This is a genomic window from Streptomyces sp. NPDC088252 (genome assembly GCF_044740965.1).
In the GTDB taxonomy this organism is placed as follows: domain Bacteria; phylum Actinomycetota; class Actinomycetes; order Streptomycetales; family Streptomycetaceae; genus Streptomyces.
Genome location: NZ_JBIURS010000001.1, coordinates 310,375 through 352,535 on the forward strand (window position 1 = coordinate 310,375; position 42,161 = coordinate 352,535).

Here is a 42,161-nt window from a genome sequence, read left to right on the forward strand (position 1 = left end):
GGTGACGGTCCACGCGCTGAACCGGTGCGTCCGGGCCTCGGCCACGATCGCGGGGAAGTCCGGTTCCACGGGCTGGATTCTCTGCTGACGGAGGGCGGGCCGACGGCGGCGGCCGGAGGGGTCGCCGAGGACCGACGGCCCGGGTCCGTGGTTCTCCCCTGGCATCTTTCCCCTGCAACAGGGTCTGGCGGCGCCGGTGTTGCCCCGCTAGGTTCACGACGAATGTTGTGAATCATGGGGAGGGTGCATGCGCAAGGCGCTCAGAGGGTTCCTGTCGCTCGCGGTGCTCATCGGCACGGTGAGTGCGACGGGTGCCTCGGCCGGGGCGGCCACCGCCGCGGAACCGACCGCGTTCCGGAGCACGGCCGTCGGCGACAACGGCACGAGCACGGACATCAAGGACCGCATCCTGGCCATCCCGGGAATGAGCCTCATCGAGGAGAAGCCGTACGCGGGTTACCGCTACTTCGTCCTCAACTACACCCAGCCGATCGACCACCGGCACCCGTCCAAGGGCACCTTCCAGCAGCGCATCACCCTGCTGCACAAGGACACGTCCCGTCCGACGGTCTTCTACACCAGTGGCTACAACGTCTCCACGAACCCCAGCCGCTCCGAGCCGACCCGGATCGTCGACGGCAACCAGGTCTCCCTGGAGTATCGGTTCTTCACCCCGTCCCGTCCGGCGCCCGCCGACTGGTCCAAGCTCGACATCTGGCAGGCCGCCAGTGACCAGCACCGCGTCTTCACCGCGCTGAAGCAGATCTACACCAAGAACTGGCTGACCACCGGCGGCTCCAAGGGCGGCATGACCGCCACGTACTTCGAGCGCTTCTACCCCGATGACATGGACGGCGTCGTCGCGTACGTGGCGCCCAACGACGTGGTCGACAAGGAGGATTCGGCGTACGACCGGTTCTTCGAGAACGTCGGCACCAAGGAGTGCCGCGACAAGCTGAACGGGGTGCAGCGAGAGGCGCTGGTCCGTCGCGGGCCGCTGGAGAAGAAGTACCAGGAGTACGCCGCCGCGAACAGCTACACCTTCGACACCGTCGGCTCGCTCGACCGGGCCTACGAGGCCGTCGTCATGGACTACGTCTGGGCGTACTGGCAGTACAGCCTGCTGTCCGACTGCGACACCATCCCCGCCGACGCCGAGAACGCACCCGACCAGGCGATCTGGGACTCGATCGACTCGATCTCCGGATTCTCCGCCTACAGCGACCAGGGCCTGGAGAAGTACACCCCGTACTACTACCAGGCGGGCACCCAGCTCGGTTCGCCGAACATCAAGCAGCCGTGGCTGGGCAAGCTGAGCCGGTACGGGTACCAGCCGCCGCGCAACTACGTGCCGCGCTCCATCCCGATGAAGTTCCAGCCGTCGGTGATGCGTGACGTCGACACCTGGGTGAAGCACCACGCCAACCACATGCTGTACGTGTACGGGCAGAACGACCCGTGGGGCGCGGAGCGCTTCCGGCTCGGTGCGGGCGCTCGTGACAGCTATGTCATGACCGTGGCGGGCGGCAACCACGGCTCCAACGTGGCAGGGCTCGACGCGGATGACAAGGCGACCGCCACCGCCGCCATTCTGCGCTGGGCGGGCGTCGCGCCAGCCGCTGTGCAGGAGGACCCGGCGAAGGCGAAGCCGCTCGCGAAGTTCGACGCGCGGCTCGACAAGCGGGACGTGACGAGCGAGCGCGGGCTGCGCCCGTGAGCAAGCGGTCCTCGTGAGGCCGTCCTTGTGAGGCCGTCCTCGCGAACGCGGTCCACGTGAGGCCGTCCTCGCAGGGAGGGAAGGGGCTGTGCGTCACGCACAGCCCCTTCCCGGTTCCCGGGTCCTAGTACGTCAGCCCGTGACCGACCGGGTACAGCACCCGCGCCGGATCGTCGGCGCGTTGCACGGGCACCGGCAGGGTGCCCTCCGGCTCCGCGCGGCCCGCGATCACGCGGGCGGCGGCCCGCAGTTCGACATCGGTCCAGGAGTACGTGGCCAGGTTCGCCGCGAACCCGGTCCCGGCCAGCTGGGCGATGTCGTACGGATTGCGGATCGCTACGGTGATCACCGGGATGCCGGTCGCCGCGAGGGCGCTCACCAGGGTGCGCTGCGAGCTGGTCGCCGTGACGTTGTACGTCCCGACGATCACCGCGTCCTTGCCCTGTGCGGCCGCCACCGCCTCGTCGATCTTCGCCTTGGTGGGGGCGGTACCGGTGGACAGCGCCGTTGCCGTGTATCCCAGTTCACCGAAGGCGGTGGCCAGGGTGGTGGTCGGCGGTCCGGTGGTGCCGGACGGGGAGGCCGGGTCGGCGCCGACCACGAGCAGGTTCTTGTGGGACCGCCGCGAGAGCGGCAGCACCGCGCCGTCGTTGGCGAGCAGTGTGGTGGTGCGCTCGGCGATCCGGTCGGCGGCGGCGAGATGGGCCCGTGTCCCGACGGTGTGGTCCACGCCCTTGTGACTGACGAACGGGTCGTCGAACAGCCCGAGCTTCGTCTTCAGCCGCAGGATGCGCAGGATCGATTCCTCGATCCTGGCCTCGCTGATCTCACCGCTCTTCACGGCCTCCAGGACAGCGTTCCAGGAGACGTCCAGGTCAGGCGGGTTGAGCAGCTGGTCGACGCCGGCGAGCAGGGCGAGGACCGGCACGCGCTCGTCGCCGTACTTCGTCCGTACACCCTCCATGCCGAGCGAGTCGGTCACCACGACCCCGTCGTAGCCGAGCTCCTCGCGCAGGATGCCGGTGAGGATCGGACGGGAGAGCGTCGCCGGGTCCTCGGCCGGATCCAGCGCCGGGACCACGATGTGCGCGGTCATGATCGAGTCGATGCCCGCCGCGATCGCGGCCCGGAACGGCGGCTCGTCCAGCTCCGCCCACTGCTCCCGGGTGTGGCGGATGACGGGCAGGCCGGTGTGGCTGTCGGTGCTGGTGTCGCCGTGGCCCGGGAAGTGCTTGGCCGTCGAGGCGATGCCGCTGCTCTGATACCCCTTCACCTGCGCGGCGACCATCCCGGCCACGGACTGCGGGTCGGAGCCGAAGGAGCGTACGCCGATGACCGGGTTGGCCGGGTTGACGTTGACGTCGGCGTCCGGGGCGTAGTTCTGGTTGATGCCGATCGCGGCCAGTTCGGCGCCCGCGATCTGCCCGGCCCGGCGGGCGTCGGAGCGCGAGCCGCCCGCGCCCAGCGCCATCGCGCCGGGCATCAAGGTGGCGGGCTCGCCGACACGGCAGACGATGCCGTGCTCCTGGTCGGTGGAGACGAGGAGCGGCAGGGGAGTCGGGCCGGCGAGGCCGGCGCGCTGGATGCCGTTGGAGAGGTCGGCGATCTGGTGCGGGTCGCGGGTGTTGTGCGCCCAGGCGAAGTAGATGATCCCGCCGACGTGGTACTTGGCGATCAGCTCGGCGGCGGTGCGGACGCCGATCTCGGCCAGGTTGGCGTCGATGTCGGCCTGATCGGGCTCGGTGGCGGAGTGCCCGTACACCCGCATCACGAAGAGCTGCCCGACCTTCTCCTCCAGGGTCATCCGGGAGATGAGCCGCTTGAGGCGCTTGGTGGTGGCGGCTGAATCGTGCTGCCCGCCGCCGGGCCCGCTGCTCGCGGACCTCTGGGCGGCGACGGCGCCGGGGGCGATGACGCCGCCGGTGACGGCGACCGCGGCGGTCGCGGCGGTGGCGGTGAGAAGGGTGCGTCTGGAGGTGCGGTGGTGCACGTGAGCTCCTTCGGCCGTACTCGGGGACGAGAGAGAAGGTGAAAGAAACTTCCAAGGAGCACGGATATACAGAAAATAACTTCCGGTCAAGGGTCTGGACCGTTTTGAGCCTGTCCAGTGCTTGAAGGGGCGCGGGCGATCCGGTCCCGACCCGGCGATCGGGGGCACGGCGCCACGACCCCGGCCGGCCCGCTACCTCAACCCCACCGCTGCCCCGTGTGACTGGAGTGCCGACACGGCCGCCGTGATCGCGGGCCGCCGGGCCGCCTCCGTGCGCCACAACGCGTACAGCCGGCGCACCGGTACGGGGGCGAGCGGCACCGCCACCACTCCCGTCGGCAGCGGCCCCCGTCCCAGCCGGGGGATCATCGCGACTCCGAGACCGGCGGCGAGCAGAGCCAGTTGGGTGTGGTTCTCCTCCGCCCGGTGTCGGATGTCGGGCTCGTAGCCCGCCGCACGCAGCGTCCGTACGAGCCAGTCGTGGCAGACCGTCCCCGGAGGCTGGCAGATCCACCGCTCCTTCGCGAGTTCCTCGCGTCGCACCGCGGCCCGCCCGGCGAGCCGATGGCCCTCGGGCACCAGCAGATCGCACAGGTCGTCACCGATCACCGCCTGCGCCACGCCGTCGGGCGCGGGCGGCGGGGCGATGTCCCAGTCGTGCGCGACCGCCAGATCGATCACGCCCTTGGCCACGAGGTCGACCGAGAGGTGCGGATCGACCTCGGTCATCCGGACATCCAGGGCGGGGTGGTCCCGGTCCAGCCCGGCCAGCACCCGGGGCAGCAGCCCGCGCGCCGCGGACGCGAACGCGCCGATCGACAGCCGCCCGGTCGGCAGCCCCCTGCGCTCCTCCAGCGTGGTCTCCGCGCGCTCCATGATCGCCAGCAACTGCTGGGCCGTCGCGGCGAGATGGAGGGCCTCCTCGGTCAGTGCGACACCGCGTCCACGGCGTTCGAGGAGCGTCGTGCGGGTCTCCCGTTCCAGCTTGGTGATCTGTTGCGAAACCGCCGACGGCGTGTAGCCGAGCGCGGCGGCCGCGCCCGCGACGGAGCCATGGACGGAGATGGCGTGCAGGGCGCGCAGCCGGGACAGATCGAGCACCGGAACCTCCCGGACGTGGGACCTCGCGATTCATTAGCAACACTCAATTCCACCATGAAGGAATCCGCGCTGGTGCTACATGGTCCGCGCGGGTGATCCTCGGTGCATGCGTCCCCTCCACATCGCCCTGGCCGCCCTGGTGGCAGCCGTCTGGGGTGTCAATTTCGTCGTCATCGAGATCGGCCTCGGGCACTTCCCCCCGCTGCTCTTCTCCGCCCTGCGCTTCCTGGTCGCCGCGCTGCCCGCGGTCTTCTTCGTCGGCCGGCCCAAGGTCGCCTGGAAGTGGATCGTGGGTGTCGGGCTCGTCCTCGGAGTGGCGAAGTTCGGTCTGCTCTTCATCGGCATGGACCGAGGCATGCCCGCCGGCCTCTCCTCCCTGGTGCTCCAGGTCCAGGCGGTCTTCACGGCCCTCTTCGCGGCGCTCGCGCTCGGCGAACGCCCGGGAAGAGTGCGGATGTCGGGGATGGCGGTGGCGTTGGCGGGCATCGGCGTGGCGGCGATCGACGAGGGCGCGAGCGGGCCCGTGCTCGCCTTCGTCCTGGTGATCGCGGCGGCGGCCTGCTGGGGCGTGTCCAATGTGCTGACCCGCAAGGCCGCGCCGCCCGACCCCCTCAACTTCATGGTCTGGGTCTCGACCGTCCCCGTTCTCCCGCTGCTCGGCCTCTCCCTCCTCTTCGAGGGCTGGGACCGCGACGCCGACGCGCTGGCCGCGCTCGACTGGAGCGGCGTCGGAATCATCGTCTACGTCGCCTGGATCACCACCGTCTTCGGCTTCGGGGCCTGGGGCTTCCTGCTGCGTCACCACCCGGCGTCGTCGGTGGCCCCGTTCACGCTGCTCGTCCCGGTCTTCGGGATGTCGTCGGCCGCACTGCTTCTGGGCGAGTCGGTGAGCCCGCTGCGGTGGTGCGCGGCGGCGCTGCTGGTGGGCGGGGTGGCTCTGACGTCGCTGGCGGGAGCGCGCCGGACCGGCGCCGCGGTACCGGCGCCACCGGAACGGATGCCGGAACCGGAATCGGAGCAGGCACAGCAGCCGGAGCAGGGACCGGAGCAGGAACCGGAACCGCGGCCGAAGGCGCGGGCCTGAACACGACCGCGTCCGCGACTGCGAGTGCGACTGCGACTGCGACTGCGAGTGCGCGGTGCCTGTGCCCGCGTCCGCCTACGACTTGGGCGCCCCCAGCCGCAGCAGGTGCTCGCGTCCCGCGCTGAGCAGCCCCGGCAGCTCCGCCGCCCCCGGGTGCCACCGCTTCTCGTACTCCCAGCAGACCCAGCTGTCCGGGTCCAGCGTGTCCAGGCAGTCCCGCAGGGGCAGTACCCCTGTGCCCAGCGCCAACGGTTCGGTGTCCTCGGCCGACGCGATGTCCTTCACCTGTACGTAGGCCAGGTGCGGGGCCAGCACGGCGTGGCTGGCGGCCGGTTCCTCGCCCGCCAGCCAGGTGTGCATGATGTCCCACAGCGCGCCGACCTGCCGGTGCCCGACCGTTCCGACGACCCGGGCCACGTCCGCGCCCGCCCGGTGCGAGTCATGGGTTTCGAGCAGGATGCGTACGCCCCGGTCGGCGGCGTGCGCAGCGGCGGCGCCCAGTCGCCGGGCGGCGGTCGCGTCGGCCGCGGCGGGGTCCTGGTCGCCGCCGCCCGGGAAGACCCGGACGTGCTGGGCACCCAGGTCGTGGGCCAGCTCCACCAGCCCGGCGAGTTCGTCCAGCACGGGCCGGTCGTCCCCCTCGGCCGCGGCCCGGACATACCCGGCGACGGTCAGGATCTCGACGCCGCCCTTGCTGAACTCCTCGACCACGTCGGCCCGTTCCAGTGCCGAAAGACCCGGATGCACCGGTTCCTCGGGGTGGGCGCGCAGTTCCACCCCCTGATAACCGTGCTCGGCGGCGAGCCGGACGACATCGGCCATCGGCATCCCCGGCACTCCGAGGGTCGAGAAGGCGAGCTTCATGTGCGTGTTCCTTCCGTCGGTACGTGTCACCGTCCCGCGCGGACCGGACGGTGGCCGGCACATCATGACCCCGGTGCCCGCCCTGCCGGTACCCCGGCCCCGGCACGGAGCCTCACACCGCCCGCGGCGGCGCCGTCGACCCCCGCACCATCAGCTCGGCCGCGATCGTCGCGATGCCTCCCGGCGGCGGCGCCTCCTTGCCCATCGCCAGCCGCCCCGCCCGTGCGCCCGCCTCGAAGAGCGGCAGCCGTACGGTCGTCAGCGCCGGGACCGCGTCCACCGAGAACGGGAGATCGTCGAATCCCGCCACCGAGACGTCCTCGGGGATGCGCAGGCCCCGGTCCCGGATCGCCGCACTGGCGCCCAGCGCCACCGTGTCGTTGGCGGCGACGACGGCCGTCACCCCGGGTTCGCGGCGCAGGAGTTCGAGGGTCGCGTCGTAGCCGGAGCGGCGGTCGTAGGGGCCGTGGACGGTGAGCCGCTCCTCGTCGTACTGGTGCGCCGGGCTCCCCTCCGTACCTCGTTCGACGCCGAAGAGCCCCGCCGCCCGCATCGCGGCGCGGTGGCCCTCAAGGCGGTGGCGGGTCGTCGTCCGTTCCAACGGGCCCGCGACATAGCCGATCCGCCGGTGGCCGAGCGAGAGCAGATGCTCGGTGAGGCGTCGCCCGCCGCCCCGGTTGTCGAAGGCGAGCGAGGCCACGACCGCCTCGCTGCCCGGCAGCGGGGGCCGCCCGCACAGCACCACCCGGGTGCCCGCGTCCGCGAGTTTCGTCAGCTTGGCGGAGACCGCCGCCCGGTGCGCCGGGTCCTCCACGGCGCCGCCGGTCAGGACGACGGCGGCGGCGCGCTGGCGCTGGAGGAGAGTGAGATAGGTCAGCTCGCGCTCCGGGGAGCCGCCGGTGTTGCAGATGACGGCGAGCTTCTCGCCGCCCGCTCGGCCGGACCCGTCCCCGGGCCCGCCGATCTCGGTCTGCGCCGCCCCGGCCATGATCCCGAAGAACGGGTCGGCGATGTCGTTGACCAGGATGCCGACCAGGTCGGACGTGGCCGCGGCCAGCGAACTCGCGGGCCCGTTGAGCACGTAGTCCAGGTCGTCCACCGCGCGCAGCACCCGCTCCCGGGTGGACGCGGCCACCGGGTAGTTGCCGTTCAGCACGCGGGAGACGGTGGCCGGGGACACCCGGGCGCGGGCCGCCACATCAGCCAGGGTGACTGTCATCGCATTCCTCCGAGGAGTGCCGGGGGTTGAGAGGTGTGAGAGAGGTTGCCGGCGCGCCCCCTCTTGTCCGGGCCGCTGTCGGCAGGCTAGCGTCATCTCCGATAGAAAGCGCTTGCTACGGGTGTATGGAGGAACTTTCGTGACACGCAGGACAGTGCGCATTGCCATGAACGGCGTCACGGGTCGCATGGGATACCGGCAGCACCTGGTGCGCTCGATCCTCGCCATCCGCGAGCAGGGCGGCCTCGACCTCGGGGACGGCGACGTGCTGTGGCCCGAGCCCGTCCTGGTCGGCCGCCGCGCGCATGCGCTGGAGGAGCTCGCCGCGCAGCACGGTCTGACCGAGTGGTCGACCGACCTCGACGCGGTTCTCGCCGACGAGACCATCGACATCTACTTCGACGCCCAGGTCACCTCGGCCCGCGTCGAGGCGATCAAGAAGGCGATCGCCGCGGGAAAGCACATCTACACCGAGAAGCCCACGGCCACGGACGTCGAGGGCGCCCTGGAGCTGGCCCGGCTGGCCCGTGACGCCGGGATCAAGCACGGCGTCGTCCAGGACAAGATCTTCCTGCCGGGCCTGCTGAAGCTGAAGCGCCTCATCGACGGCGGCTTCTTCGGCGAGATCCTCTCCGTACGCGGCGAGTTCGGCTACTGGGTCTTCGAGGGCGACTGGCAGGAGGCCCAGCGCCCGTCCTGGAACTACCGGGCCGAGGACGGCGGCGGCATCGTCGTCGACATGTTCCCGCACTGGGAGTACGTGCTCCACGAGCTGTTCGGCCGGGTCTCCACCGTCCAGGCGCACGTCCAGACGCACATCCCGCAGCGCTGGGACGAGCGCGGCAAGCCGTACGCCGCCACCGCCGACGACGCCGCGTACGGCATCTTCCAGCTGGAGAGCGGTGCCGTCGCGCAGATCAACTCCTCCTGGACGGTCCGCGTCAACCGCGATGAACTCGTCGAGTTCCAGGTCGACGGAACGCACGGCTCCGCCGTCGCCGGACTCCGCAACTGCCGCGTCCAGCACCGCTCGGCCACCCCCAAGCCGGTCTGGAACCCGGACCTCCCGGTCACCGAGTCGTTCCGCGACCAGTGGCAGGAGATGCCCGACAACGCCGTCTTCGACAACGGCTTCAAGGCCCAGTGGGAGCTCTTCCTGCGCCACATCGCCCTCGACGAGCCGTACACCTGGGACCTGATGGCCGGTGCCCGCGGCGTGCAGCTCGCCGAACTGGGCCTGAAGTCCTCCGCCGAGGGCCGCCGCCTCGACGTGCCGGAGCTGACGCTGTGACGAGCCGCCCGGCGTGCAGGGCGACGGGGTCGATCCGTTGACCGGCCACCTCGCGCACGGGACGTCGGAGGCGATCCCGTGACCATCCACCCCGCGTACGGAACATCGGAGCCGACCCCGTGACCATCCACCTCCCGCAGGGCCCGTACGAGCCCCGCACCATCCCGCTCGACCTCGCCCCCGGCGGCGCACCGCTCGCCTCCCGTACGGTCTTCTCCGCCGCCCATGTCGTCGCCGACCCGTTCGCGGACATCAGCCCCGACTCACCGGCCGCCGTCGACTGGGACGCCACCCTCGCCTTCCGCCGTCATCTCTGGTCGCACGGTCTCGGCGTCGCCGAGGCCATGGACACCGCCCAGCGCGGCATGGGCCTGGACTGGGCGGGCGCGGCCGAACTGATCCGCCGTTCCGCCGCCGAGGCGAAGGCCGTCGGAGGCCGTATCGCCTGTGGTGTCGGCACCGACCAGCTCCCCGCCGGCCCGGCCTCGCTCGCCGAGGTGGGGGCCGCGTACGAGGAGCAGCTCACGCTCGTCGAGGAGAGCGGCGCGCAGGCCATCCTGATGGCCTCCCGTGCGCTCGCCGCCGCGGCGAAGGGGCCCGAGGACTACCTGGAGACGTACGCGCACCTGCTGCGCCAGGCCTCCGAACCGGTCGTCCTGCACTGGCTCGGCCCGATGTTCGACCCGGCGCTGGAGGGCTACTGGGGCTCCTCGGACCTGGACGCCGCCACCGGCACGTTCCTGAAGGTCATCGCCGAGCACCCGGACAAGGTCGACGGGATCAAGATCTCGCTCCTGGACGCCGAGCGCGAGATCGACGTGCGCCGCCGCCTGCCCGGCGGGGTCCGCTGCTACACCGGCGACGACTTCAACTACCCCGAGCTGATCGCGGGCGACGAGCGGGGCTTCAGCCACGCCCTGCTCGGCATCTTCGACCCGCTGGGTCCGCTGGCCGCCCACGCCGTACGCGTCCTGGACACCGGCGACACCCAGGGCTTCCGCGACCTCCTCGACCCGACGGTCGAACTGTCCCGCCACCTCTTCCGGGCGCCCACCCGCTTCTACAAGACGGGTGTGGTGTTCCTCGCCTGGCTCGCCGGGCACCAGGACCACTTCACCATGGTCGGCGGCCTGCAGTCCGCCCGCTCGCTGCCGCATCTGGCGAAGGCGTACGAACTCGCCGACCGACTGGGCCTGTTCCCCGATCCGGAACTGGCCGAGTCCCGGATGCGCGCCCTGCTCACGGTCAACGGAGGCACCCGATGAGCGACGGCCGTCTCTCCATCAATCAGGAGACCGTCAAGCAGTGGTCGCTGCCCGAACTGGCCGAGGGCTGCGCCAAGGCGGGCATCGACAAGGTGGGCCTGTGGCGGGCCCCCGTCCAGGAGTACGGCGTGGAGCGCACGGCCGCCCTGCTCGCCGACAACGGACTGACCGTCACCAGCCTCTGCCGGGGCGGCTTCTTCACCGCCCTCGACCCGGCGGAACGGGCCCGCGCCCTGGACGACAACCGCGCCGCGATCGACGAGGCGGCGGCCCTGTCCACGGACACCCTGGTCCTCGTCTCCGGCGGCCTCCCGGCGGGCAGCAAGGACCTGCACGGCGCCCGCGAACGCATCGTGGACGCCCTGGGGCAGCTCGCGCCGTACGCGGCCGAGCGCGGCGTACGTCTCGCGATCGAACCGCTGCACCCGATGTTCGCCTCGGACCGCTGCGTCGTCTCCACGCTCTCCCAGGCCCTGGACGTCGCGGAACGTTTCCCCGCGGACCGGGTGGGGGTGGTCGTCGACACGTACCACGTCTGGTGGGACGACCAGGCACCCGCCCAGATCGCCCGCGCGGGCGCGGCCGACCGCATCCACTCCTTCCAGCTGGCCGACTGGATCACCCCGCTGCCGGCGGGCGTCCTGCTCGGCCGTGGGCAACTGGGCGACGGGGCCGTGGACTTCCGCGCCTTCCGCTCCCTGGTCGAGGCCGCCGGCTTCGACGGCCCGATCGAGGTGGAGATCTTCAACGAGGGCCTCTGGGCCCGCGACGGCGCCGAAGTCCTCGCGGAGGTCGCGTCCCGCTATGCCGAACACGCCTGCTGAAGGGGCCTCTTTGCCGTCAAGGTAAAGAGATCGTCAAGGCGTGCAACCGTCCGGCCCCCCGCCGAGTCATATCTGTCGTCGGGCGCTTCCGGGGAGGGATCCGGGGGGATCGGGAAGCCCTGACGGAGGGGGAATGCGAGGGGGGTCCGGTCTTTCGACCGGACCCCGTTTCGTCTCGTCGGGACCGTCTCGTGAATTCCCGAAAGCTTCATCGCATGCTGATCAGTAGGCCGAGTTGACGTTGTCGATCGAGCCGTAGCGATGTGCCGCGTAGTTGCAGGCGGCGGTGATGTTGGCGACCGGGTCGTAGATGTTCCACGAGGTGCCGGGGACGTGATACGCCTTGAAGGTCGGGTCGATGACCTGGAGCAGGCCCTTGGACGGGATGCCCTTGGCGGCGTTGGAGTCCCAGTTGTTGATGGCATTCGGGTTGCCACTCGACTCGCGCATCAGATTGCGGTGGATCCCGTGGTAGGAGCCCGGGATGCCCTGCGCGCGCATGATCTCCAGTGACTGGTTGATCCAGGCGCTGACACGGTCGCCGGCCTGGGCCGGGGTGGCGGCCGAGGCGGCCGGGGCGCCGGCGAGGGAACCGGCGACGAGTGCCGCTCCTGCGGCGGCCATGCCCAGCGAGATCTTCTTGGTCTGGGTCATGTGAGCGAACTTCTTGGACATCGCGGAGATCTGCATCGGAAATTACCTCTTCCGTGGGGATGCCAAGAATTGTTAAGCCGGGTTCAAGTTTCGGTCAATGACTCTCTTTACTATCGGAATACGTACAGGGAGCGGGCAACGGCTGCCGAAATCGCCGCAATCAGACCACGATGTGGGCTCTTTGTCCTACTAGGTCGCATCATGGTGACGCGCACCATATCGGCCACATCACACGACAGAAGTGTTAAATCATTCCAAAACGGACATCGCTATATGGCCCATGGCGAGCGAAAATAGCCCTCTATTCGCCCCGTGCAATGAATGAAATGCGCGGCGCGGTCGGAGTGCGGCCGGGTCATTTGAAGTGACCTGAGGGAACCCGTGGTCCCCACCGCGCACGACCGGCACCACGCTGCGGACGGACGGGTCCTCGTGATTCCGAACGCGGCTGCGTGCAGCCGTGGGCGGCGGTCGGCCGCGGTGCGGCGACGGCGGCGGACGCTGCGGCTCGCCGGGTACGGCGGGGGAGGGCGTGAAGTCCGCCGCGACGGAGTCACGGCGTGACGCCGGACAAATCGCGGCCGTGCGGGGAGTCGCGGGGAGCCGCCTCCGCGTCGACATCGATCGGGGCCGCGGCCGGGAGAAGCTGCCCGACGTGCCGGATGTGGTGAAGGTGGAGTATGCGAAGCCGCACCGGAGCGGCGGTCCGGCCGGTCGCTGCGTGAGTGGGCGAGGAGGCGTGATGCGAACCAGCGACGAGATCTATCACCGGGTCCGCTGGGATCCGCGGTTCGACCCGGCCCGGTTCGTGCTGGGGATCAGTCAGCGCGGGGATGCCTGCAAACGCGTCCCGCTGCCTTCATTCGTGCCCGGGGGCGACATCCCGTGGCACCGGGTGGTGTTCATCGAGGCGGACGGCGAGGTGGTCTGGGACCGGGCCACGGGCGTGGACCGCATCGATGCGTCGGGCGCCGGCCGGGTGCGGGACCCGCAAGCGGACCTGAGCTTCGACACGAACTCCGGCGGGGGCGATCCCGTCGGCGTCCTCGACGTGCCCCCGACGGCCCGCACAGCGGTGGCCTGGATCCCGCCTGCGGAGCTGTGGCCGCCGATCCAGGACATCCGCCGGGACTACGATCCGCAGATCCATCGATGGCCGCCGCACGTCAATGTGCTCTTCGGCTTCGTGCCGGAGTCCGACTTCGAGCGGGCCGCCCCGCTGCTGGCCGCGGCGACGGCCGAGACGCCGGTCTTCACCGCCCGGCTGGACGGGGTGCGGACCTTCCGGCACAGGGCGTACTCCACCGTGTGGCTCGACCCGACGGCAGCCGGCCAGGCGCCGTGGGCCGACCTGCACCGCCTGCTGCAGCAGCGGTTCCCGCGCTGCAGTGGGCCAGCCGGGAACTTCACCCCACATCTGTCCCTGGGCCGGACCCGGGATCCGCGGCGAGTCACCGCCGACTGTGTCACCCGGCTCGACACCATGGCGGCGACAGTCTGGGAACTCGTCCTGCTCTCACGCAGGGGCGACGGGCCGATGCGGCCACGGGCCACGGTCGCCCTGCGAACGGGCGAGGTCCGCCGGCTGCCCGCGCCCGGCCTCGGAGCGCCGGGCCCGGAGGACACGTCATGGCTCTCCGGGATCACCGACAGATGAGGCCAGGGCCGGCTGGGGCAGAGTGCCGCCGGACAACAGCTTCCTGATAAGAGGTCGCGCGCATAGGCGTGGTTGGGGAGGTCGGAGACAGAAGGGGCACAGGTCCCGATGATCATGGAGTTGCGACGCTCTGCGATCACTGGGGAGACCTGTGCCCACGCTTCCATCATGGCTGACCGAACCGCTCTGGGATCGATTCGCGGCCCTGCGTCCCGAGCGGCCGGAGTACTACCCGGACCATCCACTTGGCTGCCACCGCCGACGCATCAGCGACCGGATCATCTTCGACAAGATGCTGCAACTGCTGCGCTTCGGCTGTTCTCACCAGGCGATCGCCGGCTCCCGGAGGCGGCGAGGCGGCCGGGCGTTCCCCGGTCGACCGCGGCAAGCAGGGCCTGAAACGCTCGGGCATGACGGACGGATACGGCATTCCACTGGGCCGTGTCCTGGCCGGCGCCAACCGCCACGACTCCCCACTGCTCGCCCCGGCCCTGGACCGCCTGGACGATTTCGGGCCACTGCCCGACAACGTCACCGTGCACCTGGACGCCGGCTACGACTCGGACACCACCCGCACTCTGCTCAAGGAACGCGGCCTCCACGGCCATATCGCGCACAAAGGCGAGAAGGCACCGATCCAGGCCAGTCAGCGTTGGCACGTCGAACGCACCCACGCCTGGCAGAGTGCCTTCCACCGGCTCGCCCGCTGTTACGAGCGGCGCGCCATCGTCGTCGATGCTTTCTTCGACCTCGCCGACGCGATCATCACCGTGCGCAGCCTGATCCGGCGGGCATGGACGACTCACCGCTGGGACGAACGCCCAAACCGTCGACGGTGATCGCGCTTCTGTCCGCGCCACCTTTAAGAACCGCCAACCCTGTGCCGACAAGCCGGAGTTGCTACGCTCCGACGCCGTCAGCCAGATATGTCAGGAGGAAGTCAATGCAGGCGAACTACCGGGCGGTCACCTTTTCCGAATACGGCGATCCCGAGGTCCTGCAGGTGGTGGAACGTCCCCTTCCCGATCCGGGAGCGGGCGAGGTCCGGTTGGTCGTGCGCGCGGCGGGAGTGAACCCCCTCGACTGGAAGATCCGCAGCGGCGCCGCGGCGTCCTTCTTACCGGTCGGGTTCCCGGTGGTGCCGGGTGGGGACGTGGCGGGGGTGGTCGACGCGGTCGGGCCCGACGTCACCGGGTTCGCCGTCGGCGACGAGGTGCTCGGCTCGATCGGCTTCGGCGGCTACGCCGAGGCGGTGGTCGTCGGTGCGGAGATGCTCGCCAAGAAGCCCGCCTCGGTGCCGTGGGAGACGGCCTCGGCCCTTCCGGTCGCCGCCAACACAGCGCTGCACGCCCTGGACGAGCTGAAGTTGCGGGAAGACGAGACGATCGTGATCGACGGTGCCGCCGGCGGTGTCGGGACGGTCGCCGTCCAGTTGGCGAGGCTCCGGGGCGCCCAGGTCGTCGGAACCGCGCGGGAGGCCAACCACACGTACCTGCGCTCGCTCGGCGCGACTCCGGTGGAGTACGGAGCGGGACTCGCGGACCGGGTCCGGTCCGTCGCCCCGCAGGGCGTCGATGCGGTACTCGATGTTTCCGGCCGCGGCTCGCTGCCCGGGCTCATCGAGGTGGCCGGCGGTCCGGACCGTGTCGTCACGATCGCCGACTTCTCCGCCGCCGAACTGGGGGTGCGGATGGTCTCCGCCGACGCGGAGGGCGCCGTGCGAAGGATCGGCGTCGTGGCGGCGCTGGCAGCCGAGGGGAAGCTGACCGTGCCGATCGCCGCCACGTATCCCCTGGAGGAGGCTGCAGAGGCGCATCGGGTCAGCGAGCAGGGCCACGTCCGGGGCAAGCTCGTCATCCTTCCCAGCGGCAAGGCGGACTGACGCCGCTCTCGCGGCCCGCGGCCTGTGCCCGTTCTGTTGCAGACGTCCCCAACCGCGCCTATCCGCGCGACCTCTCAGGCGTTCCGACATTCCGACATCACAAGGCGTTTCGACAACACGGCGAGGTGCCGTAGGTGTCGTCGTGCACCCGCCAGGGATCACGGACAGCCCTCAGCCGTTCCGACCGCCCTCCTCGGCGAGCGTCTTGATGCCCTGGAGGGTGGCCTCCATCCCGGCACGCAGTTCCTTCAGCCGAAAGGCGATCACCTCCTGCTCCCGGTCCGGCCGGCTCTCGATGGCTGCGGTGATCCCGCTGCGGCCCGGCCCGAGGCGGACCGCCTGCCGCAGCCGAGTGCCCGAACCCTCGGCCTCGATCTCGTAGCGCCAGGTCGCCATGGGCCGCGCCGGGTCCAGCGTCACCTCGCCGTAACAGCCGTCCGCGTCCGTGACGGCCCAGGCGAACACGCGTGGTTCGTCCGCCTCGATCACGTGGGAGACGGTCCGCCACTCGCCGAGCATCCGGTGGTGGTTGAAGCCCTCGAAGCGTGCTCCCACCACGGGCCCGTTCGCCCCGTCGAGCCAGGCGACGCGTCGCAACTCCGGGCTGAACCGGGCCGGCAGGCGGATGTCCGTCACCAGCTCCCAGACCCGTGGCACGGCTGCCTCGACATGGACGACACTGTGCACGCTCGGACCATCGACGTATGCCAAGGCGTCCTCCTCACACCGGAGTTGCCGATCATTCCGATCCTGGACCATGGGCGCAACAGGCCCTGGCCCGGATGTTTTCCCGGCGGTCCGGACAGCGCTGCTCAGCTGTCGTCACCACAGGAAACGGGCGACCTCCGAGGCCGGGAATGCGTTGTCGGTGGGAACCGGTAGCGTCGGAGCATGTCCAACATGGCCGTCCTCGAAGGTGTGCTTGAGCGGATCACCTACGCCAACGAGGAGAACGGGTACACGGTCGCGCGCGTCGACACGGGCCGGGGCGCGGGTGATCTGCTGACGGTCGTCGGCTCGCTGCTCGGCGCACAGGTCGGCGAGTCGCTGCGGATGGAGGGCCGCTGGAGTTCGCACTCCCAGTACGGCAAGCAGTTCACGGTGGAGAACTACACGACCGTGCTGCCCGCCACCATCCAGGGCATCCGCCGCTATCTCGGCTCCGGGCTGATCAAGGGCATCGGCCCGGTCATGGCGGACCGGATCACCACGCACTTCGGTGTCGACACCCTCGACATCATCGAGCAGGAGCCGAAGCGGCTGGTCGAGGTCCCCGGGCTCGGGCCGAAGCGGACGAAGATGATCGCCGCCGCCTGGGAGGAGCAGAAGGCGATCAAGGAGGTGATGGTCTTCCTCCAGGGGGTCGGTGTCTCCACCTCCATCGCCGTCCGTATCTACAAGAAGTACGAGGACGCCTCGATCTCCGTGGTGAAGAACCAGCCCTACCGGCTGGCCGCCGACGTCTGGGGCATCGGCTTCCTCACCGCCGACAGGATCGCCCAGGCCGTCGGCATTCCGCACGACAGCCCGGAGCGGGTCAAGGCCGGTCTGCAGTACGCGCTGTCGCAATCCACCGACCAGGGACACTGCTTCCTCCCCGAGGAGCGGCTGATCGCCGACGGTGTGAAGCTGCTCCAGGTCGATACGGGGCTGGTCATCGAGTGCCTCGCGGAACTGGCCGAGGACCCGGAGGGCGTCGTACGGGAGAAGGTTCCCTCGCCCGAGGGCGGCGAACTGGTCACGGCGATCTACCTCGTGCCGTTCCACCGGGCCGAAGTCGCCCTCGCCGCTCAGGTGCAGCGGCTGCTGCGGACGCCGGAGGAGCGGATGCCGGCCTTCGCGGACGTGGACTGGGACAAGGCGCTGGCCTGGCTCGCCACACGTACGGGGGCGAATCTGGCCCCCGAACAGGAGGCCGCGGTACGGCTCGCGCTCAGCCGCAAGGTCGCCGTCCTGACCGGGGGGCCCGGCTGCGGGAAGTCGTTCACCGTCCGGTCCATCGTGGAGCTGGCCCGCGCCAAGAAGGCCAAGGTGGTACTGGCCGCGCCCACCGGGCGGGCGGCCAAGCGGCTCTCCGAGCTGACCGGGGCCGAGGCCTCCACCGTGCACCGGCTGCTCGAACTGAAGCCGGGGGGCGATGCCGCGTACGACCGGGACCGCCCGCTGGACGCCGACCTCGTCGTCGTCGACGAGGCCTCGATGCTGGATCTGCTGCTCGCCAACAAACTGCTGAAGGCCGTGGCACCCGGTGCCCATCTCCTGCTCGTCGGGGACGTCGACCAGCTGCCGTCGGTCGGCGCGGGGGAGGTGCTGCGCGATCTGCTGGCCGACGGTGGCCCCGTTCCGGCGGTCCGGCTGACCACGATCTTCCGCCAGGCCCAGCAGTCCGGAGTCGTCGCCAACGCACACCGGATCAACTCCGGGATACCGCCGCTCACGCAGGGCCTCAAGGACTTCTTCCTCTTCGTGGAGGACGAGACGGAGGACGCGGGCGTGCTCGCGGTGGATGTCGCCGCCCGCCGCATTCCGGCCAAGTTCGGGCTGGACGCGCGGCGTGACGTACAGGTCCTCGCCCCGATGCACCGCGGTCCCGCCGGCGCGGGCACACTCAACGGGCTCCTCCAGCAGGCCATCACTCCGGGCCGCCCGAACCTGCCCGAGAAGCGGTTCGGCGGCCGGGTCTTCCGGGTCGGCGACAAGGTCACCCAGATCCGCAACAACTACGACAAGGGCGAGAACGGCGTCTTCAACGGCACGGTCGGCGTCGTCACCGCCCTCGACCTGGACGAACAGAAGTTGACGGTCCTCACGGACGAGGACGAGGAGATCTCCTACGACTTCGACGAGCTCGACGAGCTGGCCCACGCGTACGCCATGACGATCCACCGCTCCCAGGGCAGCGAGTACCCGGCCGTCGTCATCCCCGTCACGAAGAGCGCTTGGATGATGCTCCAGCGGAACCTGCTGTACACCGCCGTGACCAGGGCCAAGAAGCTCGTCGTGCTGGTCGGCTCGCGGCAGGCGATCGGCCAGGCGGTCCGCACGGTTTCCGCAGGCAGACGCTGTACGGCGCTGGATTACCGGCTGTCAGGGGGCTCGGGCGGAGGATCCGCGGAAAAAATGATCGATCAAATCGGTGGGAAACATCACGCGGGCCTTCCGGAACCGGATCCGAAGGGGCAGGATGAGTAGGCTCGCGGCACTGAGTGCCGCGAGTAGGTCCAATGGACGACCCCGAGTGCACTCTCCTGAGCCAAATGGGGGAGGGTGGAGACAGTCAGGGAACCTCGAAGAAGAGGCACTACGTCGGTGAGGGATGACGTGAGCGACAACTCTGTAGTACTGCGGTACGGCGACGGCGAGTACACCTACCCGGTGATCGACAGCACCGTCGGCGACAAGGGCTTCGACATCGGGAAGCTCCGGGCCAATACCGGTCTGGTGACGCTGGACAGCGGATATGGCAACACCGCAGCCTATAAATCCGCCATCACCTACCTCGACGGAGAGCAGGGCATCCTGCGCTACCGCGGCTACCCCATCGAGCAGCTCGCCGAGCGCTCGACGTTCCTTGAGGTCGCGTACACGCTCATCAACGGTGAGCTTCCCAAGGTCGACGAGCTGTCGACCTTCAAGAACGAGATCACCCAGCACACGCTGCTGCACGAGGACGTCAAGCGGTTCTTCGACGGCTTCCCGCGCGACGCCCACCCGATGGCCATGCTGTCCTCGGTCGTCAGCGCGCTGTCCACGTTCTACCAGGACAGCCACAACCCGTTCGACGAGGAGCAGCGCCACCTCTCGACGATCCGGCTGCTGGCCAAGCTGCCGACGATCGCCGCGTACGCGTACAAGAAGTCGATCGGCCACCCCTTCGTCTACCCGCGCAACGACCTCGGGTACGTCGAGAACTTCCTGCGCATGACCTTCTCGGTCCCCGCCCAGGAGTACGAGTTGGACCCGGTCGTCGTCTCGGCGCTCGACAAGCTGCTCATCCTGCACGCGGACCACGAGCAGAACTGTTCGACCTCCACCGTGCGTCTGGTCGGCTCCTCGCAGGCGAACATGTTCGCCTCGATCTCCGCCGGCATCTCGGCGCTGTGGGGTCCGCTGCACGGTGGCGCCAACCAGTCGGTGCTGGAGATGCTCGAAGGCATCCAGGCCAACGGCGGCGACGTCGACTCCTTCATCCGCAAGGTGAAGAACAAGGAGGACGGCGTCCGGCTGATGGGCTTCGGACACCGCGTCTACAAGTCCTTCGACCCGCGCGCCAAGATCATCAAGGCCGCCGCCCACGACGTGCTGTCCGCGCTCGGCAAGTCCGACGAGCTGCTCGACATCGCGCTGAAGCTGGAGGAGCACGCGCTCTCCGACGAGTACTTCGTCTCGCGCAACCTCTACCCCAACGTGGACTTCTACACGGGTCTGATCTACCGGGCCATGGGCTTCCCGACCGAGATGTTCACCGTGCTCTTCGCGCTCGGCCGGCTTCCCGGCTGGATCGCCCAGTGGCACGAGATGATCAAGGAGCCGGGTTCCCGCATCGGCCGCCCGCGTCAGATCTACACCGGAGAGGTCCTGCGCGACTTCGTCCCGGTCGAGGGTCGCTGACCTCGTACCACCCCGCACCGCCCCGGCCATCGAGGCCGGTTGTCTTCGCCCCGTGTACCGCGCTTTCGCACAGAGCGCGGTGACCGGGGCGATTTGCATGCCCGGCCCCGTGCGGCCGCCGGGTCGACAGCGAGAAGCGCCCCGCCATCGATCCCCCCACGGGCCGACAGCGAGGCGCTTCCCATATCCCCGAGCGGATTCCCCCCACGGGATCCGGCCGGGCGTCTGTGGGAGCCGAAGCTCCAGGGCGTTCCTCACCCACTGCGAACTGTGCTCTTCACTTGTACTTCCAGTGCGGTCCGCCGGGGTACGTACGCACGGGAGGGCCGCTCAAAGCTCCCCGGTGCACGTGCCCCGGCCAACGCTTGCCCGAAGCATCCCCCAAGACACTTCGACGGACATCCCCCAAGACATCCTTGGCATCGCACTCTAAGACTCGCGAACCCACCAGATGGTTACCCTGAAACCGGTGTGATCTAAATCTCTTTGTGGAAGTTACGTGAAGGCACGCAACCGCAGGCTGTTCGTCACGACGAAGACCGATGAGAACGCCATCGCCGCTCCCGCAATCATAGGGTTGAGCAGGCCAAATGCCGCAAGGGGTAGGGCAGCAACGTTATAACCGAATGCCCAGAACAGGTTGCCCCTGATGGTGGCCAGGGTGCGGCGGGAGAGCCGGATCGCGTCTGCCGCCACCTTGAGATCTCCACGAACGAGGGTGAGATCGCTCGCCTCGATCGCGGCGTCCGTACCCGTCCCCATCGCCAGGCCGAGGTCGGCGGTGGCGAGGGCGGCCGCGTCGTTGACCCCGTCACCGACCATGGCGACGGAGCGCCCCCGGGCCCGGAGCTGCTCGATGACGTGGACCTTCTCCTCGGGCAGGACCTCGGCGTGGACCTCGTCGATCCCGACGGCGTGGGCCACGGCGTCCGCCACGGCCCGGTTGTCGCCGGTCAGCAGAACGGGACGGAGGCCGAGCCGGCGCAGCTCGGCGACGGCCGCCGCGCTCGACTCCTTGACCGCGTCGGCGACGGCGAGGACGCCGCGTGCCTGTCCGTCCCAGGCGACCGCGATCGCGGTTCGGCCGCGGGCCGCCGCGTCGGCCACGGCGCCGGACAGGCTGTCGGGGACGTCGATGTCCGCGTCGGCGAGCAGCTGCGGGCGGCCGACCAGTACCCGGTGCCCGTCGACCGTGCCGCGTACGCCGAGCCCCGCGACGTTGGCGAAGTCCACGGGGGTGGGGAGGGGGCCGCCGATGCGTTCCGTGGCTCCGGCGGCGACGGCCTGGGCGATGGGGTGCTCGGAGGAGTGCTCCAGCGCCCCGGCCAGCCGCAGCAGCCGGCTCTCGTCGGTGCCGGGCGCGGGGCGGACGTCCTGCAGGGTCATCCGGCCGGTGGTGACGGTGCCGGTCTTGTCGAGGACGATCGTGTCGATGCGATGCGTGGCCTCCAGGACCTCGGGCCCCTTGATCAGGATGCCGAGCTGGGCGCCACGGCCGGTGCCGACCATGAGGGCGGTGGGAGTGGCGAGGCCGAGGGCGCAGGGGCAGGCGATGATCAGTACGGCGACGGCGGCGGTGAACGCGGCGGTCAGGTCGTCCGTGACGAGCAGCCATGCGATCAGCGTGGCCACGGCGAGCACCAGCACCACGGGGACGAAGACCGCGGAGATCCGGTCGGCGAGGCGCTGCACCTCGGCCTTGCCGTTCTGGGCGTCCTCGACGAGCTTCGCCATCCGGGCCAGCTGGGTGTCGGCACCGACCCGGGTCGCCTCCACGACGAGCCGGCCCGAGGTGTTCACGGTGGCCCCGGTGACGGGGTCGCCCACGCCCACGTCGACCGGAACGGACTCGCCGGTGAGCATGGAGGCGTCCACGGCGGAGACGCCCCCGACGACGGTCCCGTCGGTGGCGATCTTCTCGCCGGGACGGACGACGAAACGGTCGCCCACGACGAGCCGGGCGACGGGGATGCGTACCTCCGTACCGCCCCGCAGGACGGTGACGTCCTTCGCGCCCAGGTGCATCAGCGCGCGCAGCGCGGAGCCGGCCTTCCGCTTCGACTTCGCCTCCAGATAGCGGCCCAGCAGGATGAAGGTCACGACGCCGGCGGCGACCTCCAGGTAGATGGTGGAGGAGGCTCCGTCGCGCGAGACGGTGAAGTCGAAGCCGTGCCGCATCCCGGTCATGCCCGCTTCACCGAAGAACAGCGCCCACAGGGACCAGCCGAAGGCGGCGAGGGTGCCGACCGAGACCAGGGTGTCCATGGTGGCCGCGCCGTGCCGGAGGTTGGTCCAGGTGGCGCGGTGGAAGGGCAGCCCGCCCCAGACGACCACGGGGGCGGCGAGGGTGAGGGAGAGCCACTGCCAGTTGTCGAACTGGAGGGCCGGGACCATCGCGAGTACGACGACGGGGGCGGCGAGGACGGCCGAGACGAGCAGACGTCGTCGCAGTGCGGCGAGGGCGAGGGTCGCGCTCCGTTCGGCGGGGTCGGTGCTCGGCTCGGAGAGATCGGCGACTGCGGCGGCGGCCTCCGCTCCGGCTCCGCCCCCGGTGTCCGCCTCGGCGTCGGTACGGACGTCGCTGCCGGTGGCGGTCGAGTTCTCGGCGGCTCGGGCGTTGGCGCTGCGCGGGCTGCCGTCCTCGGGAAGGTCCGTGGCGGCGCCCGCGCGTGTGACCGGCGCGCCGCCCGAAAGGGGCGACACCGGCATGGCGGGTGACGCGGGCGTGGCCCGCGGCGGGGCGGGAGGTGCCGGTTCGGGGCGGCGTACGGGCCGCGCCGTGTATCCGGTCTTCTCGACCGTGGCGATCAGATCCGCGAGGCCGATACCGGGACCGAGAAGGACGCGGGCCTTCTCGGTCGCGTAGTTGACGGTGGCGGTGACGCCGTCCATCCGATTGAGCTTCTTCTCGACGCGGGCCGCGCAGGAGGCACAGGTCATCCCGCCGATCGCGAGTTCGGCCCGAGAACCTCCCGCTGCCGGGGTCTCGGCCTCTGTGGCGCTGTGCATGTCCGAACTCCTGTAACGCCGACCGGGCCGTACCCCACCAGTATCTGCTGGTGGGTCCGGCCCGGCGGCAAAGGGGGGTGATCCGGGTGATTTCGGGTATCCGGTGTATCGGGTGTGTACCGGCGGCGTTCAGGCCTGGCCGACGAGCTCGTAGCCGGCCTCGTCGACCGCGGCGCGCACGGCGTCCTCGGCCAGCGGGGTCCGGGAGGTCACGGTCACCTGGCCGGTGGAGGCGACGGCCTTCACCGAGGTGACTCCCTCGATGCCGGAGATCTCCTCGGAGACCGCGCCTTCGCAGTGCCCGCAGGTCATGCCGGACACCTGGTACACGGTGGTCACGCCGTCCGCCGCCCGGTCGCCGGTGCCCGCGCCGTCGTGGCAGGAGCCACTGGGCGAGCAGCAGGAGCCGGTGGCCTGGGGGAGCTGGGTCTCGGCGGTCATGGTGTTCTCCTCTTCGACGAGCACAAAAGGGTGTGGTGTCAGGGGCCGGGAGGACTGGCGCCCCGACACTCATCACACTATACCCCTAGGGGGTATCAATGCGAGCGCCCCGCCCCTCGCCGTGAGCGCCTCCTTGTCTGCTGCGCGCGCTCCGCGCCAGTGAGCGCAGCCAGGCCAGTGCGACGAACGTGATCACGATGAGGCCGCCCACCGAGAACAGCGTGAACAGATGCTGCTGCTCCTCGGAGGGGGCCGGGATGTACCCCTGCGCGAAGAGCGCGCGGCTCAGGCCGGTGTCGGTGACCCGGGCGACCAGCCAGATCGCGATGCCGTGCATCGAGTCCCAGAGCGAGTGCAGCACGGCGACGCCGAGGTAGGTGGCGATCACGGGTGCGGCGAAGCGAAAACGCCCGTTCGGCCTGCGGAAGGAGAGCAGGACGCCACCGGCGATCGCCGTCCAGAGGCCGTGCCCGAACGGCGCGAGTACCCCGCGCAGCACCTCGGTCTCCAGCAGAGCGCGCAGATCGATGCCCTTCATGGTGACGGCGGCGTTGAAGGCGTAGCCCGCGCTCTCAAGGGCGGCGAACCCGAATCCGACCGCCGCGCCGAGCACCAGTCCGGCTCGCATGCCGTGGATGTGGGTGTGGCGGCGGAGTACGAACATCAGCGCCGCGAGCTTCACGGCTTCCTCGATCAGCCCGACACCCAGAAACATCCAGAGCGACGGATTCAGCAGGTAGTACTCCATGACGGAGGCGCCCAGCACGCCCAGGATTCCGCCCGTCAGGAAGCAGCCGAGGATGAGGTTCACCCCGAGGTCGCGGCCGTGTCGTTCGTGCGCCCACAGGACGAAGGCGGCCGGGACCAGGAAGCTGCCGAGCAGGATGAGGGTCGGCAGCAGGGTGGTGTTCTGGGTGGCGTACGTGACGACCGCGGTCAGGAACCAGAGGGCTGCGCCACCCCACAGGCACCGTTTCCAGAGTCCTGGGCGCGGCTGTGGTGGCTCCGGTGGGGCCTGGGGGTGCGGCGGAGCGGGTCCTGGCCGCCGTCCGGAAGGGGTGGCGGGCGGCGGATTGCCGGGATCGGTGTACCAGTTCATGCGTACTCCCTATGCATATCTCCTTAATTGCCCGAATCCTATGAGGTGTGGAGCTATGCGGCATTCGGGGGAGTCGGGGGCGGGGCGTCGCACACCAGCGGCTCCAGGTAGCGGAGCAGTGCGGTCTTCAGCTCCCTGGTGTACGCGTCCCGCTCCTCGCCCTCGTGGGCCATGATCAGGTCGAGCCCGCCCTTGAAGAGGATGAAGATCATGTTGGCGATGCGGGCGATCCGGGCGGGCGGAGTGTCCGGCAGGTAGCCGCCGAGGATGGTTTCGACGCGGTTGAGCATGGTCATGTGGAGTGCGTCGTGTCCCTGGGTGATCATTCCGGGGATCTCCGGACCGTGCATCAGGACGGTGAACGCCGGGTTCTCGCAGTTGAAGGTGATCAGTGGGTCGAGGACGGCGTCCAGCATCCGGTCCAGCGGGAGCGTCAAGTGGTCGGGAAGGAACGCAGCGCCGTACGTCTCCCGCCAGCGGTTGAGGAGTTGGTCGCCGAGCTCGACGGCGATGGCCTCCTTGTTGGGGAAGAACTGGTAGAGCGTGCCCGGTGAGACACCGGCTTCGCGAGCGATGGCGTTGGTGCTCGCGGCGGTGTAGCCGGTGGTGCAGAAGACGCTGGCCGCCGCTTTGAGGAGCTGGGCGATGCGGGCTTCGCCTCGGGCCTGGCGGCGGCGGGGGCGAGGGGTGCCGCCTGTCCCGTCGGCGCCGTCTCCTGTGCCCTTGGTGTCTCTTGCGCCTCTGGCGTCCCGTGTGTTTCTGGCGTCTCTCGCGCCTCCCATGCCCGTCGTGTCTCCGGTGTGCCTCGCTCTGGCCTCCGACACGGTCAATCCCCAGCTTTCATGGCGCGGTTGACAAACGCGAGTTGTCGCTCGCATTCTTGATGAAACGCGAGCGATGACTCGTGTTTGCCAGTCTAATCGGCAACGACTGATCCATGCTGCCCTGCGCCGCCACCCCATGGGGCCGTCGCACGCCGTCGGATCCGGGGGGAAGGGGACACCGCGTCATGCCTGAAGTGAACGGTCCGCAGCGTCTGGGGGGCTGGACGCGACTCGTCACCGCGCGACCACGGCTCGCGCTGCTCGCGGCCCTGGTGATCACAATGCTCGCCGTGTTCGCCGGCAGCGGGGTGGCCGACCGGATGGGCAGTGGGGGCTGGGAGGCGCCGGACGCCGAATCGACCTATACGACCAAGGCGCTGGAGCGCGAGTTCCCCGCGTCCCAGCCGAATCTGCTGCTGCTCGTGGACAGTGGCGGCGCATCGGTCGACGATCCCGCGGTGGCCGCCGAGGCGGCCCGGCTGACCGAGCGGCTGGCCGGTGAGAAGGGCATCACCGGTGTCGGCTCGTACTGGCAGAGCAAGTCACCCGCACTGCGTGCCGAGGACGGGCGGGAGGCGCTGATCGCCGCCCGGATCGAGGGTGACGACAAGGAGATGGGCGAGGTCCTGGACCGGATGGCTCCCGCCTACCGGGGTGTGCACGGGCCGGTGGAGGTTTCGGTCGGCGGCCCGGTAGCCGTTCGGCACGAGATGCAGACGATCATCCAGGAAGACCTGCTGCGGGCCGAGATGATCGCCCTGCCGGTGACACTCGTGCTGCTGGTCATGGTCTTCGGCAGCGCGATCGCCGCCCTGCTGCCGCTCGGTGTGGGCATCGTCGCGATCCTGGGGACCAATGCCGTGCTGCGCGGCATCACCGAATTCACCGATGTCTCGGTCTTCGCCCAGAACCTCACCACCGCCCTCGGCCTCGGACTGGCCATCGACTACGCGCTGTTCATCGTGCGCCGGTTCAGGGAGGAGCTCTCGGCCGGGGCGGACACCCGGGAGGCCGTCGGGGCGACGCTGCGCACCGCGGGCCGCACGGTGCTGTTCTCCGCGCTGACCGTCGCGGTTTCGCTCGCGGCGATGCTGGTCTTCCCGCAGTACTTCCTGCGCTCGTTCGCCTACGCGGGGATCGCCGTGGTGCTGCTGGCGGCCGCCGCCGCGCTCGTGCTGCTTCCGGCCGCTCTGGTGCTGCTCGGACCACGGGTGAACTCCCTCGATCTGCGCCGGCTGCTGCGGCGCGGTGACGGGCGCTCGGCCGAGCGCTCCGGCGGAGCCGTGCGAGGACGTCCGGGCGGACATGACGAGCCGTCCGAATCCGCCGCGCCCGCCGAGGCCGGGTCCGGCCGCGGGTGGGGGCGGTTCGCGGCCCTGGTGATGCGTCGGGCGCCGGTCTTCGCCGCCGCCACCGCCGTGGGGCTCGTTCTGCTCGGGCTGCCGTTCCTCGGGGTGAAGTTCGGTACGGCGGACGATCGTCAGCTGCCCGCGTCCGCCGAATCGCATGTCGTGCAGCAGCACATCCGGGACGGCTTCCCAGGCAGTCCGGGCGGCGGCCTCGAAGTGCTCGCGGAGGGTGCGGCGACGCCGGCCCAGTACGCCGAATACCGCGACAGGATCGCCGGGCTTCCCGGTGTGCTGCGGGTCGACGGACCGGTCACGGCGGGGCGGTTCGCCTACTTCAGTGTGCTGCCCGACGGCGAGTCCGTGGGGGAGGGGACCCAGCGGCTCGTCCAGGACCTCCGGGCCGAGCCCGCCCCCTTCGACACCTCGGTGACGGGCACGGCGGCCGTCCTGGTCGACTCCAAGCACGCCATCGCCGACCGGCTGCCCTGGGCGGTGGGCATCATCGTCGTGGTGACGCTGTTCCTGGTCTTCCTGCTCACCGGAAGTGTGCTGATCCCCCTTCAGGCGGTCGTGCTCAACGCGCTGAGTCTCACGGCGATGTTCGGGGCGGTCGTCTGGGTCTTCCAGGACGGGCATCTGTCCGGGCCGCTCTCCTTCACCAGCACGGGGGACATCGAGACGACACTGCCGGTGCTCATGTTCTGCGTCGCCTTCGGACTCTCCATGGACTACGGGGTCTTCCTGCTCTCCCGGATCAAGGAGGAGTACGACCGCACCGGGGACCACGAGCGGTCGGTGACCTTCGGGCTGCGGCACACCGGTGGGCTGATCACCGCGGCAGCCGTGATCCTGGCGGTGGTGATGGTCGCCATCGGCACATCACGGGTGACCAGCACCAAGATGCTGGGCCTCGGTATCGCGCTGGCCGTGCTGATGGACGCCATGGTGGTGCGCAGCCTGCTGGTTCCTTCCGTGATGAAGCTGATGGGAAGGGTCACCTGGTGGGCGCCCGCCCCGTTGCGGGCCTTTCAGCAAAGGTTCGGCCTGAGCGAGGGGGAGTCCGTGCCGGTTCCGGCCGAGGAGATGTCGAAGGACGCCCCGGAGCGGGAGAGGGTCACCAGCGGAGCGTAGATCCGCCCGGTCGCCCGGCTGTCCGTGGCGCAAGTGATCGTCGTCGAACCGTCGAAGGGCGGGGCGGCACGCCCCGGCGAAGGAGTGGGGCCCCGTGCGGCGGCGGGTGGGGGACCGCTCGCCGCCGCACGGGGCCGGAGGTGGTCAGTGACCGCGCCCTCGGTTGCCGGGTCTTGAGGCGACCCAGGCACGGATGGTGTCCGCGTACCAGTAGGGCTTGCCGCCCTCCACATGGTCGGGCGGCGGGAGGTGACCGTGTTTGCGGTAGGAGCGGACGGTGTCCGGCTGCACCCGGATGTGCGCGGCAATGTCCTTGTAGGACCAGAGTCTTCTGTCCGTCATAAGTGACACCTCTCTGCACTGCGGCGGCAGCCGGGGGAGGCCGCCGGGGGAGCCGCGGTATCGACGCTGACGATCACTCAGTCAGTGCCCGGTGCAACGAAACGGAGTGAGTTCCGGGGAGGGGCTGTCGAGCGCCTGTGACGAAAGACCCGCGTACTGAAGACACCTGTGACGAGAGATGGATCTCTGTGACAGAAGCAGCACATGGTGTTCGAGGGATTGCGGGACAGTCCCTGGCGAGAGAGGAGTCCGGCGATCGGAGTCACGCCGGCGGATAGGGGAGAGGGGATGTGCGACTCGGCCCCGCGTGCCGGAGCACCGACCAGGTGGCCGGGGTGACCAGGCCGTTCGGTGCGAGCGGCGGGTGGTCCGCCTGGAAGCGCTGCACGGCGAGGAGGGTCTGCGGTCCGAAAGTTCCGTCGAGCGCGGACCACGGCAGATAGTGGCGGTTGGCCAGCATGCACTGCACCTGGGAGACGCGCTCGCCCCGCTCCCCGAAGAAGGTCGGCCCGTCGCCGTCGTAGAAGACGCAGACCGGGCTGGAGCCGGGCGGTGGCGGCGGGTTGTGCGCGTCGGCGGAGGCTCCCGGGGCCGTGGCGAGGGCGGCGGCCAGGGCGACCGCGGCCAGGGCCGGGGCCCCGGCCGTCCTGCGGAACGACAGCATCTTTCGGATCATGGCGAGTTGCTCCTCGTGCGGTGGCGGGGTGTTCGGCGGCGGGCGCGGCCGGGACCGCGTACCGGCGCCTCGTCGAGCACAACACCGCGCACCGTCACTTCGTCACTTCCCGGGAGCGTTCGGCGTGTCCGGGGTCCGGCGGCGGCCGTCGGTGCGCGGGGCACCGCAGGAGCGGAGGAAGTCCCGGGTGCGGCGGGCAATGGGGAGGGGTTTGTCGGGCGGGCACGGATACATGTCCTGCTCGACGATGGCGAAGAGGTCCACGTCCAGTTCGCGGGCGGCGGCGAGCACGGGTTCCAGCGCGGGTACCCCGCCCGGCGGTTCGCACATCACACCGCGCGCCACGGCCGGCCCGAACGGCACCTCGTGCGCGACGACTTCGGCCAGGATCTCCGGGTCGACCTGCTTGAGGTGCAGGTAGCCGATCCGTTCGCCGTAGGTCTCGATCAGCTTGACGCTGTCACCGCCGCAGTAGGCGTAGTGGCCGGTGTCGAGGCAGAGCGAGACCAGGTCGGGATCGGTGGCGTCCAGGAAGCGGCTGACGTTCTCCTCGCTGTCGATGTGCGTGTCGGCATGCGGATGGACGACGATGCGCAGCCCGAAGCGGTCCCGTACCTCGCGGCCCAGCCGCTCGGTCTGGGTGGTGAGGTGGCGCCACTGCTCGGCCGTGAGAACGCGGTCCTCCAGCACCTCGCCCGTCCGGTCGTCGCGCCAGAACGACGGGATGACCACCAGATGCCCGGCACCCATCGCCCGGGTGAGTGCCGCGATGTCGGCGACATGCGCCCAGGTCCGGTCCCAGACGTCCGGTCCATGGTGCAATCCGGTGAAAACGGTCCCGGCCGAGACCGTGAGTCCGCGGCGGCCGGTCTCGTCGGCGAGGCGGGCCGGGTCGGTCGGGAGATAGCCGTACGGGCCGAGCTCGATCCACTCGTAACCCGCCGCGGAGACCTCGTCGAGGAAGCGCTGCCAGGGCACTTGCCGGGGATCGTCGGGGAACCACACCCCCCACGAGTCGGGTGCCGAACCGATACGGATACGGGCCGGAGCCAATGCGGAGGAGGTCATGCCGTCCAGCCTCCCGGCCCCGGGGGGCGAGTGTCAATCATTCGTCCTTATGTCCGGACAAAACATTGACAGGGTTCCGGGCGAGGGCTAGACCTGGGAACAGCCGCCCCGGTCGCCGGTCGAAGGGATGCGTATGCCTGAGCAGTACGACGTGATCACCATGGGCCGGATCGGCGTGGACCTCTACCCCCTGCAGACCGGTCTGCCGCTGGCCGGGGTCGACACCTTCGGGAAGTTCCTCGGTGGTTCACCCACCAATGTCGCCGTCGCGGCGGCCCGGCTCGGGCGACGGACGGCGGTGGTGACGCGCACCGGCCGGGACGCCTTCGGGGAGTATCTGCACCGCCAGTTGCGGGAGTTCGGGGTCGACGACCGGTGGGTGACGCCCGTCGACGCCTGGCCGACACCCCTCACCTTCTGCGAACTCTTCCCGCCCGACGACTTCCCGCTCTACTTCTACCGGCAGCCCAAGGCACCCGACCTGGAGATCCACGCGTCCGAGCTGGACCTCGACGCGGTGCGGTCCGCCCGGGTCTTCTGGATGACGGGCACCGGTCTGTGCGCCGAGCCGAGCCGTACCGCGACCCTCGCCGCACTCCGCGCCCGCGACCGGTCCGGCATCACCGTCTTCGACCTCGACTGGCGCCCGATGTTCTGGGACACCACCGAGGATCCCGCGTCCCGCCCCGCCCCGGCCGCCCGCTACCGGGAGGCCCTCGCCCATGCCACCGTCGCCGTCGGCAACCTCGACGAGTGCGAGATCGCGACGGGCGAGCGTGAACCCTGCGCGGCCGCCCGCGCCCTGATCTCCGCGGGCATCGAACTGGCCGTCGTCAAGCGGGGCCCCAAGGGCGTCCTCGCCGTCCATCGCGACGGCACGGTGGCCGATGTGCCGCCGCTGCCCGTCGAGGTCGTCAACGGCCTGGGCGCCGGTGACGCCTTCGGCGGGGCGCTCTGCCACGGACTGCTCGCCGGCTGGGAGACGGAGCGCATCATGCGGTACGCCAACGCGGCCGGCGCGATCGTCGCCTCCCGGCTCGCCTGCTCCTCCGCGATGCCGTTCCCGCACGAAGTCGAAACGGCGCTGGCCGAAGGCGCCGTCACCTCCCGCCCCACCGGAGCCACTCCATGACGCCCGCGGCCTCCTCGGTCTCCGAACTCGTCCACCTGCGCGTGCGCCACCCCGAGGCCGTCGCGGAGGCCGCGGCGCGGCGCCGCCGACGCCCCCTCGTCGGCAGCGGCGGACGCCTGATGATCATCGCGGCGGACCATCCGGCCCGTGGCTCCCTGGCCGTCGGCGACCGCGGACTGGCCATGGCCAACCGCTTCGAACTCCTGGAACGGCTCCGCCTCGCCCTCTCCCGTCCCGGTGTGGACGGAGTCCTGGCCACCGCCGACATCCTCGACGACCTGCTGCTCCTCGGCGCGCTGGAGGACAAGGTCGTCATCGGCTCGATGAACCGCGGCGGGCTCGCGGGCGCGGCCTTCGAGCTCGACGACCGTTTCACCGGCCACCGCCCCGAGGACCTCGCCCGGCTGCGCTTCGACGCGGGCAAGCTGCTGCTCCGTATCGACTACGACGACCCCGGCTCGCTCGACACCATGCACGCCACCGCGCGTGCCATCGACGCCATGGCCGCGCACCGGCTGCCGGTCTTCGTCGAGCCGTTCCTCTGCCGCCGCGCGGACGGCCATGTCCGCAACGACCTCGGTGCGGAGGCGGTCACCACCTCGATCGCCATCGCCTCGGGGCTCGCCGGGACGTCCGCGTACACCTGGCTCAAGGTTCCCGTAACCGAGAACCCCGACGACATGGCCCGGGTGATGGAGGCCTCCACGCTGCCCGCCGTGCTGCTGGGCGGCGAGGTGCGCGACGACCTGGACGGCGCGTTCGAGAAGTGGCGCACGGCGCTGCGACTGCCGACCGTCCAGGGCCTGGTGGTGGGGCGTTCGCTGCTCTACCCGGCCGACGGAAAGGTGGCGGAAGCCGTCGACACGGCGGTATCGCTGCTGGAGCCGGGAGGAACGGGCGGGAGCCCGGGGTAGGGAGTAGGTATGACGACGGACGACGAACCGCGGTACCACCTCCGCGCCGGAAGCACGGCGAGCGGGCCCTATGCCCTCGACATCGATCCGGAGCGGGCCGGCTGGGACCGGTCGAGCCTGCGTGTGCTGGAGCTGGGGCCGGGCGGAATTCACACGCTTGTCACCGGGGAGAGCGAGTGGATCGTTCTGCCGTTGACCGGTGGCTGTACGGTGCACACCTCAGGTGAGATCTTTGAACTGCTGGGCCGGGAAAGCGTGTTCAGCGGGGTATCCGACTTCGCGTACGTCCCGCGTGACGCCCATGCACAGATCGCCTCCGGCGCTGGAGGCCGCTTCGCCCTGGCAGGAGCGAAGTGCGAGCGACGACTCCCCGCTCGCTACGGCCCCGCGCCGGAGGTACCCGTGGAGCTGCGCGGCGCCGGGAACTGCTCCCGTCAGGTCAACAACTTCGCCGCGGCCGACACCTTCGAGTGCGACCGGCTGATCGCCGTCGAGGTCCTCACCCCGGGTGGCAACTGGTCGTCCTACCCGCCGCACAAGCACGACGAGGACCGCCCCGGAGCCGAGTCCGTGCTGGAGGAGATCTACTACTTCGAGGTGGCGGACGACGGGCTCGGCTACCACCGGGTGTCGCCGTCGAGGGACGGGGGTACGGACGTCCTCGCCGAGGTCCGCAGCGGTGACACGGTGCTCATCCCCGACGGCTGGCACGGCCCGTCCATCGCGGCCCCCGGCCGCACGCTGTACTACCTCAATGTGATGGCCGGTCCGGGCGAGCAGCGGGAGTGGCTGATCAGCGACCACCCCGACCACGGCTGGATCCGTGACACCTGGCCCTCGCAGCCGGTGGACCCCAGACTGCCGCTGTACGGGACGGTCCCGCCGTACGGTTCGGAGGCGAGCTCATGAGCGCACCACGCACCCGCAGGCTGACCACCGCCCAGGCCCTGGTGTCCTTCCTCTCCCGCCAGTACACCGAGCGCGACGGCCGACGACAGCGCCTGATCGGCGCCACCTGGGGCATCTTCGGCCATGGCAACGTCGCCGGGATCGGTCAGGCCCTCACCGAGTCGGGCCGCGCGATGCCCTATCTCCAGGGCCGCAACGAGCAGGCCATGGTGCACGCCGCCGTCGGCTACGCCCGGCAGTGCGGCAGGCTCTCCGCGCACGCCGTCACCACCTCCATCGGCCCCGGCGCCACCAATCTGGTCACCGGCGCCGCCCTCGCCACCATCAACCACCTCCCCGTCCTCCTGCTGCCCGGGGACACCTTCGCGACCCGGCCCGCCGACCCCGTGCTCCAGCAGCTCGAAGTCCCGTCCGCCGGCGACCTCTCGGTCAACGACTGCCTGCGCCCCGTCTCCCGCTACTTCGACCGGATCACCCGCCCCGAGGCCCTGATCCCGGCGGCCCTCCAGGCCATGCGAACCCTGAGCGACCCGGCGGAGACCGGCGCGGTCACCCTCGCGCTGCCGCAGGACGTGCAGGCCGAGGCGTACGACTGGCCGGAGGAGTTCTTCGTCGAGCGCGTCTGGTACGTGCGCCGCCCCGCCCCCGATCCGTACGAGCTCGACCGGGCGGTACGGGCCGTGCGCGGCGCCCGTCGGCCACTGATCGTGGCGGGTGGCGGCATCCATCACAGCGCGGCGGAGGAGACCCTGGCCGCGTTCGCCGCCGCCACCCGTATCCCCGTCGCCTCGACCCAGGCCGGCAAGGGGTCCCTGCGCCACGACCACCCCGCGGACGTCGGAGGCATCGGCCACACCGGCACCGCGACCGCCGACGAGCTGGCCCGCAACGCCGACCTGGTCATCGGTATCGGCACCCGCTACTCCGACTTCACCACGGCCTCCGCCACGCTCTTCTCGAACCCGGCGGTCCGCTTCGTCAACCTCAACATCACCGGCTTCGACGCCCACAAACTCGGCGCGCTGCCGCTCGTCGCCGACGCCCGCACCGCCCTCGAAGCCCTCACCGCCGCGCTCGCCGCACGCAACCATCGCGTCGACCCGTCCTACGAGACCGAGTACACCGGGGCCAAGGAGGAATGGGAGCGGCGCGTCACCGCCGCGTTCACCGCCGACGTCCCGGACGCCCGCCCCACCCAGACCCAGGTCCTGGGCCTCCTCGACACCCTGGTCACCGAGGAAGACATCCTGATCAACGCGGCCGGTTCGCTCCCCGGCGATCTGCACAAGCTCTGGCGGGCCCGCTCCCCGCACCAGTACCACGTCGAGTACGGCTACTCCTGCATGGGCTACGAGATCCCGGCCGCGATCGGGGTCCAGCTGGCCGCCCCCGGCCGCCCCGTCTGGGCCCTCGTCGGCGACGGCACGTACCTGATGAATCCCACCGAGATCGTCACCGCGGTGCAGCAGGAGCTCCCGGTGAAGCTGGTCGTCCTCCAGAACCACGGCTACGCGTCCATCGGCTCCCTCTCCGAGGCGGTCGGCGGCGAGCGCTTCGGCACGGCCTACCGCCACCGGGCCGCGGACGGCACCTTCACCGGCCCCCCGCTCCCCGTCGACCTCGCGGCCAACGCGGGCTCGCTGGGGATGCGGGTGCTCCGTGCCAAGACCGTGCGTGACCTGCGCGAAGCCCTTGCCGAGGCGCGCGCGGCGGACCGTCCCACTTGTGTCTACGTCGAGACCGAAACGGCAGACACAGTGTCGGGCCCCCCTCCGGCGCAGGCGTGGTGGGATGTTCCCGTAGCCGAAACGGCCACCCGGCCGTCGGCCGTGAAAGCCCGCGAAGAGTACGACCGACACGTCGCCGACCGACGCCGCCACCTCTGAAGACGCCACTGAAGGAGTTCTGTCATGAAGACCGTCAACCACTGGATCGGTGGCAAGACCGTCGAGGGCGCGTCCGGCAACTACGGCCCGGTCACCGACCCGGCCACCGGCGCCGTCACCACGCAGGTGGCGCTCGCCTCCCTCGAAGAGGTCGACGCGGCGGTCGCCGCCGCCAAGGACGCCTACGCCACCTGGGGCACGTCCTCGCTGGCCACTCGCACCGCGATCCTCTTCCGCTACCGCGCGCTGCTGGACGCCCACCGCGACGAGATCGCCGCGCTGATCACCGCCGAGCACGGCAAGGTGCACTCGGACGCGCTGGGCGAGGTCGCCCGCGGTCTGGAGATCGTCGAGCTGGCCTGCGGCATCACCACCCAGCTCAAGGGCGAGCTGTCCACCCAGGTCTCCAGCCGGGTCGACGTCTCCGCGATCCGCCAGTCGCTCGGTGTCGTCGCCGGCATCACCCCGTTCAACTTCCCGGCCATGGTGCCGATGTGGATGTTCCCGCTCGCCGTCGCCTGCGGAAACACCTTTGTGCTCAAGCCCAGCGAGAAGGACCCCTCGGCCGCCAACCTGCTGGCCGAGCTGGCCTCCGAGGCGGGTCTGCCGGACGGTGTGCTGAACGTCCTGCACGGTGACAAGGTCGCCGTCGACGGGCTGCTGAACCACCCGGACGTCGCCGCGGTCTCCTTCGTGGGCTCCACCCCGATCGCCCGCTACATCCACGCCACCGCCTCCGCCAACGGCAAGCGTGTCCAGGCGCTCGGCGGCGCGAAGAACCACATGCTGGTGCTGCCGGACGCGGACCTCGACGCAGCGGCCGACGCCGCCGTCTCCGCCGCGTACGGCTCCGCCGGTGAGCGCTGCATGGCGATCTCCGCGGTCGTCGCGGTCGGCTCCATCGCCGACGAGCTCGTCGCCAAGATCAAGGAGCGCGCCGAAAAGATCAAGATCGGTCCCGGCAACGACCCGACGTCCGAGATGGGCCCGCTGATCACCGCCGCCCACCGCGACAAGGTCGCCTCCTACGTCACGGGCGCGGCCGCCCAGGGCGCCGATGTCGTCCTCGACGGCACGGGCTTCACGGTCGAGGGCTTCGAGGACGGCCACTGGATCGGCCTCTCCCTCCTCGACAACGTCTCCACCGACTCGGACGCGTACAAGGACGAGATCTTCGGCCCGGTCCTGTGCGTCCTGCGCACCGAGACCTACGAGGAGGGCGTCGCCCTCATGAACGCCTCGCCGTTCGGCAACGGCACCGCGATCTTCACCCGCGACGGCGGCGCCGCCCGCCGCTTCCAGCTGGAGATCGAGGCCGGCATGGTCGGCGTCAACGTGCCGATCCCGGTGCCGGTCGGCTACCACTCCTTCGGTGGCTGGAAGGACTCCCTCTTCGGCGACCACCACATCTACGGCAACGACGGCGTGCACTTCTACACCCGCGGCAAGGTCGTCACCACCCGCTGGCCGGACCCGGCCGACGCCCCGGCGGGCGTGGACCTGGGCTTCCCCCGCAACCACTGACCCGTAGCCCCACCCGACGGCCCGTACGGACGCTGTGTCCGTACGGGCCGTCGTCATGTCCGCCGCACCCCCGCGCTGACGTGTCGCTGACGGCGCGGGCACATGGCCGTACCGCCGGTCCGACGGCGCTGGACTGCCCTCGTGCTCGTCGACTGGAATGGAACCGGCACCCACGAAGCGCGGTACCGGGGGCTCTTGCGGAGGCTCGACGTGGTGGAGGCGATGGCAGTGAGTGCGGTGGACGAACGCCCTTCGGGGCCCGAGACGGTGGGCGCCACCACGGTCGTGGAGGACCTGCTCGATCTCGCCCGGTCCGAGCGGCGGCAGGCCTTGGAGGACCTCGTCGTCGCCGAGTTCAAGATCGCTCTCCTCATGGAGGACGATGACGAACTCCCCATGGACGAGAGCTACTTCGACCTGGGGCTCACCTCGCTGACGATCACCGATCTGAAGCAGGGCCTGGAGTCGATGATCGGGCACGAACTCAGCGCGAACCTGCTGTTCAACAGCCCCACCGTGGGCCAGCTGATGGATCACATCTGCGACGAGCTGCTCCCCGGCCTGTTCCGCCCCGCGCGCGCGTCCGCGCCCGGCGACGGAACCACGTCCGCCGCCGCCCCCGGCCCCCGCGCCGCCGCCCCCGCCGACCCCTCGGCGGACGATCTGGTCGACGAAGCCCTCAAGAACCTCTACCAGGGACAGGGGTAGCAGACATGGCAGACCTGGACGACGCGACCACCGCCGATGCCCTGGAGCAGGCCAGGGAGGATCTGCGCAGGCAGCGTGAGCTCCTGAAGGAGCTGCTGCGCGAGAAGTACGAACCGATCGCGATCGTGGGCGTCGGCCTGCGCTTTCCCGGCGGGAACAACTCCCTGGAGGAATTCACCGAGTTCCTGCGCGAGGGACGCAGCGCCATCGGCCCGCTCCCGAAGGACCGCTGGGACGTCGAGGCATACGCGTCCGGTGAGGGCCGCGGCGTCATCCGGACCACGGGCGGCGGCTTCCTCGACGGCCTCGAACGGTTCGACCCCAAGTTCTTCAGGACGGCCCCGGCCGAGGCGCACTGTCTGGACCCGCAACAGCGGCTCGTGCTGGAGACGGCGTGGGAGTCCCTCGAACACGCGGGGATCGATCCGACCGCACTGCGGCACGGCAACGGCGGCATCTACGTGGGCGCCAGCTCCCTCGACTACGTGATGGAGATGGACGAGCTTCCCGACGACGAACTGGACGGGCGGATCGCGGCCGGGGTCTCGCACTCGGGCATCTGCGGCAGACTCTCGTACTTCCTCGGCTGGCGCGGGCCCTCCATCACCGTGGACACCGCCTGCTCGGCCTCCCTCGTGGCACTCCACCTCGCCGTCCAGGGGCTGCGCCGCCGCGAGTGCGACATCGCCCTGGCCGGCGGGGTCAACGCCATCCACCACCCCCGGAGCACCGCGCTCTTCTCCGATCTGACCGCGCTCTCGCCCGACGGCCTCTGCAAGACCTTCGACGACGCGGCCGACGGCTACGGCCGGGCCGAGGGCTGCGGCATGATCGTGCTGAAGCGGCTCTCGGACGCCAGGCGCGACGGCGACACCGTCCTGGCGCTCGTCCGTGGCAGCGCCGTCGGGCAGGACGGGGAGAGCGCCGGGCTCACCGTGCCCAACGGCGCGGCGCAGGAGACCCTGTTGCGGCGGGCGCTCAGCAGCGCCCGGCTGGAGCCCGGCGACATCCAGTACGTGGAGGCGCACGGCACCGGAACCCCTCTCGGGGACCCGATCGAGATCGGTGCGATCAGCGAGGTCTTCGCGGACTCGCACAGCAGGAACGATCCGGTGATCGTCGGCTCGTCCAAGACCAACCTCGGACACATGGAGCCGGCCGCGGGGATCGGCGGAGTCATCAAGGCCGTCGCCCAGCTCCGCAGCGGCGAGATCTTCCCGCACCTCAACTTCGAGAAGCCGTCCTCACGTATTCCCTGGGAGGTCTCCCCGGTCGAGATCCCCACGCGGACCCGCCCCTGGACGTCCGGCACCCGGCGCGCGATGGTCAACTCCTTCGGCTTCGCCGGAACTCTGGCGTCCGCAGTTCTCGAAGAGGCGCCCGCCGACGCGGACGGCCCCGCCCGCGAGCAGACGGACCCGGCCGGGGACGCGAACCGTGAGACGGACGGGCGGTCCGGGGACGCGAACCGTGAGACGGACGGCCGGCCCGTCGGCGCCGGCCGGGAGAGCGGTCATGTCTTCACGCTGTCCGCGAAGTCGGCCCGCTCCCTCGCCCTGCAGATCGAGCGCTACCAGCGGCTGCTGGCCGACCGGCCCGACCTGCCCGTCGACGCCATCTGCCACACCGGCAACACCGGTCGCGCCCACTTCGACCACCGGATCGCCGGAGTCGTCCGCGATCACGCCGGTCTGCGCGCACTGCTCGCCGACCGGGCCGCCAGGCCCACGGCCGACAGGCCGGAGGCCGTACGCAAAGCGGTCTTCCTGTTCACCGGACAGGGTGCGCAGCACCCGGGCATGGGCCTCGCCCTGTACGGCCGCCACCCGCTGTTCCGCCGGACCGTCGACGAGCTGGACGAGCTGTTCGCCCCGCATCTGGGCCGCTCCATCAGGGAGTTGATGTTCGGCCGTACCGAGGACGCCGAGGAACTGCATCGCACCCGGTACACCCAGCCCGCCCTGTTCGTCCTGGAGTACGCGCTGGCGCGGCTGTGGCTCTCCTGGGGGGTGCGGCCCTCCGCCGTCATCGGACACAGCATCGGCGAGGTGGTCGCCGCGACCGTCGCCGGACTCTTCACCGTGGCCGACGCGGTGCGGCTGGTGGCGGTGCGGGCCCGGCTGATGGACTCGGTCACCGCTCCCGGCGGCATGGCGGCCGTCGGGGCTCCCGTCGAGACGGTGAACGCCTTGGTGGAGCCGTACGAGGACCTCGCCGTCGCCGCGTACAACGCACCCACGCAGTGCGTCATCTCGGGAGGCGCCGCCTCGCTCGACGCGGCAACCACCGCGCTGACCGTCGAGGGCGTGCGGGTCAAGCGGCTGCCCGTCTCGCACGCCTTCCACTCGCCGCTGATGAGCGCGGTCACCGAGGAGTTCCGGGCGGCCTTCGCCGACATCGTCTTCCACGAGCCCGAGTTCACCCTGATCTCCAACCTCACGGGCCAGGTTGCCCGGTGGCGGGACATCTCCAAGCCCGACTACTGGGTCCGGCACATCGCCGAACCGGTGGACTTCGCGGCCGGGATGCGCACCGTGGCCCGGCGCGGCAGGCACGCGTACATCGAGATCGGGCCGTCCGCCACGCTGTCCTCGCTGGCCCGGGAGAACCTCGACGCCCCGGGCGACACCTGGCTGCCCAGCCTGCGCCCGGCCCAGCAGGACGACCTGGCGCTGCTTTCGTCGGTCGCCAAGCTGTACGCCGCCGGATACCCGGTGTCCTGGACCGGCTTCCACTCGGAGCGGCGGATGCGGCGGGTGGTGCTGCCGGGCTACGCCTTCGACCGCCAGGAGTACTGGCTCCGGTCGGCGAACCCGCGCCGCTTCTCGCCCGGGGCCGGAGCGGGTGCCCGGCCGAGCACCGCACCGGACGCCCCGGCGACCGTGCCCGTCGCCACCGCCCCGGCGGAGCTGGACACCGGACGGCTGCTCTCCATGGGCCAGGACGAACGGCTCGCCGCCCTCACCGGACACATCCGTGCGCTGATGGCCGCCGAGCTCCAGTTCGACGACCCCGCGGAGATCGAGCCCGGCGCACACTTCCTCGACCTCGGTCTGGACTCGCTGGCCGCCGCCCGGCTCAGCGGGCAGCTGGGCACGGCCCTGGGCCGCAGGACCACGGTGTCCGAGGTGCTGGACCACCCCAGCGCACGCTCCCTGGCCGAGTTCGCCGAGCAACGGCTGACCTCGGACTGAACCCCGCGCCGCACCCGGCCGGGCAGCAACCTTCCGATCAGCCGGACCTGTTGATGGAGAGACCATGGACGAGGCCACGCCAGAGACACTCGCCGCCATCCCCGGACACCACGCCGCCGTCCGGCCCAATCATGTCGCCATGATCCACCTCGGCACCGAGGTGACGTACGCCGAACTCGACCGTGAGAGCAACCGCGCCGCGCACGCCCTGCTCGCCGCGGGGCTCGCTCCCGGCGACCGGGTCGCGTTCCTCGGCATGGAGTCGCAGTACTACTACGAGATCGCCTTCGCCTGCGCCAAGAGCGGCACCGTCCTGGTACCGGTCAACTGGCGGCTCACCGAGAGCGAGGTCGAGCACCAGCTGCGTGACTCCTGCGCCCGGCTGCTGTTCGTGGAGGAGGAGTACCGCGCCACCGCCGAGCAGGTCGAGGCCGAACTGCCGGAGCTGAAGACGATCGTCGGCATGGATGTCCGGGGACGGCGCGGCGCGGGTTACGCGGACTGGAAGTCCGCCTTCCCGGACTCCGGCACCGGCTATCGCCCCGATCCCGCCCAGCCCGTCGCCCAGATGTACACGAGCGGCACCACCGGACTGCCGAAGGGCGTGGTCCTGCCCCACCGGAGCTTCTTCGCGCTGGGCCGCGCCATGGACGACAACGGCCTGGACTGGGTGGACTGGAAACCCGGCGACAGGAGCCTGATCGGGCTGCCGGGACTGCACATCGCCGGGCTCTCCTGGTCCATGCAGGGGTTCACCGTCGGCGTGACGAACGTGATCATGCGGATGTTCGTCGCTCAGGAAGCGGTCGCGCTGATCAGGGACGTGGGCGTCACCACCACGTTCGTCGCCCCGGCCATGCTCCAGATGATGCTGGCCGAGCCCGCCGCGTCCAAGGAGACCTTCGCGACACTGCGCAAGGCGGTCTACGGCGGATCGCCGATCGCGGAGGAGCTGCTGGTCCGCTCCCTCGACGTGCTGGAGGCCGATCTGGTGCAGGCCTACGCCGCCACCGAGACGGGCAACGCGGTGGCCCTGCTGCCGATGCCCGACCACATACCGGGAAGCCCCCGGCTGCGTGCCGCCGGGCGTGCGTGCCCGGGGGTGGAGATACGGATCGTCGCCGACGGCCGGACCTGTGCGGCGGGGGAGACCGGCGAGGTGTGGGTGCGGTCGGCCGCGGTCATGCTGGGCTACTGGAACCTGCCGGAGGCCACCGCGCGGACCCTGACGGACGGATGGCTGCGGATGGGCGACGCCGGCTACCTCGACGAGGACGGCTACCTCTATCTCTGCGACCGGATCAAGGACACGATCATCGTCGCCGGGGAGAACGTCTACCCCGGCGAGGTGGAGGAGGCACTCGGCAAGCACCCCGCGGTGGCCGAGGTGGCGGTCATCGGTGCTCCGCACCCTCGTTGGGGCGAGGCGGTGCATGCCTGCGTGGTGCTGAACGAGGGCATGCGGGCGACCCCGAGGGAACTGATGCTGTCCCTGAAGGGGCGGATCGCCGACTTCAAGATCCCCGTCCGGTACGACTTCCTGGACGGCCTGCCCCGCAACTCGACCGGCAAGGTGCTCCGCCGCGAACTGCGGGACCGGTTCTGGACGGGGCGGGCCAGCAAGATCCATTGACGGCTGAGAGCCTGTCGGGTGACCTCGGATCGGCTGCCGCACCGGCCTCGGCCCCGGCACCGAATCCGGCCCCGGCACCGAATCCGGCCCCGGCACCGAATCCGGCCCCGGCACCGAATCCGGCCCCGGCACCGAATCCGGCCCCGGCACCGAATCCGGCCCC

The 42,161-nt window shown here is 70.5% G+C and carries 31 protein-coding genes and 2 pseudogenes (1 of these 33 running past the window's edge); 20 read left to right on the forward strand and 13 right to left on the reverse strand.

What is annotated here, in order from left to right; translation table 11 throughout:
- Window positions 1–88, forward strand: the 3' portion of a protein-coding gene (locus ACIOHC_RS01410) for a hypothetical protein (RefSeq protein WP_351082696.1). It extends 281 nt beyond the left edge of the window; 88 of the gene's 369 nt are visible here — the last part of the coding sequence; the start codon falls outside the window, past its left edge; its stop codon occupies window positions 86–88.
- Window positions 89–247: 159 nt separating this feature from the next.
- Window positions 248–1,717: a S28 family serine protease gene (locus tag ACIOHC_RS01415; protein ID WP_351082691.1), complete on the forward strand. Its 1,470-nt coding sequence runs from the start codon at window positions 248–250 to the stop codon at window positions 1,715–1,717.
- 124 nt (window positions 1,718–1,841) lie between these two features.
- On the opposite strand, the gene ACIOHC_RS01420 is transcribed toward ACIOHC_RS01415, so the two are convergent.
- Both ACIOHC_RS01420 and ACIOHC_RS01425 read right to left on the reverse strand, forming a co-directional pair.
- Entirely contained in the window at window positions 1,842–3,707 is a 1,866-nt protein-coding gene (locus ACIOHC_RS01420; protein WP_351085386.1) for a glycoside hydrolase family 3 protein, read from the reverse strand.
- Between the two features lie 192 nt (window positions 3,708–3,899).
- The gene (locus ACIOHC_RS01425; RefSeq protein ID WP_401840889.1) at window positions 3,900–4,808 is read right to left on the reverse strand and encodes a LysR family transcriptional regulator; all 909 of its coding nucleotides are present in this window, start codon (window positions 4,806–4,808) and stop codon (window positions 3,900–3,902) included.
- A gap of 106 nt (window positions 4,809–4,914) precedes the next feature.
- On the opposite strand from ACIOHC_RS01425, the gene ACIOHC_RS01430 reads away from it, so the two are divergent.
- A complete protein-coding gene (locus ACIOHC_RS01430) occupies window positions 4,915–5,892 on the forward strand; it encodes an EamA family transporter (RefSeq protein WP_401840891.1) in 978 nt (325 codons plus the stop codon).
- Between the two features lie 75 nt (window positions 5,893–5,967).
- Here the strand turns inward: ACIOHC_RS01430 and ACIOHC_RS01435 are convergent, their stop codons facing one another.
- Window positions 5,968–6,756 (reverse strand): sugar phosphate isomerase/epimerase family protein, encoded by a 789-nt coding sequence (locus ACIOHC_RS01435; RefSeq protein WP_351085382.1) that lies wholly within the window; start codon window positions 6,754–6,756, stop codon window positions 5,968–5,970.
- Between the two features lie 112 nt (window positions 6,757–6,868).
- Entirely contained in the window at window positions 6,869–7,975 is a 1,107-nt protein-coding gene (locus tag ACIOHC_RS01440) for a LacI family DNA-binding transcriptional regulator (protein WP_351085380.1), read from the reverse strand.
- A 139-nt stretch (window positions 7,976–8,114) separates the two neighbouring features.
- On the opposite strand from ACIOHC_RS01440, the gene ACIOHC_RS01445 reads away from it, so the two are divergent.
- The 3 genes from ACIOHC_RS01445 to ACIOHC_RS01455 all read left to right on the forward strand — a co-directional run bounded on the left by ACIOHC_RS01445 (window position 8,115) and on the right by ACIOHC_RS01455 (window position 11,355).
- On the forward strand, window positions 8,115–9,266 hold the full coding sequence (locus ACIOHC_RS01445; protein ID WP_351085378.1) for a Gfo/Idh/MocA family oxidoreductase: 1,152 nt from the start codon (window positions 8,115–8,117) through the stop codon (window positions 9,264–9,266).
- 119 nt (window positions 9,267–9,385) lie between these two features.
- On the forward strand, window positions 9,386–10,531 hold the full coding sequence (locus ACIOHC_RS01450; RefSeq protein ID WP_351085376.1) for a dihydrodipicolinate synthase family protein: 1,146 nt from the start codon (window positions 9,386–9,388) through the stop codon (window positions 10,529–10,531).
- Window positions 10,528–11,355, forward strand: coding sequence for a sugar phosphate isomerase/epimerase family protein (locus tag ACIOHC_RS01455; protein WP_351085374.1), 828 nt, complete (start codon window positions 10,528–10,530; stop codon window positions 11,353–11,355). Before ACIOHC_RS01450 ends, ACIOHC_RS01455 begins: the two co-directional genes overlap by 4 nt.
- 222 nt (window positions 11,356–11,577) lie before the next feature.
- Here ACIOHC_RS01455 and ACIOHC_RS01460 read toward each other — a convergent pair whose 3' ends face one another.
- Window positions 11,578–12,045, reverse strand: a complete 468-nt coding sequence (locus ACIOHC_RS01460) for a transglycosylase SLT domain-containing protein (RefSeq protein ID WP_351085372.1) — start codon at window positions 12,043–12,045, stop codon at window positions 11,578–11,580.
- Between the two features lie 706 nt (window positions 12,046–12,751).
- Here ACIOHC_RS01460 and ACIOHC_RS01465 point away from each other — a divergent pair.
- The 3 genes and pseudogenes from ACIOHC_RS01465 to ACIOHC_RS01475 form a co-directional block, all read left to right on the forward strand.
- Window positions 12,752–13,627, forward strand: a pseudogene (locus ACIOHC_RS01465) (RNA repair domain-containing protein); the annotation flags it as partial.
- A 190-nt stretch (window positions 13,628–13,817) separates the two neighbouring features.
- Window positions 13,818–14,505 (forward strand): annotated as a pseudogene (locus tag ACIOHC_RS01470) (transposase).
- Between the two features lie 104 nt (window positions 14,506–14,609).
- Window positions 14,610–15,548 carry an NADP-dependent oxidoreductase gene (locus tag ACIOHC_RS01475; protein WP_401840895.1) on the forward strand — a complete coding sequence of 313 codons (939 nt, stop codon included), beginning with the start codon at window positions 14,610–14,612 and terminating at the stop codon, window positions 15,546–15,548.
- Window positions 15,549–15,719: 171 nt separating this feature from the next.
- Here ACIOHC_RS01475 and ACIOHC_RS01480 read toward each other — a convergent pair whose 3' ends face one another.
- Complete coding sequence (locus tag ACIOHC_RS01480; RefSeq protein ID WP_351085368.1) at window positions 15,720–16,259, reverse strand: SRPBCC family protein; 540 nt, start codon at window positions 16,257–16,259, stop codon at window positions 15,720–15,722.
- 180 nt (window positions 16,260–16,439) lie between these two features.
- Between ACIOHC_RS01480 and ACIOHC_RS01485 the strand changes: the two genes are divergently transcribed.
- Both ACIOHC_RS01485 and ACIOHC_RS01490 read left to right on the forward strand, forming a co-directional pair.
- Window positions 16,440–18,740, forward strand: coding sequence for an ATP-dependent RecD-like DNA helicase (locus ACIOHC_RS01485; RefSeq protein WP_351085366.1), 2,301 nt, complete (start codon window positions 16,440–16,442; stop codon window positions 18,738–18,740).
- A 129-nt stretch (window positions 18,741–18,869) separates the two neighbouring features.
- Window positions 18,870–20,159: a citrate synthase gene (locus ACIOHC_RS01490; RefSeq protein ID WP_351085365.1), complete on the forward strand. Its 1,290-nt coding sequence runs from the start codon at window positions 18,870–18,872 to the stop codon at window positions 20,157–20,159.
- Between the two features lie 495 nt (window positions 20,160–20,654).
- On the opposite strand, the gene ACIOHC_RS01495 is transcribed toward ACIOHC_RS01490, so the two are convergent.
- The 4 genes from ACIOHC_RS01495 to ACIOHC_RS01510 form a co-directional block, all read right to left on the reverse strand.
- Entirely contained in the window at window positions 20,655–23,168 is a 2,514-nt protein-coding gene (locus ACIOHC_RS01495) for a heavy metal translocating P-type ATPase (RefSeq protein WP_401840899.1), read from the reverse strand.
- A 129-nt stretch (window positions 23,169–23,297) separates the two neighbouring features.
- Entirely contained in the window at window positions 23,298–23,609 is a 312-nt protein-coding gene (locus tag ACIOHC_RS01500; RefSeq protein ID WP_351085361.1) for a heavy-metal-associated domain-containing protein, read from the reverse strand.
- Between the two features lie 85 nt (window positions 23,610–23,694).
- On the reverse strand, window positions 23,695–24,708 hold the full coding sequence (locus ACIOHC_RS01505) for a PrsW family intramembrane metalloprotease (RefSeq protein WP_401840901.1): 1,014 nt from the start codon (window positions 24,706–24,708) through the stop codon (window positions 23,695–23,697).
- A gap of 53 nt (window positions 24,709–24,761) precedes the next feature.
- Entirely contained in the window at window positions 24,762–25,490 is a 729-nt protein-coding gene (locus ACIOHC_RS01510; RefSeq protein ID WP_351085357.1) for a TetR/AcrR family transcriptional regulator, read from the reverse strand.
- Between the two features lie 227 nt (window positions 25,491–25,717).
- Between ACIOHC_RS01510 and ACIOHC_RS01515 the strand changes: the two genes are divergently transcribed.
- Window positions 25,718–28,012: an MMPL family transporter gene (locus tag ACIOHC_RS01515; RefSeq protein WP_401840903.1), complete on the forward strand. Its 2,295-nt coding sequence runs from the start codon at window positions 25,718–25,720 to the stop codon at window positions 28,010–28,012.
- Between the two features lie 144 nt (window positions 28,013–28,156).
- Here the strand turns inward: ACIOHC_RS01515 and ACIOHC_RS01520 are convergent, their stop codons facing one another.
- The 3 genes from ACIOHC_RS01520 to ACIOHC_RS01530 form a co-directional block, all read right to left on the reverse strand.
- A complete protein-coding gene (locus ACIOHC_RS01520; RefSeq protein ID WP_351080521.1) occupies window positions 28,157–28,354 on the reverse strand; it encodes a MerR family transcriptional regulator in 198 nt (65 codons plus the stop codon).
- 262 nt (window positions 28,355–28,616) lie between these two features.
- Window positions 28,617–29,030 carry a peptidoglycan-binding protein gene (locus tag ACIOHC_RS01525; RefSeq protein WP_351080519.1) on the reverse strand — a complete coding sequence of 138 codons (414 nt, stop codon included), beginning with the start codon at window positions 29,028–29,030 and terminating at the stop codon, window positions 28,617–28,619.
- A 102-nt stretch (window positions 29,031–29,132) separates the two neighbouring features.
- Window positions 29,133–30,098: a sugar phosphate isomerase/epimerase gene (locus tag ACIOHC_RS01530; protein WP_351080517.1), complete on the reverse strand. Its 966-nt coding sequence runs from the start codon at window positions 30,096–30,098 to the stop codon at window positions 29,133–29,135.
- 133 nt (window positions 30,099–30,231) lie between these two features.
- Between ACIOHC_RS01530 and iolC the strand changes: the two genes are divergently transcribed.
- From iolC to ACIOHC_RS01570, 8 genes are all read left to right on the forward strand, one after another.
- On the forward strand, window positions 30,232–31,230 hold the full coding sequence (gene iolC, locus ACIOHC_RS01535; protein ID WP_351080515.1) for a 5-dehydro-2-deoxygluconokinase: 999 nt from the start codon (window positions 30,232–30,234) through the stop codon (window positions 31,228–31,230).
- On the forward strand, window positions 31,227–32,144 hold the full coding sequence (locus tag ACIOHC_RS01540; protein ID WP_351080513.1) for a deoxyribose-phosphate aldolase: 918 nt from the start codon (window positions 31,227–31,229) through the stop codon (window positions 32,142–32,144). Before iolC ends, ACIOHC_RS01540 begins: the two co-directional genes overlap by 4 nt.
- Before the next feature lie 9 nt (window positions 32,145–32,153).
- The gene (iolB, locus tag ACIOHC_RS01545) at window positions 32,154–33,053 is read left to right on the forward strand and encodes a 5-deoxy-glucuronate isomerase (RefSeq protein ID WP_351080512.1); all 900 of its coding nucleotides are present in this window, start codon (window positions 32,154–32,156) and stop codon (window positions 33,051–33,053) included.
- On the forward strand, window positions 33,050–34,939 hold the full coding sequence (iolD, locus tag ACIOHC_RS01550) for a 3D-(3,5/4)-trihydroxycyclohexane-1,2-dione acylhydrolase (decyclizing) (RefSeq protein WP_401840906.1): 1,890 nt from the start codon (window positions 33,050–33,052) through the stop codon (window positions 34,937–34,939). Before iolB ends, iolD begins: the two co-directional genes overlap by 4 nt.
- A gap of 24 nt (window positions 34,940–34,963) precedes the next feature.
- The gene (locus ACIOHC_RS01555) at window positions 34,964–36,463 is read left to right on the forward strand and encodes a CoA-acylating methylmalonate-semialdehyde dehydrogenase (protein ID WP_351080508.1); all 1,500 of its coding nucleotides are present in this window, start codon (window positions 34,964–34,966) and stop codon (window positions 36,461–36,463) included.
- Window positions 36,464–36,565: 102 nt separating this feature from the next.
- Window positions 36,566–37,171, forward strand: coding sequence for an acyl carrier protein (locus ACIOHC_RS01560; protein WP_351080506.1), 606 nt, complete (start codon window positions 36,566–36,568; stop codon window positions 37,169–37,171).
- A gap of 5 nt (window positions 37,172–37,176) precedes the next feature.
- The gene (locus ACIOHC_RS01565) at window positions 37,177–40,365 is read left to right on the forward strand and encodes a type I polyketide synthase (protein WP_401840908.1); all 3,189 of its coding nucleotides are present in this window, start codon (window positions 37,177–37,179) and stop codon (window positions 40,363–40,365) included.
- Window positions 40,366–40,429: 64 nt separating this feature from the next.
- Window positions 40,430–41,998, forward strand: a complete 1,569-nt coding sequence (locus tag ACIOHC_RS01570) for a long-chain-fatty-acid--CoA ligase (RefSeq protein ID WP_401840910.1) — start codon at window positions 40,430–40,432, stop codon at window positions 41,996–41,998.
- Window positions 41,999–42,161 lie beyond the last annotated feature (163 nt).

Excerpts from the sequence above, each read along its gene's own strand:
- ACIOHC_RS01415 (WP_351082691.1), top strand. The coding sequence starts at position 248 with ATGCGCAAGGCGCTCAGAGGGTTCCTGTCGCTCGCGGTGCTCATCGGC.
- ACIOHC_RS01430 (WP_401840891.1), top strand. The coding sequence starts at position 4,915 with ATGCGTCCCCTCCACATCGCCCTGGCCGCCCTGGTGGCAGCCGTCTGG.
- ACIOHC_RS01435 (WP_351085382.1), bottom strand. The coding sequence starts at position 6,756 with ATGAAGCTCGCCTTCTCGACCCTCGGAGTGCCGGGGATGCCGATGGCC.
- ACIOHC_RS01440 (WP_351085380.1), bottom strand. The coding sequence starts at position 7,975 with ATGACAGTCACCCTGGCTGATGTGGCGGCCCGCGCCCGGGTGTCCCCG.
- ACIOHC_RS01455 (WP_351085374.1), top strand. The coding sequence starts at position 10,528 with ATGAGCGACGGCCGTCTCTCCATCAATCAGGAGACCGTCAAGCAGTGG.
- ACIOHC_RS01460 (WP_351085372.1), bottom strand. The coding sequence starts at position 12,045 with ATGCAGATCTCCGCGATGTCCAAGAAGTTCGCTCACATGACCCAGACC.
- ACIOHC_RS01475 (WP_401840895.1), top strand. The coding sequence starts at position 14,610 with ATGCAGGCGAACTACCGGGCGGTCACCTTTTCCGAATACGGCGATCCC.
- ACIOHC_RS01485 (WP_351085366.1), top strand. The coding sequence starts at position 16,440 with ATGTCCAACATGGCCGTCCTCGAAGGTGTGCTTGAGCGGATCACCTAC.
- ACIOHC_RS01495 (WP_401840899.1), bottom strand. The coding sequence starts at position 23,168 with ATGCACAGCGCCACAGAGGCCGAGACCCCGGCAGCGGGAGGTTCTCGG.
- ACIOHC_RS01500 (WP_351085361.1), bottom strand. The coding sequence starts at position 23,609 with ATGACCGCCGAGACCCAGCTCCCCCAGGCCACCGGCTCCTGCTGCTCG.
- ACIOHC_RS01505 (WP_401840901.1), bottom strand. The coding sequence starts at position 24,708 with ATGAACTGGTACACCGATCCCGGCAATCCGCCGCCCGCCACCCCTTCC.
- ACIOHC_RS01510 (WP_351085357.1), bottom strand. The coding sequence starts at position 25,490 with ATGGGAGGCGCGAGAGACGCCAGAAACACACGGGACGCCAGAGGCGCA.
- ACIOHC_RS01515 (WP_401840903.1), top strand. The coding sequence starts at position 25,718 with ATGCCTGAAGTGAACGGTCCGCAGCGTCTGGGGGGCTGGACGCGACTC.
- ACIOHC_RS01520 (WP_351080521.1), bottom strand. The coding sequence starts at position 28,354 with ATGACGGACAGAAGACTCTGGTCCTACAAGGACATTGCCGCGCACATC.
- ACIOHC_RS01525 (WP_351080519.1), bottom strand. The coding sequence starts at position 29,030 with ATGATCCGAAAGATGCTGTCGTTCCGCAGGACGGCCGGGGCCCCGGCC.
- ACIOHC_RS01530 (WP_351080517.1), bottom strand. The coding sequence starts at position 30,098 with ATGACCTCCTCCGCATTGGCTCCGGCCCGTATCCGTATCGGTTCGGCA.
- iolC (WP_351080515.1), top strand. The coding sequence starts at position 30,232 with ATGCCTGAGCAGTACGACGTGATCACCATGGGCCGGATCGGCGTGGAC.
- ACIOHC_RS01540 (WP_351080513.1), top strand. The coding sequence starts at position 31,227 with ATGACGCCCGCGGCCTCCTCGGTCTCCGAACTCGTCCACCTGCGCGTG.
- iolB (WP_351080512.1), top strand. The coding sequence starts at position 32,154 with ATGACGACGGACGACGAACCGCGGTACCACCTCCGCGCCGGAAGCACG.
- iolD (WP_401840906.1), top strand. The coding sequence starts at position 33,050 with ATGAGCGCACCACGCACCCGCAGGCTGACCACCGCCCAGGCCCTGGTG.
- ACIOHC_RS01555 (WP_351080508.1), top strand. The coding sequence starts at position 34,964 with ATGAAGACCGTCAACCACTGGATCGGTGGCAAGACCGTCGAGGGCGCG.
- ACIOHC_RS01560 (WP_351080506.1), top strand. The coding sequence starts at position 36,566 with ATGGCCGTACCGCCGGTCCGACGGCGCTGGACTGCCCTCGTGCTCGTC.
- ACIOHC_RS01565 (WP_401840908.1), top strand. The coding sequence starts at position 37,177 with ATGGCAGACCTGGACGACGCGACCACCGCCGATGCCCTGGAGCAGGCC.
- ACIOHC_RS01570 (WP_401840910.1), top strand. The coding sequence starts at position 40,430 with ATGGACGAGGCCACGCCAGAGACACTCGCCGCCATCCCCGGACACCAC.